Annotated in this window: 50 protein-coding genes (1 of these 50 running past the window's edge); 30 read left to right on the forward strand and 20 right to left on the reverse strand. The window is 57.7% G+C overall.

The window, feature by feature from the left end:
• Positions 1-204 precede the first annotated feature (204 nt).
• From M0412_RS22650 to M0412_RS22660, 3 genes are read left to right on the forward strand one after another with little or no spacing between them, the layout of a single operon-like run.
• A complete protein-coding gene (locus M0412_RS22650; protein ID WP_371338334.1) occupies positions 205-2,412 on the forward strand; it encodes a TrlF family AAA-like ATPase in 2,208 nt (735 codons plus the stop codon).
• Between the two features lie 21 nt (positions 2,413-2,433).
• Positions 2,434-3,165, forward strand: a complete 732-nt coding sequence (locus tag M0412_RS22655; RefSeq protein WP_269702964.1) for a hypothetical protein — start codon at positions 2,434-2,436, stop codon at positions 3,163-3,165.
• The gene (locus tag M0412_RS22660) at positions 3,162-3,596 is read left to right on the forward strand and encodes a hypothetical protein (RefSeq protein ID WP_269702962.1); all 435 of its coding nucleotides are present in this window, start codon (positions 3,162-3,164) and stop codon (positions 3,594-3,596) included. Before M0412_RS22655 ends, M0412_RS22660 begins: the two co-directional genes overlap by 4 nt.
• 130 nt (positions 3,597-3,726) lie before the next feature.
• Here the strand turns inward: M0412_RS22660 and M0412_RS22665 are convergent, their stop codons facing one another.
• Positions 3,727-4,473, reverse strand: coding sequence for a BPL-N domain-containing protein (locus M0412_RS22665; RefSeq protein ID WP_269702960.1), 747 nt, complete (start codon positions 4,471-4,473; stop codon positions 3,727-3,729).
• 106 nt (positions 4,474-4,579) lie between these two features.
• Positions 4,580-6,019 carry a hypothetical protein gene (locus tag M0412_RS22670; protein ID WP_371338335.1) on the reverse strand — a complete coding sequence of 480 codons (1,440 nt, stop codon included), beginning with the start codon at positions 6,017-6,019 and terminating at the stop codon, positions 4,580-4,582.
• Between the two features lie 338 nt (positions 6,020-6,357).
• Here M0412_RS22670 and M0412_RS22675 point away from each other — a divergent pair, with 338 nt between their 5' ends.
• From M0412_RS22675 to M0412_RS22685, 3 genes are read left to right on the forward strand one after another with little or no spacing between them, the layout of a single operon-like run.
• Complete coding sequence (locus M0412_RS22675; protein ID WP_269702956.1) at positions 6,358-6,813, forward strand: PepSY domain-containing protein; 456 nt, start codon at positions 6,358-6,360, stop codon at positions 6,811-6,813.
• Positions 6,814-6,816: 3 nt separating this feature from the next.
• On the forward strand, positions 6,817-7,482 hold the full coding sequence (locus M0412_RS22680; RefSeq protein WP_142843027.1) for a response regulator transcription factor: 666 nt from the start codon (positions 6,817-6,819) through the stop codon (positions 7,480-7,482).
• Positions 7,479-8,834 (forward strand): HAMP domain-containing sensor histidine kinase, encoded by a 1,356-nt coding sequence (locus M0412_RS22685; protein WP_269702954.1) that lies wholly within the window; start codon positions 7,479-7,481, stop codon positions 8,832-8,834. Before M0412_RS22680 ends, M0412_RS22685 begins: the two co-directional genes overlap by 4 nt.
• Before the next feature lie 291 nt (positions 8,835-9,125).
• Here M0412_RS22685 and M0412_RS22690 read toward each other — a convergent pair whose 3' ends face one another.
• On the reverse strand, positions 9,126-9,899 hold the full coding sequence (locus M0412_RS22690) for a type 1 glutamine amidotransferase domain-containing protein (RefSeq protein WP_142843029.1): 774 nt from the start codon (positions 9,897-9,899) through the stop codon (positions 9,126-9,128).
• Between the two features lie 155 nt (positions 9,900-10,054).
• Between M0412_RS22690 and M0412_RS22695 the strand changes: the two genes are divergently transcribed.
• Positions 10,055-10,972 carry a LysR family transcriptional regulator gene (locus tag M0412_RS22695; RefSeq protein ID WP_142843030.1) on the forward strand — a complete coding sequence of 306 codons (918 nt, stop codon included), beginning with the start codon at positions 10,055-10,057 and terminating at the stop codon, positions 10,970-10,972.
• 259 nt (positions 10,973-11,231) lie between these two features.
• On the opposite strand, the gene M0412_RS22700 is transcribed toward M0412_RS22695, so the two are convergent.
• Genes M0412_RS22700 through M0412_RS22735 form a run of 8 tightly spaced genes read right to left on the reverse strand, consistent with a single transcriptional unit; the run spans position 11,232 to position 20,288 of the window.
• A complete protein-coding gene (locus M0412_RS22700) occupies positions 11,232-12,131 on the reverse strand; it encodes a ribokinase (RefSeq protein WP_269702952.1) in 900 nt (299 codons plus the stop codon).
• A 12-nt stretch (positions 12,132-12,143) separates the two neighbouring features.
• A complete protein-coding gene (locus M0412_RS22705; protein WP_269702950.1) occupies positions 12,144-13,949 on the reverse strand; it encodes an ABC transporter ATP-binding protein in 1,806 nt (601 codons plus the stop codon).
• A 4-nt stretch (positions 13,950-13,953) separates the two neighbouring features.
• A complete protein-coding gene (locus M0412_RS22710; RefSeq protein ID WP_269702948.1) occupies positions 13,954-14,892 on the reverse strand; it encodes an ABC transporter permease in 939 nt (312 codons plus the stop codon).
• Positions 14,892-15,866: an ABC transporter permease gene (locus M0412_RS22715; protein WP_142843036.1), complete on the reverse strand. Its 975-nt coding sequence runs from the start codon at positions 15,864-15,866 to the stop codon at positions 14,892-14,894. The genes M0412_RS22710 and M0412_RS22715 overlap by 1 nt, the downstream gene beginning before the upstream one ends.
• A complete protein-coding gene (locus tag M0412_RS22720) occupies positions 15,863-16,843 on the reverse strand; it encodes a nucleoside hydrolase (RefSeq protein ID WP_269702947.1) in 981 nt (326 codons plus the stop codon). Before M0412_RS22720 ends, M0412_RS22715 begins: the two co-directional genes overlap by 4 nt.
• Positions 16,840-17,799 carry a nucleoside hydrolase gene (locus tag M0412_RS22725; RefSeq protein WP_269702945.1) on the reverse strand — a complete coding sequence of 320 codons (960 nt, stop codon included), beginning with the start codon at positions 17,797-17,799 and terminating at the stop codon, positions 16,840-16,842. The genes M0412_RS22720 and M0412_RS22725 overlap by 4 nt, the downstream gene beginning before the upstream one ends.
• A 33-nt stretch (positions 17,800-17,832) precedes the next feature.
• The gene (locus tag M0412_RS22730; RefSeq protein WP_269702943.1) at positions 17,833-18,714 is read right to left on the reverse strand and encodes a dihydrodipicolinate synthase family protein; all 882 of its coding nucleotides are present in this window, start codon (positions 18,712-18,714) and stop codon (positions 17,833-17,835) included.
• A 23-nt stretch (positions 18,715-18,737) separates the two neighbouring features.
• The gene (locus M0412_RS22735; RefSeq protein WP_269702941.1) at positions 18,738-20,288 is read right to left on the reverse strand and encodes an ABC transporter substrate-binding protein; all 1,551 of its coding nucleotides are present in this window, start codon (positions 20,286-20,288) and stop codon (positions 18,738-18,740) included.
• A 129-nt stretch (positions 20,289-20,417) separates the two neighbouring features.
• Here M0412_RS22735 and M0412_RS22740 point away from each other — a divergent pair, with 129 nt between their 5' ends.
• The 15 genes from M0412_RS22740 to M0412_RS22810 all read left to right on the forward strand — a co-directional run bounded on the left by M0412_RS22740 (position 20,418) and on the right by M0412_RS22810 (position 38,143).
• A complete protein-coding gene (locus tag M0412_RS22740; RefSeq protein WP_371338337.1) occupies positions 20,418-21,320 on the forward strand; it encodes a LysR family transcriptional regulator in 903 nt (300 codons plus the stop codon).
• Positions 21,321-21,590: 270 nt separating this feature from the next.
• Positions 21,591-21,773, forward strand: a complete 183-nt coding sequence (locus M0412_RS22745) for a hypothetical protein (RefSeq protein ID WP_269702937.1) — start codon at positions 21,591-21,593, stop codon at positions 21,771-21,773.
• 345 nt (positions 21,774-22,118) lie between these two features.
• Positions 22,119-23,147 (forward strand): ketopantoate reductase family protein, encoded by a 1,029-nt coding sequence (locus M0412_RS22750; protein ID WP_269702935.1) that lies wholly within the window; start codon positions 22,119-22,121, stop codon positions 23,145-23,147.
• Between the two features lie 49 nt (positions 23,148-23,196).
• Entirely contained in the window at positions 23,197-23,769 is a 573-nt protein-coding gene (locus tag M0412_RS22755) for a TetR/AcrR family transcriptional regulator (protein WP_269702933.1), read from the forward strand.
• Between the two features lie 12 nt (positions 23,770-23,781).
• The gene (locus M0412_RS22760) at positions 23,782-24,384 is read left to right on the forward strand and encodes a 2-hydroxychromene-2-carboxylate isomerase (RefSeq protein ID WP_269702931.1); all 603 of its coding nucleotides are present in this window, start codon (positions 23,782-23,784) and stop codon (positions 24,382-24,384) included.
• Positions 24,385-24,494: 110 nt separating this feature from the next.
• Positions 24,495-25,871, forward strand: coding sequence for an FAD-binding oxidoreductase (locus M0412_RS22765; protein WP_269702929.1), 1,377 nt, complete (start codon positions 24,495-24,497; stop codon positions 25,869-25,871).
• A gap of 38 nt (positions 25,872-25,909) precedes the next feature.
• Positions 25,910-28,315: a molybdopterin-dependent oxidoreductase gene (locus M0412_RS22770; protein ID WP_269702927.1), complete on the forward strand. Its 2,406-nt coding sequence runs from the start codon at positions 25,910-25,912 to the stop codon at positions 28,313-28,315.
• A gap of 337 nt (positions 28,316-28,652) precedes the next feature.
• Positions 28,653-30,308, forward strand: coding sequence for an ABC transporter substrate-binding protein (locus M0412_RS22775; RefSeq protein ID WP_269702925.1), 1,656 nt, complete (start codon positions 28,653-28,655; stop codon positions 30,306-30,308).
• Positions 30,309-30,346: 38 nt separating this feature from the next.
• Complete coding sequence (locus M0412_RS22780) at positions 30,347-31,357, forward strand: ABC transporter permease (protein ID WP_142843054.1); 1,011 nt, start codon at positions 30,347-30,349, stop codon at positions 31,355-31,357.
• Entirely contained in the window at positions 31,354-32,199 is an 846-nt protein-coding gene (locus M0412_RS22785) for an ABC transporter permease (protein ID WP_142843056.1), read from the forward strand. Before M0412_RS22780 ends, M0412_RS22785 begins: the two co-directional genes overlap by 4 nt.
• A complete protein-coding gene (locus M0412_RS22790) occupies positions 32,178-33,896 on the forward strand; it encodes an ABC transporter ATP-binding protein (protein ID WP_269702922.1) in 1,719 nt (572 codons plus the stop codon). The genes M0412_RS22785 and M0412_RS22790 overlap by 22 nt, the downstream gene beginning before the upstream one ends.
• The gene (locus M0412_RS22795; protein ID WP_269702920.1) at positions 33,893-35,020 is read left to right on the forward strand and encodes an LLM class flavin-dependent oxidoreductase; all 1,128 of its coding nucleotides are present in this window, start codon (positions 33,893-33,895) and stop codon (positions 35,018-35,020) included. Before M0412_RS22790 ends, M0412_RS22795 begins: the two co-directional genes overlap by 4 nt.
• Before the next feature lie 114 nt (positions 35,021-35,134).
• Positions 35,135-36,238 (forward strand): LLM class flavin-dependent oxidoreductase, encoded by a 1,104-nt coding sequence (locus M0412_RS22800; RefSeq protein WP_269702918.1) that lies wholly within the window; start codon positions 35,135-35,137, stop codon positions 36,236-36,238.
• A 113-nt stretch (positions 36,239-36,351) separates the two neighbouring features.
• Positions 36,352-37,533 carry an acyl-CoA dehydrogenase family protein gene (locus M0412_RS22805; protein ID WP_269702916.1) on the forward strand — a complete coding sequence of 394 codons (1,182 nt, stop codon included), beginning with the start codon at positions 36,352-36,354 and terminating at the stop codon, positions 37,531-37,533.
• Positions 37,534-37,582: 49 nt separating this feature from the next.
• Entirely contained in the window at positions 37,583-38,143 is a 561-nt protein-coding gene (locus tag M0412_RS22810; RefSeq protein ID WP_269702914.1) for an NAD(P)H-dependent oxidoreductase, read from the forward strand.
• A gap of 460 nt (positions 38,144-38,603) precedes the next feature.
• On the opposite strand, the gene M0412_RS22815 is transcribed toward M0412_RS22810, so the two are convergent.
• The 4 genes from M0412_RS22815 to M0412_RS22830 form a co-directional block, all read right to left on the reverse strand.
• Entirely contained in the window at positions 38,604-39,566 is a 963-nt protein-coding gene (locus M0412_RS22815; protein WP_269702913.1) for a hypothetical protein, read from the reverse strand.
• A gap of 81 nt (positions 39,567-39,647) precedes the next feature.
• Positions 39,648-41,333 carry an iron ABC transporter permease gene (locus M0412_RS22820; RefSeq protein ID WP_269702911.1) on the reverse strand — a complete coding sequence of 562 codons (1,686 nt, stop codon included), beginning with the start codon at positions 41,331-41,333 and terminating at the stop codon, positions 39,648-39,650.
• On the reverse strand, positions 41,330-42,427 hold the full coding sequence (locus M0412_RS22825; protein ID WP_269702909.1) for an ABC transporter ATP-binding protein: 1,098 nt from the start codon (positions 42,425-42,427) through the stop codon (positions 41,330-41,332). Before M0412_RS22825 ends, M0412_RS22820 begins: the two co-directional genes overlap by 4 nt.
• Positions 42,428-42,528: 101 nt before the next feature.
• The gene (locus M0412_RS22830) at positions 42,529-43,521 is read right to left on the reverse strand and encodes an ABC transporter substrate-binding protein (protein ID WP_142843072.1); all 993 of its coding nucleotides are present in this window, start codon (positions 43,519-43,521) and stop codon (positions 42,529-42,531) included.
• A gap of 291 nt (positions 43,522-43,812) precedes the next feature.
• Here M0412_RS22830 and M0412_RS22835 point away from each other — a divergent pair, with 291 nt between their 5' ends.
• On the forward strand, positions 43,813-44,946 hold the full coding sequence (locus M0412_RS22835) for an ROK family transcriptional regulator (RefSeq protein ID WP_142843074.1): 1,134 nt from the start codon (positions 43,813-43,815) through the stop codon (positions 44,944-44,946).
• Positions 44,947-45,354: 408 nt separating this feature from the next.
• Here M0412_RS22835 and M0412_RS22840 read toward each other — a convergent pair whose 3' ends face one another.
• Entirely contained in the window at positions 45,355-46,278 is a 924-nt protein-coding gene (locus M0412_RS22840) for an SRPBCC family protein (RefSeq protein ID WP_269702906.1), read from the reverse strand.
• Positions 46,275-46,616, reverse strand: a complete 342-nt coding sequence (locus M0412_RS22845) for a helix-turn-helix transcriptional regulator (protein ID WP_161991463.1) — start codon at positions 46,614-46,616, stop codon at positions 46,275-46,277. The genes M0412_RS22840 and M0412_RS22845 overlap by 4 nt, the downstream gene beginning before the upstream one ends.
• 286 nt (positions 46,617-46,902) lie before the next feature.
• Between M0412_RS22845 and M0412_RS22850 the strand changes: the two genes are divergently transcribed.
• From M0412_RS22850 to M0412_RS22865, 4 genes are all read left to right on the forward strand, one after another.
• A complete protein-coding gene (locus M0412_RS22850; protein ID WP_046800490.1) occupies positions 46,903-47,121 on the forward strand; it encodes a hypothetical protein in 219 nt (72 codons plus the stop codon).
• Positions 47,122-47,167: 46 nt separating this feature from the next.
• Complete coding sequence (locus tag M0412_RS22855; protein WP_269702981.1) at positions 47,168-47,572, forward strand: hypothetical protein; 405 nt, start codon at positions 47,168-47,170, stop codon at positions 47,570-47,572.
• Positions 47,573-47,894: 322 nt separating this feature from the next.
• Positions 47,895-48,788, forward strand: a complete 894-nt coding sequence (locus M0412_RS22860; protein WP_269702903.1) for a DMT family transporter — start codon at positions 47,895-47,897, stop codon at positions 48,786-48,788.
• A 153-nt stretch (positions 48,789-48,941) separates the two neighbouring features.
• Positions 48,942-50,951: a hypothetical protein gene (locus tag M0412_RS22865; protein WP_269702901.1), complete on the forward strand. Its 2,010-nt coding sequence runs from the start codon at positions 48,942-48,944 to the stop codon at positions 50,949-50,951.
• A gap of 337 nt (positions 50,952-51,288) precedes the next feature.
• Here M0412_RS22865 and M0412_RS22870 read toward each other — a convergent pair whose 3' ends face one another.
• The 3 genes from M0412_RS22870 to M0412_RS22880 form a co-directional block, all read right to left on the reverse strand.
• Complete coding sequence (locus M0412_RS22870) at positions 51,289-52,350, reverse strand: ABC transporter ATP-binding protein (protein ID WP_046800484.1); 1,062 nt, start codon at positions 52,348-52,350, stop codon at positions 51,289-51,291.
• The gene (locus tag M0412_RS22875) at positions 52,343-54,094 is read right to left on the reverse strand and encodes an iron ABC transporter permease (RefSeq protein ID WP_225341525.1); all 1,752 of its coding nucleotides are present in this window, start codon (positions 54,092-54,094) and stop codon (positions 52,343-52,345) included. Before M0412_RS22875 ends, M0412_RS22870 begins: the two co-directional genes overlap by 8 nt.
• 150 nt (positions 54,095-54,244) lie before the next feature.
• A complete protein-coding gene (locus M0412_RS22880) occupies positions 54,245-55,309 on the reverse strand; it encodes an ABC transporter substrate-binding protein (protein WP_142843085.1) in 1,065 nt (354 codons plus the stop codon).
• A 309-nt stretch (positions 55,310-55,618) separates the two neighbouring features.
• Here M0412_RS22880 and M0412_RS22885 point away from each other — a divergent pair, with 309 nt between their 5' ends.
• Complete coding sequence (locus M0412_RS22885; RefSeq protein WP_080843196.1) at positions 55,619-56,293, forward strand: response regulator transcription factor; 675 nt, start codon at positions 55,619-55,621, stop codon at positions 56,291-56,293.
• Entirely contained in the window at positions 56,280-57,671 is a 1,392-nt protein-coding gene (locus M0412_RS22890; protein WP_269702894.1) for a sensor histidine kinase, read from the forward strand. Before M0412_RS22885 ends, M0412_RS22890 begins: the two co-directional genes overlap by 14 nt.
• A protein-coding gene (locus M0412_RS22895) for an ABC transporter substrate-binding protein (RefSeq protein WP_269702892.1) crosses the window boundary here: on the forward strand, positions 57,668-57,671 show its start. The gene runs 1,097 nt beyond the window's last position; 4 of the gene's 1,101 nt are visible here — the first part of the coding sequence; the start codon lies at positions 57,668-57,670; the stop codon falls past the right edge of the window. Before M0412_RS22890 ends, M0412_RS22895 begins: the two co-directional genes overlap by 4 nt.

A 57,671-nucleotide genomic window follows, 5' to 3' on the forward strand; every position in this document is an offset into this window, starting at 1 on the left:
GCGCCGCCGACGTTCCGGCCCGGAGAGAACTTCCATCTTAAAATTGCTGCTAGTCATATTACCAACATTACTCCTACACACTTAGCTAAGTGGGGGAGCATGTCCGGGCCTTTCGGGGGCTAATTCATTGGTATCTTAGCGCACGTCGATATTGAATCGGGCTATGAAATCGAGGTGCCCGGTGCCTCACCCCATAAATTCGACGTGATTGCCCACAAAGCACTGCTCGGAATCGAGCTAAAGCATGCTGGATCAGCTATATCCTATGCGGCAGGCGATCCCAATATGGACCGAATGCAAATGGGGAAAAATCGAATAGAGAAACTGAAGCTAGGGTCCCGACAATATCTGGCTAGAGTTCTTAATTCAGATGCTCATTCCCTAGGGAATCTTGGGCGCAATGCAGAGCTGCAAAAAAGAGTTACCCGTTACAAAATGGACAGTCTCTCGTTTGGGGCTCTACGGCTCGCTCTCGAAGACGCTGATGCTCGAGTCCGGATAGAGGATTTGATACCCAGCTCCGTACCGCACGTTATAGGCGTGTCCCTCGATGGTGGTTTTCTTACAAACCAGTCTATCCAATTTAGCCAAAACCTTAATTGTATTATTGGGGGCCGTGGCACCGGTAAATCAACCACCTTTGAAGCCGTTCGCTGTTTGGTGGGAGTAGACGCCGATTGCAAGGTTCTCGATTCTGAAGTTTGGCCAGATATATTGCATCTTTTCTGGCGCGATAAGGCAGGCGTTCTACATCGCTTACAGCGCCATAAAGAAGGTGAGATGATCAACTTGGACGGCGACGATCGACCCGTTACCTTTGAAATTGATTGTTTTGGTCAAGGCGATGCGGCGAAGATTAGCATCCAAGCCCAAACCAATCCACTTGCGCTTCTGAACTACCTTGACCGTTTTATCAATATTCGCGCGGCAATCGATTCCGAAAGCGAAGTTAGGGACAAATTACTTGAGCTGCAATCTAAGATCGAAGAGGCTGAGCAAAAAGTAGAACTCATACCCCAGCATGAACGGCTCTTGGCAACGACTAGGCAGCAGTTGGAAGCCTTAAAGAAGCCAGAAGTGACCGAACTAATCACTTTACAGCGCAAACTAGCGACCGAACGCGCGGTGCAATCCGACATCGCCGAAGTCATCAGTGAAGCTAAGCAGCAAATAGCGGCAGGCAGCTTCACTGACTTTGCCGGCCGCATACGAGAGGTTTCTACAGTGGACACTCTCACTGTAGGGCGAGAAGAGTTCCAGGCGATCCTCACAGCTGCCTCCAGTTATGAAACCAACGTCGGCGCAGCGGAAATACAAATTCGTTCAAGTGTCGATGCGCTGGAAGGTGTGGTTAAAACTCAAATTCTTACTTGGAAAACCAAAGAGACTGCAGCCCAAACACGTATTGATGAAAAGCGCCGCGAACTAGAGGCTTTGAACATTGCTTTTGATATGTCCTATATCAGTAAGCTCGCCAATGATGAGGCATCTCATGAGCAATCGATCAAAAATCTGAAAACTTGGAAACCGCACCTTGATGAACTGAAAAAACAGCGGGTGCAAACTTTGCGAGAGAGATGGGGTCTTAGGGAGAGGGTTGCTACACTTCGAGATGCATTCGGTCGTAAAGCGAGTGAAATTCTGAGTGAATCTTTGTCCGATCTTTTTGTAAGCCTGAAATACAAGCGAAATGCCTACTCCCCAGAGGCTGAGGACATCATCATTAATGCCATGGGGTGGAGAACCAACCAACAAGTAAGAGCTAACTATCTGGTTGCTGAGTTGACGATCCCGAAACTCCTAGATTCGCTTGGAAAGAAGGATTTTTCGGCTATAACGGGTATTAAGACGCCTGAAGGAGTTTCAATCTTCAAACAGGATGAAGCTCGGTCGATACTAGAAACCTTAGCTGAAAAAACGACACGGCAAGCGCTCGAGCGAGTCGCATTGCACGACCTTCCGAAACTACAGGTCACTCGCCACAATCCTGCCGCTACCGGTACACGTCATGTAACCCGCGACTTCTCCAAACTATCGCTAGGGCAGCAGCAATCAGTTCTGCTGGCATTGATGTTGTCATCCGACAGTGATCGGCCGCTAATTATCGACCAGCCAGAAGACAATTTAGATGGAGAATTCATTTACGCTACCCTTGTACCGGTGCTCAGAAGAGCAAAAGAACGGCGACAAATCATCATCGTGACCCATAATCCAAATGTCGCAGTCCTTGGCGATGCCGAGCAGATCGTTGTACTGAAGGCACTAAATGATCGCGGAACCATAACGTCACGGGGTTCAATTGATCATGCAGAGACCCGTGATGCAGCATGTGCAATCTTAGAAGGAGCAAAAGAAGCCTTCATCCGCCGCAGCAGTATGTACGGTCTGGGTTCATACAGCCTTCCAAACTGAGGCGGGACAAGAGGTAAAAAGATGCCGACAGATGCTAATTTCTTCACAACCCCGACTGGAATCGCAGTCATTTCAGCGGGTGCCTCGTTTATCGCGGGCCTTCTAGGTGCGGGAATTTCTGCTTGGACGACACGACGTCTTCATGTGTCGCAGCTTGCCGCTGACCAAAGCCTAGCCGAACAAAGATTCGCATTTGATATCTCGCTTGCAGAAAGGAAATTCTTGTTGGATGCCCGGAACGCTGATCGTAAACGCAAACAAGACTTGGCAGAAACTGTGTTGACGGGCTTCTACCAAACCGAGGCGATCATGCGATCAGTACGTTCACCGATGAGTTATCTCTATGAAGCTGATAGCCGTCCAAAAGTGACAGCCGAAACAGAATCGACAGCAAAGCTGCGTGATACATACTACGTTATTCTAGCTCGTTACGACAAAAATCGAAAGGAAATAGGAAACCTACTTGCGCTCCGCTATCGCATGACTGCCTGGTTTGGCGCAAATGCCGACGTTCCATTCCAAAGGCTGCAAGAAGCTATAAATCAGGTCATCACAGCTGCACAGATGCTCGTGCGGTGGTCGGCCGACGCAGACAGTTTCCGCGCCAATAACTTAGAGTTATGGCAAAAAATGGAGGCAGACATATGGTGGGGAGCAGAAGATCCCGACCGAGTGGGCGTGCTGATTACGGGAGCTGTCGCCGCAATGGAAGCAATCTGCCGTCCAATTCTCGAGGAGATCGTTGCTGCATGAAGCAAATCGATCATCGACTGAGCGAAATATTTCTAATCAGGCGAACAAACACGAACGGGGATCAGGAATTGAAAGTCATCACAGGAACCGGATTTGCCGCTGCCGCACTTCTTTTTTCAGGCTCTGTAGCCTTTGCCGCGCCGACATACCTCAGCTGCGAATTTGCGGGTTCGAAGGGAACCCCTCAGGTGTTCAATTTCGCTCTCGACGAAGCCGCCGGGACATTTGGAGTTTATGTCCCGGCTTCCGGAAGTCAGAGAATGGAGAAAGGCACCTTCGCCGGCGGGAAAGCGAGCCTGAATGAAGGCTCGGTGGCATGGGAGATCGATATCGCCAAGGGTTCGGTCATTCGTGATAAGCGCATGGTTGGCGAGAAGGACAGCGGGACCTGCAAGACGATCTCGCACGCGCAGAGCGGCTTTGACGAGTAATTGCTGATCCGGACAAGAGGCCGGTATCAAGCGTTTACAGGGCGCTGAGAGCCTGGCGTGCCATCAGGCCGACATCACCCGGCAGATCGCCATCCTGCCTCGCAGGGTATCCTCTACGATACGGCCCACATCATTTGTGAAGCTCGCCCATAACGGAGCGGAGCAAGCTTTGATCCGGCATTTTGCTGATTGGTATGCCTGCTTCACGAAACCACGATGTATCCGCCTCCGGATGAGGCCCCGTCAGCACGACGACACCTTTGCCGAAACGGTAACGAGCAGCGGCAATATCGCCATTCTGATACGTAGCAATCTTCTTGAACCCGCTGCGGTCTTTCGGCTCAGGCATATACGGCCCGTCCTGAAAGAAGACTGTTTGTTTTCTACCGCTCCACCTTGTCGACACCGCCGTGCTTATGATCGAATTTACCGGAAAGCCGGGCCGCCCGACCTCGGATTCCAGCTCGTCATCGATCAATCCTATGCCCGAACCGCTTGCGAGATAGGCTCCCATGCACGAGCCGAAAAAGCCGCCTCCTGCCTTAACAAACCTGCGGATGGCCTCAACCCGTTGATCACCAAGGCTTTCAAATGCGGCTGGAATATCCTGTCCCCCGCCCGGCTGGACGTAGATGTCATATTTTGAAAGCGTCTCGTCGCGAATATCGATCTTCTCCTTCGCACCGACGTAATCGACACGATACTCAGGTCCGAGCGCCATAATCGATTGACGCATCGTTTCAGAGCAATCCTCGCAACTGGCGGGCCCGCGGTAAACCGCAACCCGAACGATGCCTTCCTTTGCGTTTGAAGAAGAAACCACCCCGGTGGTGGCAGTGATAACGGTGAGTGCCGCGGTCATGGTTTTGATGATCATGTCTTATCTCGCTTATCTGGCGCGGGTTGGCCGAGGGAAGAGGCACAGCTGGCAGGAACTGGAACACAGCTTATGAGGCGCGCAACGCGCCGAGGCTCAGCGTGGATCATGGTCTGGTATTCACCATGGGGTCCTCATCCAGGCTTTGATCGTCCGGCGCAGGAGCAACGCTTGACCCGCCCGAATCCTCATTGGGCGGCCATGTATCAGATGTTGAATGATCGGGCGGCGTCCAGCCCTCACGATCCTCCCGCTTGTCCTCATGGTCTGGCGAAGTGCCGTCTGTGGCAGGATCGAAAGCGCCCCTCTCCGCAGCATCAGGTTGTTGTTCCGGCGGAGACGGAACCACAGGCGGCGGGTTGTCCTGATCGCCAGGAGTAGCGGGATCCTGATCCTTCAGGCGGCTGTCGATCGGGACTTCAGGGCCTTGATCGGGAGCCTCTGCCGACGGAGGAACAGCGTTGTTTCTGAACTCATCAACCGGCGGAGCAGCCAGGGTCTGGTCTGTGGAAACGTCTTCCACGCTGAAGTTCACATCCTGTGGAACTGGCGCGACGGCGACATCCGACAAATCTTCCTCGGGCATCGTCTGGTAGATATTCGTCGTCTCGTTCGTGACGTTGTATATCGTTTCATAGGTGACGTTCTGGAAGATTTCGGGGCGGCTTTCGGTCATGATCGGAGCAGAAATGATCACGGGTTCGCTGTAATAGCTGTCAGCAACGCCTTGGTAATACCCGTCGTAATATCCGTCCCAGTAACTGTCGATTGACCGGTCGCTTTCAAAATCGACGATCCTTACATAATAGCCTGGATAATATTCCCTCGTGGTGAGTGAGAGAGCTGCGAAGGAGCCGGACAGGACCGTCAGTGTGAACGAAAGGCGCTGGTAGTCGTATCCACTTGCAGGCGCGCGCTGCGCTATCACAATTTCACGCCGCATCCTGATAACCTCAGTGCGAAGAGCTGCGTTGTCGGCGACCTCGTCCTCCAACTGCTGCATTCTATACGACAAGTCGGCAACTTTTCGTTTGAGCGCTTTCACATCCGATGCATTTGCATTTGCCGCAAATCCCTTATGTTTTGCGAGGACGAAACGGCTTGAATATTCCGCCCAGGCCGCATTGAAGCGCTGGAGAGCTCTCGTCGCCCCGTCGCATTTGGCTGATGACAGGGAGTAACGCGTCTGCAGATTACCGACCGCATGGGACAGCGCCTTGGTGGCCCGCGAAATGCGGGCGGGTTCACGCGATGCAATTGCCGCTTCAAGGCCCTGCACAGACCGCGTCGCCTCCGTGAGGGCAGCGAGCGCAGCCACGCCACTGCGACGCCGTTTCTCGCCCTTCGCTTCGCTGAACGAAAAAGCGATTTCCCCCAGAGAGGCGCGCATGTCTCCAAGAAGGGCCGGCGCGTTCATCCGGACGGGTGAGCCGGCAACCGCTCGCACTGACGAGAGCGAAACGACGGCGGTTGCCAAGACAGCCTGCTGGACCAGGGGACTAACCGTAAGCGCCGCGAAAACCGGGAGGAGCGACACGAGTTTCATTTTGTTTTCAGGCATTTTCAAATCTCTCGTACCTATTGTATGTCATCGCAGGAGCGCGCAATCCGTATATGTCCGGTCACGGCACCTTAAGGGTCCGTCCACGGACCATCCGGGCGGATTTCGTGTGGCCAGGATCGTGAGCGCAATCATCCAGAAGATGGCAACAAACACGGCGGCTGGAAGTAGGCGCAAGAACATCGGTGAACCTCACTGAACCTGACGAGCCAAAAACGCGTCAGGCAGTGATATATTCGACTGGACCTGACAGCCCCTTGAAGCCGTTGTCAGCGAATTGTCATCTTCAATCGTCTAAAGGTGCTGCGACCAAGGAGGTCCATGTGAAACCCACCAAGCCAAAGCGATGCGTCCGATACTCCGTCGTGCTGGCGTTGATGCTCTCCACCGTGGTCCACGCGCGCGCCTATGCTGAAGATGACACGGGCGCAGGCGCTGAAAGCGAGACCTCCTCCGAGACCGAAAGCGACGATGGCGTGGCCGAGGGCGTCTATAATGGCAGCGACGCTGCCAGCTCGATGCGCGGCTTTTCCAACGAGATCGAAGATTACGAACAGCAGGATCAAGGGGGCCCAAATGGTCTTCAGGGGCAAAATATCCTTTCGCTCGACAGCATTGCGGCAAAAACCCAGGCGCTCACGGACGGCCGCATTCTGGACGCTGAGCTCAAGCCGCGCCGCAACGGCCTCAGATACGAACTCAAAGTCCTGGAAAATGACGACCGGTTGCGACGATACTCCTTCGACGCGCATAACGGCCGTCTCATCGGAGTGAAGTGAACCATGCGCGTTCTCATCGCCGAAGATGATAAACGGATCGCTCAGTCTCTCTCGATTGCGCTTGCGGCTGCCGGTTTCGTGACAGAGATCTCGCTTGATGGCGAGGACGCCTGGTTTCGAGGCGAAACCGAGGCATTTGATGCCGTCATCTTAGATCTCGGCCTTCCAGGCCTCGACGGACTGACCATTCTCAAGCGATGGCGCCGCGACGGCAGGGCTGCGCCGGTTCTCATCCTGACAGCCCGCGGAGACTGGAGCGAACGGGTCGAAGGTATCGAATCCGGTGCAGATGATTATGTCGTGAAGCCTTTCAGGATGGAGGAAGTCGTCGCGCGTATCCGGGCGCTGGTGAGGCGCGCAGCCGGCTTTTCCTCGCCGAACATCACGATAGGCCGCTACACGCTGGACACGCGGCTGAAACAGGTCTCGATCGGAGGATTGCCCGTCGCACTCTCTCCCCAGGAATACCGCCTGTTAGCCTTCATGGCGCACAGGCCGGGGAAGGTCGTTTCCCAGCTGGAAATCACGGAACATCTCTATGCACAGGATGACGACCGCCTGTCCAACGCCGTCGAGGTGCTGGTCGGGCGGCTTCGCCGCCGACTGGGCGCCGATATCATCATTACACGCAGAGGGTTGGGATATCTCCTGGGCGGCGATGCCGCATGAAATCACGATCGCTGAAATCCCGCATGATCGTGGCCGGCGCGGTGTGGATTTTTTTCGCGCTCATACTTGCCGGTTCTGCAATATCCTATCTGTTCATTGAAAATGTCGAAAAGGGAGTTCGGTCCGATCTCAGCGCGACACTCTCGCGGCTCGTTGCCATCATCGACCTTGATGCGCGGCAAGATCGGCCCCGTCTGACACGACAGCTGCCCGACCCGAGATATGAAACCCCGTTTAGCGGCGTTTACTGGCAGATCACCGACATAGACAATCAAAAGGCGCTGCGCTCGCGCTCCCTGTGGGATAAAAATCTCGAGACGGAGGTGAGCACCGATGGCGAGCATTTCGCCAGTATTGACGGCCCGGCGGGCCAATCCCTGCTGGCACTGTCGTTGACGACGCGCTTCAAGGCGAGGGACATTGAACGTCACTATCAGATCGTCGTCGCACTGGACCGTTCCATCCTCGACGAAACCATTCACAAATTTGCATGGGAAATGACCGCGGCGCTCGCCGTACTCGGTGCGTCGCTCGTCCTTGCCGCCCTGTTGCAGGTTCATTTCGGCCTCCTGCCGTTCCGGCAGTTAAAGAGTGAAGTCGAGATCATTCGCAAGGGCGCCGCGACCTCGCTGGAGAGCGAATATCCGACAGAGGTGTATCCGCTTGTTGCCGAAGTGAACGAACTGTTGAAACTGCAGGAAACATCGATCGAATTTGCAAGGGCGCGCGCTTCCGATCTTGCGCACGGATTGAAGACGCCCCTCTCCGTCCTAGTGACGGTTGCCGAGGACCTCAGACGCCGTGGCGAAACGTCCGCCGCGTCTGTCCTGTTCGATCTGTCCGAGGAAATGAACAGTCGGGTGGACTATCAGCTCAAATTGTCGAAACTCCGACAGAGAGCGCGGCTGCACACATTGCGGGCTCCACTTGGATCGATCGTCAGCCGGGCCGTCGCCGTTCTCAAGAAAACCAAAGAAGGCGAGCAACTGAACTGGCAGATCGACATGACGCAGAACATCGACGTCGATATCGATGAAAACGATCTCGTCGAACTGGTCGGCGTCGTTTTGGAAAACGCAGCAAAGTGGGCCACCTCGACGGTACGGGTGTCAGCATCAAGGCGGAAGGACGTCGCAGAGCTGCGCATCTTTGATGACGGGCCGGGTATCGGCCAGTCCGACCTCAAGCTCATTGGGAAACGCGGCCAACGCTTCGATGAAAGCGTTGGCGGGTCTGGACTTGGCTTGGCGATTGCAACGGAAATTCTCGCGATAAACCACGGTTCGATCCTCTTCGAAGGCGATCAGGGCGTGGGAACCCTTGTCATCGTGAGGCTTCCGCTTGCCGTCTGATCTCGACAAACCTGCAACGACTTGATGTTCACCTGAAGGGATATTCAGCGACAAGGGAGCACTAAAATTACCGACCAGCTGACCTAGTGCCATTCAGGAGTTTATCGAGTTCAGCAGCGCGGGATCTGGATAGCCGAACTTCTTCAGCAAACAGCGGCCAGCGGTCTACGGCCGCTCGAACCTGTTCGACAACTTCCCGGCCATCCGGATCTGAAATCGAGGCCCCCCTGGAGACTGCCGAAAGGTGAGGCACGTCCTCAGGGCGTCGGACGTGACATCATGATCGTTTGTTTACTGCGTCTTTGTTTCGAGGGCCTTCACAATGGCCTCACCGAATGCCTTGGCCGAGGCTGGGTTCTGACCTGTGATGAGACGGCCGTCGACAACAACCTTGTTCTCGAAAATCGGTGCCTCTTCAAATATCGCACCAGCGTTCTTCAGCGCGCCCTCGAGCTCGAAAGGAACGATCTTGTCATAGTGGCGGGAGGCTTCTTCTTCTGCAGTGAAGCTCGTGAGTTGGCGTCCCCTGATAAGGCTTTCGCCGTTGCTCAGCTTCACATTCAAAAGGCCTGCCGGACCGTGGCAAACGGCACTGACGATGCCGTTGCCCTCGTAAATCTTGCGAATGATATCCTGAAGATCGGTATCATTGACGAAATCCCACATTGGTCCATGTCCGCCGACAAGTTGGACAGCCGCATATTGTGAGGCGTCGACCTCTGAAAGTTTGATCGAATTTGCGATCTTGTTGCGATGATCCGGATTGGTCCAGAATGCGAGTGTCGCAGGATCCTTTAGATCGAACCCGTCAAAAGGCGACAATCCGCCCTTCGGACTTGCAATGTCGAAATCGATACCGGCTTCATCGAACACTTCTACGGGGTGCGTAAGCTCGGGAAACCAATATCCGCCGACGAGTTCGGGGGTTTTCTTGTCCAGGCTGGACACGACGATCAGGATTTTTTTCTTTGCGGTTTCAGCAGTCTGCGCGAACGAGCTGGCGGGCAGCGCGACAAGGGTGGCAATGGCGACGCAGATGCCTGCGACGTGGTTAAAGAGCGACATATCCATTCCTCAAATTGTTGACACGCTCTCCATATGTCCAGCTTCGATTAAAAACATAAGTGCCACACTTCTATATGGATTGTTTAGAAAACCTTCGTTATCTGTCTGGAGCCTTATAGGGTTGCCTTCGACAATGGTCCGAATGGAAAGATCAAATGACGCGTCACGATGCATTCGACGGACTGTCGGAATTCCTGGCAATCGCCAGGCATAAAAGCATCCGCAAGGCAGCATTGGAGCTTGGCGTGACGCCAGGCGCGATCAGCCAGGCGTTGCAGCGGCTGGAACGAAGACTATCGACACCCTTGTTTCATCGTACGACCAGAAAAATGTCGCTGACAGAAGCAGGCGAAGGGCTTCTGGGGAAGATAGGCCCGGCGGCTCATCTGATCGAGGCAAGCTTTGAGGAGACGCTCCAGTCCTCAAGCGAGCCGTCCGGCACGTTGCGGCTTATCGTGGAGAGGCTTGCTATTCCGCATGTTTTGGATCCTGTCATGCCCATTTTCAGACGGTCTTGGCCGCTGGTGAATGTGGACGTGACGGTCAGCAATCAGCATCACGATTTTGTTGCCCAGGGTTATGACGCTGGCATCCTGCTCGGATCCTATATCGCCCAGGAAATGATCGCTATCAGGCTTTCACCACCGTTCAGTTGGGCCGTTTTCGGTTCTCCAGAGTATTTCAAAGCGCATGGGAAACCGAAAACACCTGGGGAGCTTACACAGCACCGATGCATTCGATTTCGACGCCCGGAAAAAGGAGACATCTACCGGTGGGAGTTTCTCGATCAGGGTCAGACCGTCCGATTGGAACCGAGTGGACCGATCACAGTGAACGATGGGGAACTTATGCGGCAATTCGCTTGCCAGGGTCTGGGCCTCATCTATTCGTCGACGTTCCACACATCCAGCGAACTCGCCCAGGGTCTGCTCGAACCCGCTTTGCTCGATTACTCTCCCGGTGGCGATGGCCTCTTTCTCTACTTCACCAAGGCCGCCCAAAGCCAGCCCAAGTTACGGGCCTTCATCGACACCTGCTCGAAGCTGCGCAAGCAGTCCAAGTCAGTGGCGTGATGTATATTCAATTCCGACCATAGATGCCTCCGGCCTGCCGCGCACTGTCAGACTTGGAAACAACATCAAGCCTCTCATTAAATCAGGTCTGCCTGCAGCAGCCTCAAGAATGTCCGGGGACGCCGGCACCTCACAAGACGTATAACGCGTCATGATGCGCAACGTTGACGACGTCTCCGATGACCGTGAACCCCTTTCGTGAATAGATTAATAAAATCGAAAAGACCGATCCGAACCAGTTTGGAAAAAACTGGCAACGTCATGCAACTGAGTTGATTGCACCTATTTCGACGGAATCCGTAGCCCACCGCTCGGGAATACTGCTCTGACTACCTTTTCGTGAGCATGCCAGCGCTGCGGCGATCGATGCCCGCTGCATGGCCGCCTTGAGCGGCAAGCCGCAGTCTAATCCCGAGGCAAGCACCCCGACGAAGCAATCGCCAGCTGCTGTTGTATCCTGTACGTCGATCGACATGGCCGCGATACGAATATACTCGCCAAACGCGCAGGCTTCAGCACCATCACCACCGAGTGTACGCAGAACGCCGGTGGCGAGACGCACAGACAAGGCCGTTGCCGATGCATCGCAACCGAGCCAACCCGCTAAAGCCTCAGCTTCATCTTCATTGACGACAATCAGATCGCACAAGGACAGAACTTCTTCCGACAAAAGAAATGCCGGTGCGAGGTTGAGGATCGAGATGGCCTTTGAGGCATGCGTACGGCGGATGAGTTTTTCCACTTCGGCCACATCGTTTTCCATTTGCATGAGCACGACACCGGCCCGCTGCAACAAATCCTCCTCCACGTAATTCGAAGAAACCGCGAGGTTGGCACCAGCCGCCACCACAATCATATTCCGACCCTTGGCATCGATATGGATCGAGGCATTGCCGGTCGGTTCTCCAAGAGAGGCGACGCGGCTGATATCCGTTGCCGTCTTCAGGTTCTGCAAGCCGATCTCGGCCAGACCATCCTGCCCGACCGCACCCACCATCACCACCTCGGCACCATCTCGGGCCGCTGCAAGCGCCTGATTGGCGCCTTTGCCACCGGCCTCCGTGCGGAAACGTTTGGCAAGCAGCGTCTGGCCCGGCTGCGGCATGTCCTCGACCTCATAAACGAAGTCGACATTGATTGAGCCGAAGGTGATGATCATGACGCGGTTTCCTTAAGCGATCTGAACGAAGTGACCTTCGCCGGCTTCTTCGTAGGTCCGCTTCGGCGGCACATAATCGGCAGCGCGGAACGGGCTCTTGATCTCGTCATTGGAGATACGGCGCGTCTGTCGGCGCGAGGGATCGGCAATCGGGACCGCCGCCATCAGCCGTTTGGTATATTCGTGCTGCGGGTTTTCAAAGACGGCCTGACGCGGGCCAATTTCGACGATCTCTCCGAGATACATCACGGCGACGCGGTGGCTGATGCGCTCGACAACCGCCATGTCGTGGCTGATGAAGAGGTAACCGAGACCGTATTTTTCCTGCAGGTCCAGCATCAGATTGATGACCTGTGCCTTCACCGAGACATCGAGCGCGGACACCGACTCGTCGGCAATCAGGAGCTTCGGCTCCAGCGCGAGGGCGCGGGCGATACAGACGCGTTGACGCTGGCCGCCGGAAAATTCGTGCGGGAAGCGGTCCGCCATCGAAGCGGAAAGGCCGACACGTTCCAGAAGGTCACCGACGCGCTGACGCGCTTGCGAAGCTGGCGCCAGACCATGGGTGACGATCGGCTCGGCAATCGCCTGGCCGACGCGGATGCGTGGATTGAGGCTTTCGAACGGGTCCTGGAAGATCATCTGCGCTTCGCGGCGGATATCGGCGAGATCGCTCTTGCCGGCCGTAAGTACATTCTTGCCGCCGATCTGCACTTCACCGGATACCGCATCGGTAAGCCGAATGATCGAGCGGCCGGTGGTAGATTTACCGCAACCGGATTCGCCGACCAACGACAGGGTTTCCCCCTGACGCAGTTCCAGCGATACGCCTTCGACCGCGTGGATGCGGCCGATGGTTTTGCGCAGGAAGCCCTTCCTGATCGGAAAGCGCGTAATCAGGTTGTCGACCTTGAGGATCGGTGGGTGATTGCGCTTGACCGTATCCTCGGTCGGCTTGACCGGCTGGATTTCCCCGGTTGCCATGTCCACCTGCGGAAACCGCAACGGACGATCCTTGCCGGTCATCGAGCCAAGCTGTGGTACTGCCGACAACAGCGCGCGGGTATAGGGATGTTTGGCGCCGGCAAAGAGATCATGCGTCGTGCCGGTCTCAACCTGTTCGCCACGATACATCACCACCGTACGGTCGGATATTTCCGCAACAACGCCCATGTCATGGGTGATGAAGAGCACGGACATGCCTTCCTCTTCCTGCAGTGTCTTGATGAGTTCGAGGATCTGCGCCTGGATGGTCACATCGAGCGCCGTCGTCGGTTCGTCGGCGATCAGCAGCTTGGGGTCACAGGCAAGTGCAATCGCGATAACGACACGCTGGCGCATGCCGCCCGAAAAATTCATCGGGTATTCGTTAAGGCGCGACTTTGCCGAGGGAATGCGGACCTTTTCCAGAAGCCGCACGGCTTCTGCCTGAGCTTCGGTTTCCGTCATGCCGCGGTGCTGGCGCAGGACCTCGGTGATCTGCGCACCGATCTTCAGCACCGGGTTGAGTGAGGTCATCGGCTCCTGAAAGATCATACCAATGCGATTGCCGCGGATTTTCTGCATGTCTTCAAGCGGGATCGACAGAAGATCCTTGCCCTCGAACTCGATCTTTCCGGTCACGCGCGAATTGCCCGGCGACAGAAGCCGCATGATCGACATCGCCGTGACGCTCTTGCCCGAACCGGATTCACCGACAACGGCAACGGTTTCCTTCGGCGCGATATCGAAGCTGACATCATGCACGACATTGCGCCACTCGCCACCGACGCGGAAGGCCGTGTTGAGATTGGAAATTGAAAGAATTGGATTGGTCATGATCTTAGCCCTCACGACGCGGATTGAGGATGTCGCGCAGGGAATCGCCGATCAGGTTGATCGCGACGATGAGCAACAGAAGGGCGATGCCCGGGAATAGGCTGATCCAGTAGTCACCGGAAAGCAGGTATTCGAAGCCGTTCGAGATCAGCAGACCAAGGGACGGTTCCGTCACCGGCAGGCCGATGCCAAGGAAGGAAAGCGTTGCTTCCAGCATGATGGCATAAGCGACGCGCATGGTGGCGACGACGATCAGCGGCGGCAGGCAGTTCGGCAGGATGTGCCGGAAAAGGATGTTGCGGTCCGGCAGCGCCATCGAGCGGGCGGCATCGACATAAGCGCGTTTGCGCTCGACCAGCGCCGAACCGCGGATCGTGCGGGCATAATAAGCCCATTGCGTCACCACCAGCGCCAGAATGATCTTGTCGACGCCCTGGCCGAGAATGGCGAGGAAAATCAGCGCAATCAGGATTGCGGGGAAGCTCAGCTGGATATCGACGATACGCATCAGCACCGAGTCCAGCCGGCCGCCGACATAAGCGCTGGTGAGGCCGATCGATGCGCCGATGACGAGCGCGATCGCCGCACTGGAGAGGCCGACGAGGATACTGGTGCGCAGGCCATAGAGGATGGCGCTGAACAGGTCGCGGCCCTGCGTGTCGGTGCCGATCAGATAGGGCATGCCCGACATGCTTTCCGAACCCGGTGGCAGGCGACCGTCGAGAATGTCGAGTTGAGCCAGATCATACGGATTTTGCGGCGCGATGACCGGTGCGAAGATGGCAGCCACGATAAAGATCGTCACCAGTATGATGCCGACGAGCGCGAGCTTGTCGTGCAGCAGCGCATGGACGACTTCCCGTGCGGGGGAACGCGAGGTGGATTTCGCGCCGCTGTTTGCGGCGGCATGAACCGAAACGGTCGAGCTGTTGTTGTCGGTCATCACGAATTCCCCTCAAGGCGAACGCGGGGGTCGACGATGGAGTACAGAATGTCGACCAGAAGATTGATGATGCTGAACATCACCACGGTGATCATCAGGTAGGCGAGGATGACGGGACGGTCGAGAACGCCGATAGCGTCGATGATCAGCTTGCCCATGCCTGGCCAGGCAAAGATCGTTTCCGTGACGACTGCGAAAGCGATCAGCGAGCCAAGTTCCAGACCGATGACGGTGATCAACGGGATCAGTGTGTTCTTCAGCACGTGTACGGTGACGATACGGCGTTCGGGCAGACCCTTGGCGCGGGCGAAACGAACGAAATCGAGCTGCATTGTTTCCATCACGCCGGCGCGTGTAAGACGGATGACCAGCGAAATCTTGAACAGCGCCAGATTAAAGGCCGGCAGCAGCAGATGCGCCAAACCATCGAACGTGAACAGGCTGAGCGGCACGCCAAGAACGTTGACAGTCTCACCGCGACCCGATGCCGGCAACCAGCCCAAATAGACGCTGAACAGCATGATCATGACCAGCCCGATCCAGAAGGTCGGCAAACTGAAACCGAGGATCGAAAAGGTCATGATCGACTTGGAAATAAAGCCCTTCGGCTTGAGGCCGGCATAAACGCCGAGCGGAATGCCGACAACAAGCGCCATGAACAGCGCGACGAAGGCAAGTTCCAGCGTTGCCGGCATGCGGTTCAAAATCAGGGTTAGCGCCGGCTGATTGAACACAAAGGAATTGCCGAGATCGCCGGAAAGCGCACGCGTGAGGAACAGCCAGTATTGCTCCCAAACCGACTTGTCGAGGCCGAAGGACTGGATGACCTGCAGGCGTTCCGCCGGTGTCGCGGTCGGGCTCAGCAGAACGTCAACCGGATTGCCGACGAGATAGAGGCCGACAAAGACCAGAACCGACATGACAAAAAGCGTGAGCACGGTTTGTAGCGACCGGCTTAGAAGATATCCGCTCATGAGCTTGAGCCTCCCAGATTTTTTTTAGCGAGCGCTGCACCGCCATGGCGGGCGATGCGCTCGATCAGTAATTCGATGAAACCGGTCTCGTCGACATCGGTAACGACGGTGGTGTTCGCCGCCCGGTCCATCTTCTTGTAGAAATCGGCGTAGGTGTACCCCATCGTGAGACCGGTGACCTCAACGCCGACAAAAGCCTCACGGCTGGTAAACAATTCGGGTCGGATCAGCCACGCGATCGTCGTCGCATCATGGATCGGTCCGCCCGGTCGACCGAAACGTTTGACGTCGCTGCGGTCGAAGGTCGAGAAAAGATTGAAAAGGGCATCGCCCGCTTCGCCGCCGGCACGGAACCGTTCAAAATGTTTGGCGGTAAACAGCGCCTGGAAGGTCATGTCGAGCGGCATCAGCACAATCGGAACGCCGGACTGGAAGACGATTTCGGCGGCGTGCGGATCGGCATAGACGTTGAATTCGGCCCATGGCGTGCGATGGCCAAGTGCGGTGAAAGCTCCCCCCATCGAAACGATCCGGCGGATGCCGCGGGCAACGTCCGGATGCTGGATCAACGCCAGCGCCACATTCGTCATCGGCCCGATAGCGCAGATGGTGACCGGCTCACCTGCCGCTGCCGCCGCCCGCGCCGTGCGGACGATGAAACGCACGGCGTTTTCTTCCGCCGCAACGATATCCCCGGCCTTGACCAGCGTATCGTCGAAAGCGCCGATGCGAGCGTATTTCCCATAGACCTGTTCGCGCACCAGCGGACCGCTGGCACCGGCATAAACCGGCACATCACGCCGTCCGCTCAGGCCAACCAGCTTGCACGCATTGGTGACCGTATCGCGAAGCGGCACATTGCCGGCGACAATGGACAGTCCCAGAACCTCGATTTCCGGCGAGGCAAGCGCCATCAGAATGGCGGCGGCATCGTCCACGCCAGGATCCGCATCTATGATGACCTTGTGAGGTTTCATGCGACGACCTTTTCGGCATAACGCGACAGGCGCTCGAGGAAGAAGGCGATCACGCCTTCCGCATCGACCCTGGTGACGATGTCGGCATTCGGCTCCAAGCCGCTCTTGCCATACCAGTCGGCAATCGTCTGGCCCATGCAGAGTTCGCTTTCATATTCGACGAACACACGTGCTTTCTGGGTTTCAAACAGATGCGGCGCAAGGATATAGGCCATGACCAGCGGATCATGCAGCGGACCGCCACGCGAGCCATAACGGGGTACGTCGTTACGATCCCAGAACGCCATCAGTTCGGCAAGCGTCTGGGAAATGCGACCGCTGACGCGGGAAAACTCAGTGACATGTTCCGGCTTCAGCATGACCTGATGGGTAGCATCGAGTGCCAGCGCGACAATCGGGATGCCGCTGGAAAACACCACATGCACGGCATGCGGATCGGCCAGAACATTATATTCTGAGGTCATCGTGCGGTTGCCGGGTTCGCGATAGGCGCCGCCCATCATCACGATACGTTCGATGCCTCCAGCGATCTGCGGTTTCATACGCAGCGCGACGGCAATATTGGTCATCGGACCCAGGCAGCAGAGCGTGATACGCTCGCCCTGTTCGGCGGCCTTGTCCAGCGCGTCGATCAGGAAATCGACGGCGGAAGTCTCTTCCGCCTTCTTCACCGGTTCCGGCAATACGGTGTTGCCGAGTCCGGTCTTGCCATGAAACTGACCATGGATCGGCTCACGCAGCATCGGCCGGAAGCAGCCGGCATAGACCGGGATGTCGGCACGATTGCCGAGTTCGCAGACCTGCAGCGCATTGCGCACCGTGCGCTCCAGCGGCTGGTTGCCACAGACCGGCGTGATACCCAGAATCTTAAGTTCCGGCGACACGAATGCGGTCAACAGGGCAATCGTGTCATCGATACCCGGATCACAATCGACGATGATCGAAATCGGCTTCATTCTCAATGCCTTCAATGTGTGGGATCAGAAAACTCAGAGCGCGCCGACATCGCGCAGCACACTGGCGATTTCCGCTCGCGCGGCTTCGCCGAGCGGCATTTGCGGATGTATCGGCGCACCGACGGCAAAACCCTGCAGATCGAGCGCCGTCTTGATGCAGGCGGCGATCGAATACTTCGCGAAAATCTCGTTGACCTTCCACATCGGCCGCTGAAGGTCCATCGCACGCGTCCAGTCGCCGGCCTTGGCCACCTCATAAAGCGCAATGCTCTGCTTGGGCACGATGCAGGCCGGACCGGCCATCCAGCCCACACCGCCAATCATCATCACGCAGACCGGGATGTGCGCGGAGGCTGCAAATACTTCCATCCGGCCGCGGGTCCGCTCGATGATGGAGAGCAGGCGCCCCGTATTGGTCGAGGCGTCCTTGATGTAACGGATATTATCGACCCGGCTCAGTCGCTCGATAACCGGCAACGAAAGATCGGAACGCTGGAACTGCGGATTGGTATAGAGCACCACCGGACGGCCCTTGGCCGCCCCGGCGATCGCAGTGAAATAGGCTTCCACACCCTCGTCGCTGACCGGAAAGTACGCTTCGAGGATCGCCAGAATGCCATCCGCACCGGCCGCGACCATATATTCCGTCTGGGCGACGGCGTCGGCAGTAGAAATCGACGCCACGCCGGCGATAACGGGAACCCGGCCGCGATTGGCCGAGATCACGGTATCGACAACGATGCGTCTTTGCTCCTGGGAGAGATAGGCAAATTCACCCGTGCTGCCGAGCGGCGTCAGACCATGCACGCCCGCGTCGACCAGGTGGTCCACCAGATCCGTCAGCACACCTTGCATCACCTCACCACGGCTATCGACCGGGGAAACGAGATAGGGAAATACACCGCTGAAAGACATGGTGGACCGCTCCTTTTCTTCGATCAGTTCGGCTTCACGTAGTAGGGAAGCGTGTAACCGTCGGAACGACCTGCATAGTTGATATCGCTCTTCACCGCCCAGGTGTTGGCGAGATAGAAAACCGGAATGACACCGAGATCCGTCATCGCGATTTCTGTGGCCTTCTTCAGAAGCTCCTCGCGCCTGGCGTCGTCGAGCGTCGAGCGGGCTTCGTTCAGGGCCTTGTCGAATTCCGGGTTGGAATAACGACCGCGATTGCCCTGACCGGCCTTTTCGCCGTAGGTCTCGAGGATCGGTCCAAGAACGCCCGAAGCCTCACCGGTTTCGACGGCGGCACCGCCCATGATGAACGAAAACTCGAGGTTCGAGGCACGGGTAAAATAGACGCTGCCCGGCAGGGTGGCGACTTCGGTCTTCACGCCGACGCGGCTGAAGAACTGGCCGATGGCCTGCGCAACCTTGCTATCGTTCGGATAACGGTCATTCGATGCATGGAAGGTCAACTGGAAACCGTCGGGATAACCGGCCTTCGCCAACAGTTCCTTGGCCTTGGTCGGGTCATAGGCATCGACCTTGATGGCGGGATCATAACCGAAATAACCTTCCGGCACGACCTGGCCGGCCGGCACGCCCTGCCCGTCCATGATGCGGTCGACCAGCGCTTCGCGGTTGATCGACAGGGACAGAGCGCGGCGCACTTCCGGTTTCAGGAGCGGGTTCTTGCCATCCGGACCCTTGGCGAAAGGCGATTCTTCACGGGCTTGGTCCATGTGCAGATACATGATGCGGTTGCCGGCAATATTGACGACTTTCAGCTTGTCGGATGCCTCAAGCCGGCGGGTATCGGCCGTCGGGATGCTTTCGATCATGTCGACATCGCCCGAAAGCATGGCGGCAACGCGCGCGCTCGGGTTCTTGAAGACCCGGAAGGTTACCTTGTCCCAGGCAGCTTTTTCGCCCCAATAGGCATCATTGCGTGCAACAACGACATTGTCGTCCGGCGACCAGGAAACGAATTTAAACGGGCCGGTGCCGACAACACCCTTGCCGGTGTTCATTTCGCCCGTCGTAACCTTTTCCATTTCGGCCGGAAGTATCGCGATACGGCTGAGGTTGTTGAGCAGAAGCGGCGTTGGACCGGCAGTCTTGATACGGACCGTCAGCGGATCGACGGCTTCGACCTCGGTGATAGCCTTCACGTAAGCGGCAAATGAGCTTGGGCTGTTGGTCGAGGCAAGTGGAATGCGCTTGATGCTGGCGACTACGTCTTCAGCGGTGAAATCGCTGCCGTCGTGGAATTTCACGCCTTCGCGCAGCTTGAATTCCCAGGTCTTGTCATCGACGATTTTCCAAGAAACGGCGAGCGCCGGCTGGATCTGCTGCTTGTCGTCCTGATTGACGAGGCCATCGAAAATGTTGCGCGCCATCGCACTGTTCGGGCCGACGACATAAAATTGCGGGTCCATGGACGTCGTTGAGGCAGAAAGACCAACGGTCAGATCCCGCGCCTCGCTCGCGAACGGCATGGCGAAAACAGACGCTGCCAATGCGGCTGCGAAAACAGAAAACTTCATGACGGGGACTCCTCCAGGTTGTCCGGCCCGCGCTCCCTGCGGGCAAAAGAAGAATTAACGTTTTACCTGGCAAAAGAAAAATTGCATTTTGTACTTAAGCCATGCCGCAATGTTATGGAAGGAAACCAGGTGAGACTGAAACCAAGGCAGGTCGAAGCGTTTCGAGCCGTGATGATGACCGGTGGCATTACTGCAGCGGCCGAAGCCCTGAACGTCACCCAGCCGGCCGTTAGTCGTCTTATCCGCGATCTTGAGGATATCGTGCAGATGCGGTTGTTTGAACGGATCGGCGCCAGGCTGGTTCCAACCACCGAAGCCACGCAGTTTTACCGGGAGGTCGAACGACTGTATCTCGGCCTCGACCAGATCGCCCAGGCGGCCGATGACATACGAGCACACAAGAACACCGTCTTGCGGATCGGTAGTGTCACGTCATTGGTAAGGCCTTATCTTCACAAGGCAATTGTCGAGGTGATTGGTGACCGGCTGGACATTCCGCTTGTCATCGACGTCGAAAACAGCCGCCACATCTGGGATATGGTCGATCAGAACCGCTACGATCTCGGTCTGGTTTTCGGTTCTCCCAGAATGGCCGACAAGAATGCCACGCCTCTATACAGTTCCTATGCCGTCGCCGCAATGACGGCAGATCACCGTCTGGCATCCCGCCGGGTCGTCACACCTGGTGACCTTCTCAACGAGCGAGTGCTCATTCCTGGCCGCAATTCTCCACTCAGGCTAGCGCTTGACCGCGCTTTCTCAATCGAAGAGCACCAACCGACAAGCACGATGGAAACGTCAATGCTGAACTGCTGCCACTTTGCATCGGCCGGCATGGGCGTCGGCATCGTGGATCATACCAGTCTGCGCTCTGCCGATGCCGAAGTGGTGGCGATACCATTCGAACCAAAGATCGAAGTGTCCTATTACGCGATACGGCCAACTGGTGCGCAAAGAATTGCTGTCCTTGATGAGTTGATTAAGCGCATACGCCAAATGATGAGAGCCGAGGAAGATCCTAATCACACCTAACATTACGGGCTCTTGCATGGGTTCGGACTATCAACGCCTATTTGCCTTGAAATAAGCAGCCACCTCGCCGCTGTATTGACGAGATTGGAAAGGAAGACTTACCGCAGGGATCGACATCTGATTTGGCTATACCCCCAAATTCCGGCTGCAATCTCTGCGTTCAGGTCTGCCCACCAATGTCTTCGGGGGCGATGCCGGAAGGCTCACCCGTCATCCTGCAGCAGGATTCGTGCCAGACATATTTTATGTGCGAGGGCTATTGCCCGGTCGATGTCCCAGTCATCCATCCTGTTTCATGAAACTTATTCGCAAGCCGCACGGGATGGTCTTGAATCCTATGACGAGGTATTGAAGACGTTTCAGGAAAAACAGGGTCTTCCGCAAAACGGCTGGACGGCACCCATTTCCCAGCGTGTGGAGAACGCCACGGCGCTCAAGGGCCGCGCGGACTGAGCCAGACATTGCGCCGTCTCGGTTTCGGCATCAAATAAACGCCTGCCCCCTGCCGGCATCGAACACAGACGCGTCCCTGGCTCTGCGATAACTGACCACCTGCCAGGGGCAGCGCATTCTCTCCCGAAATCGCCGATTTCGGGAACTGATTTTCTACAAAATTAGTAGATATAGAATGACCGGTCTTCCTTTATACCGCTTGAAGGCCTTACGATCCGTTCCAGACCGCTTCTGAACCGCATCCTCCCGCCGTCCTCAATCGCCACCGCACAGACCGCCGAACCAATCAATAACCGAAATCCTCCGGAAAATCCGGAGCGTAAAAGACAGGACGAGAAACGACAGATGCCACGTTACGTTATCATTGGCGCCGGCGCGGTGGGCGCGAGCCTTGCAGCGCAGTTCGCACTTTCCGGCATTGACTATGCGCTTTTCGGACGGGGTGCCCAGATCAGCCATATCAGGCAGCATGGCCTCACCTTCCAGCGCCCCGCAGAGACGCGGCAGATCGATCTGAATGTCTTCGACCTGACGGATCTTCCGGAATTGACCCCGAACGATATACTTCTGCTCACGGTGAAAGCACAGGATGCCGTAAGCGCGCTCGCCTTCTGGTCCTGGCAAAGCGTCTCGAACACGACGACATCGGCAGCGGCAAACCTGCCTATCGTAACTTTTCAAAATGGACTGGCGACCGAAGCAAATGCACTGAGAACATTTGCCCGGGTCTATGGTGCAAGCATTCTGACACCGGCGCGGTTTACCGAAACCGGCAAGGTGGTGGTGGGCGGCGAGCCGCAATTGGGCATCGTGACAGTCGGTCGCTTTCCGCTTGGACAGGATGACGTGACAGCGCAGGTCACGGCGGACCTGAACAGGGCTGGATATCTTGCCGAGGCAAGTGACGATATCCGCCGCTGGAAAGCAGCAAAGCTCCTTCACAACGTTCGAAATGCACTGGAACTTTTCGAGGGTCCGGGCGATCTGAACGACAGGATCAGCGCGGCTCTGGTGGATGAGGCCCGCCATGTGCTGGAAGCGGCAGGCTACACCTTTGCCTCACCCTCCGAGCGAACCGTCGACATCTCGAACTGGCGGGTTGCGCCCAACAGCGGGATTCATCCGGGCCAGCAATCGACATGGCAGAGTTTCAGGCGCGGCGCCTCGAGCGAAGTGGATTTCCTCAACGGAGAAATCGTTCTGCTGGGCCGGATTCATGGCGTTCCGACGCCTTTTAACGAGGCCGTTCAAACGCTGGCCGGAAAGCTGGCACATCAGGGCGGATTTTCAAAGCCGCTGCCGCTCGATGCGATCACATCTCTCATCGCCGTCCCGGACCCGGCGGCACATACCAGTCCTGCCGTCCCTTCATGACCGGCAATCCGTATCAGTGCGACTTTTGAAACGACAGTGTGAAACGATAATGCGAGAAGCCATATCAGACCATATCCTCACCGCCGCTGGCACGCTCTTCTACCGCGAAGGCATCCGGGCTGTCGGCATAGATCGGATCATCGAAGAGGCGAATGTTGCGAAGGCGACGCTTTATCGGCATTTCCCGTCAAAGGATCATCTCGTTGCGGCCTATCTGCAGGCGCGGCACGAGCGAGTGATATACTCGCTTCAAAAGGTACTGGAGGAGGACATGGCTCCGAAGGAGCAGATCCGGTTGATCTTCGAGCAGCTCCACGAAAAGGCTGATAGCCCGGATTTTCGCGGCTGTGCCTTTGCTCTTGCGGTTGCGGAACATGGCGAGTCCGAGCGTGTCGTGTTTGTAGCGCGTGCCCATAAGGCAAAGGTCAGGGACGTGTTTGGCGCTGTTCTGGCAAGAGCCGGCAGCACGGTGGAAATTGCCGCTGCCCATCTGTCACTTCTCTACGAAGGAGCCTTGGCGACCGTTGCCGTCGGACGCGATCCCACGGCGGTCCTGATTGCGCGAGACTGTGCTCTCTCCGTTTTCGACACCGCCGCCGCCTCCACCAATCAACCCAACTGAAAGCAGCAGATCATGACAAGGACGATCGATTATTTTTTCAGCATCGGCTCTCCCTGGGCCTTCATCGGCCTTCAACCGTTTGCTGCGCTCGCGAAAGAACAGGGCGCCACGATCCGCCCCCATGTCATTCCGCTGATCGAGGAAAACGGCGGCATTTATTCCCGAAACCGGCCCGAGGCCAGACGTGCCTACTGGATCAGGGATTTGAAGCGCTGGGCGGCATTGCGCGGAAAAGTGCTCAATTTTGATAATCGCGCAGCTCTCTCGGATCCAGCACCCGCCGGCCTGATGGTGGCGGCGGCGATCGAGACGGGCGATGACTGGCTGACGCTGGCGGCTGCCCTTCAGGAAGCCTTCTGGGTTCACGGCAAAGACATCGGCCGGGCGGACGTGCGTCAGGCGATTGCGAAAGCCGCAGGCTTTGATAGTGCCGCACTCGATAAGCATGGCCAGAGCGATGCGGTTACAGCATTGCAAAAGGCCAGCTTCGAAGCTGCCAGGGCAGCCGGCGTGTTCGGGGTGCCGACCTATAGCTATCAGGATGAACTCTACTGGGGGCAGGACAGCCTTCCATTCCTCGAGCGTCATCTCCGGGGCGAAAAGCTCGCCGCCTGATATCACCACCGAAGGCGGAGACAGTCTGGCGTTATGCCGGGGCGCGCTTCGCCTTCAATGTTTGCAAGTCTGTCGTGGCATTTTGCTGCCGGGCTCCCATGGAATCTCTTATGCCTGACCTGTCCCCTTCTCTCATCCAATCTCTGGGGGACCTCCTCGGGGAGCGTCTTTCAACGTCCCTGGCACTGCGCGAGCAGCATGGGCGCGGCGAAGCACATCATGCAGCCGTGTTTCCCGACGCGGTCGCTTTCGCTGAAACCACCTCCGAAGTATCCGAGATCGTGCGACTATGTGCGGCGGAAGGGGTGCCCGTCATCGCTTTCGGCGCCGGCACTTCGCTTGAGGGGCATTTGACAGCTGTCAATGGCGGGGTCTCAATCGACCTTTCGCGCATGTCGAAGATCGCCCGTATCAGCGGTGAAGATCTGGATTGCACGGTTGAGGCCGGTGTCACGCGGGAGCAATTGAACACATATCTGCGCGACATGGGATTGTTCTTTCCCATCGATCCCGGCGCAAACGCCTCGATTGGCGGCATGGCCGCAACCCGCGCTTCGGGAACCAATGCCGTCCGCTACGGAACGATGCGGGAAAACGTGCTCGGGCTGACCGTGGTGCTGCCGACCGGTCAGATCATCAAAACCGGCGGCCGCGCCAGAAAATCTTCCGCCGGATATGACCTGACGCGGCTGTTTGTGGGTTCGGAAGGAACGCTGGGGATCATCACCGAAATAACGCTTCGTCTCTACGGAATTCCGGAAACCATCTCGGCGGCGCTCTGCTCTTTCGAGAGCGTCGAACAGGCGGTGGTGGCGGCCATTCAGGTCGTGCAGCTTGGCATCCCGGTCGCCCGCATGGAGCTTATGGACCGTGGCCTGATCAGGGCCGTCAACGCCTATTCCGGGCTGGACCTGAAGATAAAGGATACGCTGGCTTTCGAGTTTCACGGCTCGCCCGCCGGCGTTCAGGAGCAGGTCGACATGGTATCCGCCATCGTAGAGGAACATGGCGGCAAGGATTTCGAGTGGGCCAATGCGCCTGAAGATCGCAACCGTCTCTGGAAAGCGAGGCATAGTGCGTTTTATGCCGTCGTATCGCAGAGGCCAAACGCCAAAGGCTGGTCTTCGGATGTCTGTGTTCCAGTGTCGCAGCTCAGCAATTGCATATTAAAGACCCGCGAACTTCTGAAAGATTGCAGCGTACCGGCGGCTATCCTCGGCCATGTCGGCGACGGCAACTATCATGTCGTCTTCGCGGTTGATCCCGGTAATGCGGAAGAACTCGGCGAAGTGGCGGCGATCAACAAGAAGATGGTGCGATACGCGCTGTCTGTCGGCGGCACCTCGACCGGTGAACATGGTGTCGGCACCGGCAAGATCGCTTATCTGCGCGAGGAACATGGCGACGCGGTCGAGCTGATGGCGCTCATCAAACATGCGGTCGATCCTGCCGGCATCATGAATCCCGGGAAAATCCTGCCGAACTAGAATTGCCACTTTGCAGTTGATGATCGTGAGGCCATGCGATGAATTCCTTCAAGACTCACAGCTCCCACTGGGGCGCATTTTCCGGACGCCTTGCAAATGGGCGACTGGAGATAGAGCCTCACCCGGATGACCCTCACCCATCACCACTGCTGGGCAATCTTCCGGCGGTGGCCTATAGCCCGGCTCGTGTCCGGCGGCCTGCCGTCCGGCGGGGCTGGCTTGAACGCGAGACCGGCCACGCGCAGCGACGCGGCGCTGACGACTACGTCGAGGTCAGCTGGGCCGAAGCGACGAGGCTGGTCGCGGATGAGTTGAAGCGGGTCTATGACCATCATGGCCCGAGCGCGATATTCGGCGGCTCCTATGGCTGGTCGAGTGCTGGCCGGTTTCATCATGCACAGAGCCAGATTCACCGCTTCTTGAATGTTCTTGGCGGATATGTCCGGTCCGTCAACACATATAGTTCCGGCGCGGCCATGGTTATAATCCCCCATGTGCTTGGACCGTATGACAGTTTCGACCGCAAGAGCGTGACCTGGGATGCGATCGAACGCAGCAGTGAGCTGGTGCTCGCATTCGGCGGGATGGCAATCAAGAATGCCGATGTCCACGGCGGAGGGATCAGCACGCACACGGTCCGGCAGAAACTGGCCGGCGCGAGGGCTCGCGGTGCGAGTTTCACATTCATCAGCCCGCTGGCCAACGATTTTCCCAGTGATATGAATGCCGAGTGGCTTCCCATTATTCCCGGTACGGACGTGGCGATGATGCTCGGGCTTGCGCACGTCCTCGTCACCGAAGAGCTGCACGACCGGGCGTTTCTGGATCATTATACGGCTGGATATGACCGGTTCGAGAACTATCTTCTTGGCAGGGAGGACGGCCAGCACAAAAGCCCGGAATGGGCGGCCGCGATCTGCAACATCGACCCGGAGACGATCCGCAAGCTGGCGCGGAAGATGGCGAGTTCGAGAACCCTGATCACGGTCAGCCACTCGCTTCAGCGGGCCGATTATGGCGAACAGCCGGTGTGGATGGGCATTGTCCTTGCCGCCATGCTTGGCCAGATCGGACTGGACGGCGGCGGATTTTCCTACTCCCTCGGCGCGTTGGGCAATATCGGCAAGAACCTGCTCGCCGTTCCCTTGCCAACGCTACAGCAATTCAAGAACCCCGTTCCGGACTATATTCCCTGCGCGCGCATCGCCGATATGCTGCTCAATCCCGGTGCCGAGTTCCATTACAACGGGCACACGCTTCACTATCCCGATATCCGGCTTGTCTATTGGGCGGGCGGCAATCCATTTCACCACCACCAGGATATCAACCGGCTGCGAACCGCTTTCCGCCTTCCTGAAACGATCATCGTCCACGAGTCGGCCTGGACTTCGACCGCCCGGCACGCCGATATCGTGCTACCCGCCACGACCACGCTTGAACGTGACGACATCGGCGCTGCCGATCGCGATCCCCTGATGATCGCCATGAAGCGGCTGATCGCCCCCGTTGGCGAAGCACGCGACGATTATGAGATATTCGCCGGCATTGCGCGGGAACTTGGCAGGTTCGATGCCTTTACCGAAAACCGCAGCAGCGGAGAATGGCTCGCCTTCCTGTACGAGACGACCCGTCAGGCGCTTGCGGCGGGCGGCCACGACGCACCGGACTTTGAGACCTTCTGGAAGCGAGGGGAGCTGCTCCTTCCAGTCAAGCCAGACGACGGTGGCCCGGCGCGCGCTTTCCTTCACGACTCCGGGACGAAGCCGCTGGCGACACCGTCAGGAAAAATCGAAATCTTTTCCGAGACTGTCGAGAGCTTCGGATATGATGACTGCAAAGGTCATCCGCGCTGGTATCCGCCAAGAATGGAGACGCCCGATGATGCCCGCCTCCATCCCCTGCATCTTGTCTGCAATCAGCCGTATCAACGTCTGCACAGCCAGCTGGACTATGGCGATTTCAGCCGTTCGACCAAGATCAGGGATCGGGAACCTGTCCGTATCCATCCGGCCGACGCTTTGACCCGCGGAATAGCTGACGGCGATATCGTCAGGCTTTTTAATGCGCGCGGCAGCTGTCTCGCTGGCGCCGTCATCAGTGAAGACGTCATGCCGGGCGTGATGCAGCTTGCCACCGGCGCATGGTTCGAGCCACAGGATTCTGCGGCGGAGAATGCCATCTGCATCCATGGCAATCCCAATGTCCTGACCCGCGACATCGGCACTTCGAAACTGTCGCAGGGTTCAACCGGCCAGATTGCGAAGGTGGCGATTGAGCTTTTCACCGGCGACTTGCCACCGGTCAGGGTTTTCGAAGCCATGACATTTGCGCCGCGTGACAGAGCGTCTTGGTCGCCAAACCATCATCGACCGCCGGGGCGAGACGGCAATTCAAGTGCGGCTGAAACACCAATCCAAACAGTCGGCAAAATGGCGATAAAATAATTCACTAAATCGATAGAAAAAGAATAACCAGTCTTTCTCCCTCACGCCCGGCTGCTAGGTTATGGGCAAGATAAACACCGCAACGAGGGATCGCGTCATGACTGGAATATGTAGAAGCGGGCGCGCTCCTCAGCCAAGCGAACTCCCACGAGCCGCTCGCTAACCCTCGCGACGCCCAACCCGACTGCCCAATGAATTCAAGCATTCTCCCGCTCGGCTGAAAGGCCGACGCGGCAACGGTTTGACATGCCTGCTGCCAATGACGGCGGCCGCATGTGCGTCCGCAGGAGATGCCGAAATTGCAACGAAAAAACTTTGAATTTTTCAGGATCATATCATGACAAGACGTTCTTTCTCATTCTCCCTGTCGCGTCGCCGGCTGCTTTTCACGGCCTCTCTGGCAGTCTCCGCCTCGCTGTTTTTATCAACAGCGGCACCTCTGAGCGCACTGGCGGCGGATACGCCGCGCGATGGCGGTGACATCACCTTTCTGATCGATTCACTGGGCGACACGTGGATCCCAAACAACAGTGCCATCTCCAGTTTTCAGGGCCACATCTGGGGTCATGTGACGGACAAGCTGCTTTACGTCGATGCGGAAGGCAAGGTCAGCCCATGGATCGCCGAACGCTGGGAGCAGAACGACACCGCAACGGAATTCACCCTTCACCTCAAAAGCGGCGTGACTTTCTCGGATGGCGAACCGCTTGATGCGAAGGCCGTCGTCGCCAATCTCGACATCTGGTATGCCGGCCGCAAGAACGAGGGGATCAACCCGATCGGCCTCTTCCCCAAGACCTACGATCACGCCGAAGCGGTTGATGCCACGACGGTCAAGGTTTTCTTCAAGAAGCCTACACTCGGGTTCATTCCAACGCTTGGCTATCACGGTTCCATCCTGATCTCTCCCAAGAGCATCGCCCAGCCTGCCGGCCAGCAGGCTGACCTCAGCAAGACCGCCGGCAGCGGACCTTACGTGGTGGAGTCCTGGAAAGAGGGCGACCATGTCACCCTCGTCAAGCGCAAGGATTATAATTGGGGGCCAGCCGCCGTCGGCCACACCGGACCCGCCTATCTCGATACCATCACCTACAAACTTGTCTCGGAGCCATCCCTTCGCGTCGCCTCCGTTCAGTCCGGTCAGGCGGATGTCGCCTACAACGCCTCGCCCCAGGAACTGAAATCGCTGAAGGAAGAAGGCTTCACTGTTGCGACCCCGCGTTATCTCGGCTTCGTCAACGGCTGGGCCGTCAACACCAAGCTACAGCCCTATGATGACGTGAAGATTCGCCAGGCGCTCCAGGCCGGCATCAACCGCCAGGAAATTATCGACACCGTCTATACGCAGGACTGGAGGCTAGCGACGTCGTTCATTCAGAGCAACGTCCCGGGTGCCACGGATCACAGCGATCTCCTCGCCTATAACCCGGAAAAGTCAGAGAAGCTTTTGGAGGAAGCCGGATGGATCAAGGGCGCTGACGGTATTCGCGTGAAAGATGGAAAATCGCTGGAGCTGACGATCCATTCCAATCCTTATCTGGCAACCTCGAAATCCGTTGATGAGCTTATTGCCCAGCAGCTTGGCAGGCTCGGATGGAAGGTTAACATCAGGGCTTATGACGTTGTCACCTTTGGCGAGAAGGTCAAATTCGGTGGTGCAGCGGTTCCCACATATGAAGTCACCCGCAGCTTCATCGATGCCGGCACGGTCGCCAGCATCCTGACCAATGCCAATAATGGCGAGAACTGGTTTGCACTGGATGAGCGTGATGCGAAGCTCAATGATCTGCGCGACAAAATCGCTGGCGCGGGTTCCGTCGAGGACAGAAAGCCTCTTCTGGACGACCTGCAGAAATACGTACTGGAACAGGGTTACTTCATCCCACGCACGCAAATCGTCCAGCGCATCTACGTGCAATCGCCGAAGCTGAAGGGCGAAGTCTATAACGGCGTCGCTTACGCCAGCTATTACACAGCGTTCATTGCCGAATGACGCCAGCACCCACCAAGTAACGTCAAGGAGGTGACGGCATGAGCAATGCCTACCTAACCTACGCCGCAAAGCGGCTCGGCCAGGCGATCGTCGTCATCCTCCTGGCCTATGTCTTCACCTTCGTGGTCGTCAGCGTCCTGCCCGGCGACCCGATCACCAGCGTTCTGCGCAACCCGCAGAACGGTTTCACCGAGCAGGAGATCGCCGAAATCATTGCTGCACAGGGGCTGGACAGGCCGATCATCGTGCAGCTCTGGCACTCCCTGTCGGCATTCCTGACGGGCGATCTCGGCATTTCCATGCGCTCCAACCGACCGGTCTCGACACTCATTGCCGAGGTGCTGCCATCCACGCTGGTTTTGGCCTCCGCCGGGCTAACGGTCGCCTTGATCCTCGCCTTTGCCGTTGCCTACGGCACCCAGGTCGTGCCGAAGCGTTACGGCCAAGGACTGCTGCGCGCTTTCCCATCTCTGTTCCTGTCGACACCTAATTTCGTCATCGGCCTGTTTCTGATCCACCTCTTCGGTTTTCAGCTCAGGCTGTTCCGCGTCATCGAACCGGACAGCTTCTGGGCCACGCTGTTTGCGGCGATCACCATCGGCATACCGTTTTCCGCACAGATCGCGGAAGTTCTGATTGCCAATCTCGATCATGAGGCCGAGCAGGATTACGCAGCGGTTGCCCGCAGTCGCGGCATCGGGCCGAGACGGCTTTTCGCAACACATCTCCTCAAGCCCGCCTCCTTGCCCGTCGTGACGGTTATCGCTTTGACCGTTGGCGAACTTCTGGGCAACTCGCTGATCACGGAAACGGTATTCGGCCGGACCGGTATCGGCAGTCTCGTACAGCGTTCCGTCAGCACCCAGGACCTGCCGGTCCTGCAGGCGATCGTCTCGCTGGGAGCCGTGGTGTTTGTCATCGTCAACCTCGTCGCCGATCTTCTCTATCCGCTGCTCGATCCACGGGTGAAAATTATCGTTGGCCGAAAACGCCGCCTGTCGACCATCGACGACACGTCGCTTGGCCTAGAAACGGGGGCCAAACCATGAGCCTTATCTCCAGCCCGGTTTCCGTCAGCAATCCGTTGGAGAGACTGAAAGGTCTCAATATAACTGCGACGGTCGCCCTCTCCCTGCTTGTCATCGCCATCGTCGTCGCCTGGTCGGTTGCACCGCAGCTCTTCACAAGTCTGAGCCCGGTCAACGGTGTCCCGGCCAACAAGCTCCTAGCGCCCAGTGCCGCACATTGGTTCGGCACGGATCATCTGGGGCGCGATCTCTACACGCGCGTCGTTTATGGCACCGCGTCCTCGGTATCGAGCGCGCTCGTCGCCGTCGTCATTGGCGTGTTGGTCGGCGGCGTGATCGGTCTGCTCGCTGGATTTTTCGGCGGATGGGTGGATATCGTCTTTGCGCGTTTTGTCGACGTACTGCTGTCCATCCCGAAGTTCCTGCTCGCGGTCATCATCGTCACGGCAATCGGCTTCGAGACGATCAACGCCGCCATTGCGACAGGCATATCGGCGATCGCCTTCTTCGCCCGCGTGGCGCGTTCGGAGGTCATCAAGACCCGCCAGGCGACCTTCGTGGAGGCATCTTTCCTCGCAGGTGGCTCACGCGGATACATCGTGCTGAGACATGTCCTGCCAAACGCATCTCGCTCGATGCTGCCGCTTGCCGTCCTGCAATTCGGCGAGTCCATTCTTGTCATCGCCAGCCTCGCCTTCCTCGGCTACGGCGATCCGCCCCCCTCCTCCGACTGGGGCCTGCTGATTTCAATCGGCAAGGACTACCTCAAATGGCCCTGGCTCGTTTATGCCCCCGCGTTCGTTACGATCGTGACCGTCCTCTCTGTCAACAGGATCAGCCGATGGCTTCGCAAATCGCACTGAAAACAGCGCCAATCCTTCCCGAGTTCGTGGCGGCGTCTCCACAACACGCGACGCCCCTCATCGCGGTGGAAAATCTTGTCGTTGCCTACCGGAGGCAGGAGGTCGTCCATAATGTCGGCTTCGAAATCGGGCGCGGCGAAAGCCTTGCCCTCATCGGAGAATCCGGTTCTGGAAAATCGACAATCGCGAAGGCTGTGCTGCGGCTTCTTCCCAACGGTGCGAACGCTACGGGTCAGGTCGTTTTCGACAGGCAGAATATTTTGGCATTGCCGGAACGGCGCTTCAGGCCGTATCGCGGCCGCGAAATCGGCTTCGTGCCGCAGGATCCCGGCAACTCCCTCAACCCTGTGAGAACAATCGGCGCGCAAGCACTCGAAGCGGCAGCGCTGACCGAAGAGGTCAATCCGGCGATCCGCAAGGCACTTATCCTCGAAACATTCGCCAAAGTGGGTCTCGACAATCCGCAACGGGTTTACGATTCCTATCCACATCAACTGTCCGGAGGCATGTTGCAGCGCGTGCTGATCGCTCTGGCAATATTGCCGCGTCCTGCCCTGCTGGTGGCGGACGAGCCGACCTCGGCGCTCGACGTCACAATCCAGAAACGCATCCTCGATCTCCTGTCCCGCCTTCGGGATGAGCTGAACATCAGCCTGCTTCTCATTACCCATGATCTCGCGATAGCGGCAGAGCGGGCAGATAAGCTCGTTGTGCTGAAGAACGGCGTCGTGCAGGAGGCAGGCAAAACGTCTGCCGTTTTCTCCTCCCCTTCCTCTTCCTATGCGAAGAAACTCCATGGGGACGTGCCAGCCCTCAACCCTGACCGCTATGCAAAGTTTCGCGATCCGGGGTTCGGTCTCCTGAAGGGTGATAAGTCGCCGAAGATTGCGGTAGAGGGTGTCACCAAACGTTTCACCGTGGATGGCAAAACCCTGACGGCGGTGGACAATATTTCATTTACGGTTCCGGCAGGCACGACCCATGCGCTCGTCGGCGAATCCGGCTCCGGCAAGACGACGACGATCCGCCTGCTGCTGGGGCTCGAAGAGCCGGAAAGCGGCACAATCACGGTTGCCGACGAGACCGTCACGAGCAAAAGCCGGGCTTCGCTCCGTTCTGTCTGGCGGCATCTTCAACTGGTTTACCAGAACCCGTTTACGTCACTCGACCCGACGTGGAAGGTGGGACAGCTTGTGCGTGAACCACTCGATCGGTTCGAGATCGGGACGCCGAAAGAGCGCTCCGAGCGGGTACGGGAAGCTCTCGCGAATGTCGGCTTGAGTGAGCATTTGCTGGAACGCAAACCGTCGGCTCTCTCCGGCGGGCAGCGTCAACGTGTGGCGATCGCCCGCTCGCTGGTCCTCAAACCGGATGTGATTGTGCTGGACGAACCCACATCCGCTCTTGATGTCAGCGTTCAGGCTGACATCGTCGAGGTTCTGCTGTCGCTGCAGGCCAAGCTCGGCCTGACCTATGTCTTCGTTTCGCATGACCTTGCCCTGGTCCGGCAACTTGCGCATAGCGTTTCGGTGATGCAGCGGGGACGCATCGTCGAGCATGGAGCCGTCACCGAGATTTTCGGCAATCCGAGACACGAATATACCGCGTCGCTGCTGAACTCCATCCCGTCGGGCATTGCCGGAACGGTTCGCGTTCCCGCGGTCCGGCACACTCTGCGGAAGGAGCAACTCGCATGAATATTGCAGCACCTTCCCGCGACCTTCCCGCGTTATTTCGACCTAAGCAGCGGCTTGGCTTCAATACGCGGGTGTCGTTCAACGACGATGATGGTCCGGCACAGGGGTTGCGACAGGGCATTGAACTGTTCAGGCAGGCGGAAAAGCTGGGATATCAATCAGGCTGGGCCTATCAGCGTCACTTCGATCATTATCTGTCTTCCCCGTTGCCCTTCTTCGCGGCGGTCGGCCAGCATACGCGACACATCACGCTCGGCTCCGCCGTCATTCCGATGCGTTATCAGGATCCCATCCTTCTGGCCGAGGCGGCAGGAACGACCGACCTCTTGATCGACGGCCGACTTGAACTGGCGATTTCGACCGGGGCCAACGGTGCGTTTGACGCCGTCTTCGGAACAGTCGATGCCGATGCGCGAACGGAGGCAAAACGTCGCCAGTCGCGCTTCCTCGCAGCCATTGCCGGAGATGTATTGCACACTGTTACGGAGCGGGACCAAGGGGCGCCTCTGGGAGCCGAATTGCGGGTTACGCCGCACAGCCCAACCTTGCGGAACCGCATACGACAGGGCTCTGCCAGCATCGATTCCGCCATCCAGGCCGCCGAACTTGGTATCGGCCTGATTTCAGGAACCGTCCTTCACGATCACGCCGAAGGCGAGACATTCGGTCAGTATCAGGCACGGATCATCGACGCCTATCGCACCCATTGGCTTCGCATCTGGAAGACGCCGCCGCCGCCCGTCGCCGTTGCAGCTTCCATTCTGGTCGGGACCACCGCCGAACTGCGTGAGAAATATGCCGCTTACGACCTCGAGCGCCGCACGGTGGGAATTGCCGCGTCACGCCCGAAGGGTGCGTTGGCTCCTGCCGGCCAACCGGTCGGTGCGCAGATTTCTCCCGTTTTTCAAGGTACACCGGACGAGGTTATCGAGAGCATATTGAGCGACCCGGGACTGGCGACCGCAGATGAACTCGTTCTGTTTCTGCCACCCGCTTTCGCATTGCCAGAAAACATACGATTGCTCTCCGATCTTGCAACGACCGTCGCTCCATCTCTGGGATGGACGCCTGCTCCGGATCACGAAATGCCGTCACAGACGACAATCCAAGGTTCCAGGCAGTAAGGATAGTCGGGCAATATTTTCTACATATTCCATAGAAATAGAAAGACCTGTCTTCCTCATATGCCACGCCGGCATTAGCTTTTACCCGATATCCAGAAACACCAAGGAGCTCCCATGGCTGCGGAATTCATCAGCGTCAGCTTTCCCAACGCGTCCAATGATCTGAACCCCATCCCGGATGCTCCGGTCGATCCGCTCTTCCTGGAACGTTATGCGCGTGCACTGGACGACTACGGGTTCAACTACACGCTCATTCCCTACTCCTCGTCCTCGTTCGATCCCTTCACATTGGGCGCGACGGTGCTTGCGCATACGAAGAATATCAAGATCATCGTCGCACTCCGGCCCAACACCGTTTATCCGACGGTTGCGGCCAAATCTCTCGCCACGCTCGACCAGTTGAGCGGTGGCCGCGTCGTCGTCCACTTCATCGCGGGCGGAAGCGACGAGGAGCAGGCGCGCGAGGGAGATTTCCTCAACAAGGAAGAGCGTTACGAGCGGCAGGAAGAATATATCCGCATACTTCGTCTTGCCTGGACGTCAACCGAGCCCTTCGATTTCGACGGCAAATATTACCAGTTCAAGCAGTTTCGCAGCGCCGTACGTCCCACCAACGGCCTGATCCCGATTTCGCTCGGCGGCTCGTCGGATGCCGCCTATCGTATCGGCGGCTCGTTGTGCGACATTTTCGGCCTCTGGGGCGAACCGCTGGCTGAAACCAAGCAGCAGATTGACCGCATCTACGCCGAAGCCGCAAAAGCGGGTCGAACCGATCGCCCGCGTATCTGGGTCACCTTCCGGCCAATCGTGGCTGAAACGGATGAACTGGCCTGGGACAAGGCGCACAGGGTTCTCGACCGTCTGAACGAGAACCGCCAGAAGGGTCTTTCCCGCGCGCCGGTCAACGCAACACCACCCGCTAATATCGGCTCCCAGCGCCTGCTCGATATCGCCAAACGCGGCGATGTCCATGACCGCGCGCTCTGGTATCCGACGGTCACCGCAACCAATGCAAGCGGCGCGACAACCGCTCTGGTCGGATCACCCCGCACAATCGCCGACTCCATTCTCGACTATATTGATCTCGGCGCCGATCTGATTTCGATCCGTGGATACGACAATTATAACGATGCCGTCGACTACGGACGATATATCCTGCCCCTCGTCCGCGAGGGTATTCGCCAACGTGAAGAGGCAAAGAAGAAGGCCGCCGCGTGATGACCGCAGTCCGGCCACGCCGTCGGACCCATCCACCTCTTCTTCCAAGACGGGGATCATCCACGCCCGCAACGGATGATCCCGCCCGCCGACCTTTAGAAAGCCGTTACCGCATGTCCTACGATCCCACCGCACTTGACGCCGCCGTGCGCGCCGTTTCCGAAGCCGCACCGGATGCGGATCAGACCGGTCAATTTCCCTGGACCGGTATTCGTGCCGTTCATCAGGCTGAGCTTCTTGAGAGCACCGTGGCCACGCGTTACGGCGGTTCGGGAGGCAACTTGAACACCGCAGCCCATATTCTGGCGGCGCTTGGACGCGGTGACCCCTCTGTAGCGCTCATCAGCGCGATGACGATCTTCACGCATCTGGGACAGGCGGCAAAAGACCACTGGCCGGACGGTCTCTACAGGGAACTTCTTTCCAGGGCCAAACACCAGCCATTGCTGCTCAACGCCGCGCGTGTGGAACCGGAACTGGGTTCTCCGGCGCGCGGCGGATTGCCGGCCACGCGCGCGCACCGGACGGCGAATGGCTGGTCGATCACGGGCCGCAAGCGCTTCGTGACGGGCGCGCACGGCCTCACGCACTTCCTCGTATGGGCGCACACCGACGAGGCTCAGGCTCGGGTCGGTACGTTCGTCGTTCCAAACGGCCTGCCCGGCATCAAGATCATAGAAAACTGGAAAAGCCTTGGAATGCGGGCGACGGGTTCGCACGACGTCGAATATACCGATGTTGAAATTCCGGCGGAAAATGTGCTGGAGCTTGTTGATCCCTCGGTCGCCCAGCAGGATAATCGCGGCCATGCAGCAATGACCCTTGCGCTGACTGCAATCTATCTGGGCGCGGCTGAGGCCGCTCAGGAAGCGTTCATCCGCTTCGCGCATGAGCGCGTGCCCGCCAATCTGGGCCGTCCGATTGCGCAGACGGAACGTTTCGTCGAGCTCTCGGGTGAGATCGACCTTCTGGTTTCCGGAGCCCGCCAGATCATCTTTGGCGCGCTCGCAAACCATATCGGCGATGCCGAACACCTGATAAGGGCCCGGCTTCTCGCCGGCAGGCAAATCCGCGACGCTGTCCAGCTTGCTGTCCGCGGCATCGGCAATCCCGGCCTCAACGCCGATCTGGGCCTGGAGCGGCATTTCCGGGATATCCAGTCGGTTCTCGTCCATGCCCCCCAGGAGGATACGTCCGTCGCCATTCTCGGACGTACTGCTTTTGAGCGCTGGAAAACGGGCGAGAATGACCGATCAAAACACCCAGCCAGCCTGTCAGTCCTGAAGACAGCTTAAGGCGCAGTAGCGCGATCCACTTCCTCATGATCATCCGAGAGAACGTCCAATGAGCAACAATCTGATCGTCGGTTTCTCCGGCAATACGTCACGCCCATCAAACACGAAGCGTTTTGTTGAAAATGTCAGCGAAGCACTGGCCGGGCAACTGGGCCTGCAGCATCAGGTTTTCGACGTCGAGGATCTGGGGACATCGTTAGGCTCGGCGCGATCCGTAACGGATCTTGATGGGAACGCACAGCGGGTTGTTCAGACGATTATCGAGGCCGAAGCTCTGGTGATCGGCTCACCAACCTACAAGGGAAGTTATACGGGCCTCTTTAAACACGTCATCGATCTTCTCGACCCCGCCGACCTCAGAGGCAAGCCGATCATCCTGACGGCGACCGGCGGCGGAGACCAGCATTCACTTGTGGTGGAGCATCAACTCAGACCGCTATTTGCGTTTTTCGAAGCGTTCGTGACACCGACCGCAATCTACACCTCCGGCCTTGATTTTATAGAAGGTGCGCTTTCACCGACTATAAACGCGCGGGTAAATCAGGCAATCGCAGAAGCTGTCTTGCTCGTGAAAGCACGTTATGAAAGCGTAACAATCGCTGCGGAATAACGGGATCATGTGCAGGGATAAGTATGTAATGGCTCGCTCAAAACGCCCGTTTAATTTTTTATAAGATCGGATCGGTATCGCCAGCGCCGCGTGCTCAGCGAAATGAATGGTGATCAGGTCTATGATATTGGGATCAGTGGATGCACGGTTATACGGGACAATCGAGCGGCTCCTGATGGAGAGCCGATCAAGAATGTTGGGATCCTCATTGAGTTAATGCCAAATTGGGCTGGAGTATGTTGTTGCCGATTGAACATCGATACATTTTCAACTTTGGCTTCAGCTTGGTCTCCGGTCCGAAATGAACCGGGGCACTGGGGAGAACAAACCTTCAGTTTCTTGCTCCTTATAGTAACTGCATGGCCATCTCTTTCAGCAAGCATCTCAGGCTGGCTGACCGCGAATGACGCCGACATCGATACGCGATGTCGGCCGGCTCAAATGCGGTTCGTAAACTGGACTACCCTTGAACCATGTTGAGGCAAATGATGGTCCTGTCATCGCTGAATTCCGCCGTTGTCGAACCTTTGACGGACGGATACTCACGCAGCTTGTGAAAATCCGCCGCTTCGACACGTGCGAATTCCGCTTCCCATGCCGTAACATCCGTCCCCGCCGGCAGGGACAAATAGCCGTCGGAGAATATTTCAACGCTAGAGAGTCCGTCTTTGGCGATGCGGAGGTCAACCGTCCCCTCCTGCATGACGGTTCCGCCATTCACCGAGGCATAACCCAGTACATGCCCATGCCGGTTTGCGAATTGCGGCTGGACACGGATTCCACCCATCAGGAATTCCTCGACCGTTTCAATGTCGTTCTCGAGACCGCTCATGCCCGCTGCGGCAATGACGACATTTTCCGCATCCCGCGCCGTCATGATACCGTTTGCGACAGCCGAACGCAGGCCTGAGAAGATCGTCGCACGCGTGCGCGCCTCGGCCACATCACCATCACCGATGGCGGCGAGAAGCTGTTTGAACACGAATATACGCGCCGAAGTGCTTACCGTATCGATCAGCTTCGTGTGCTGAAACAGACGGGTGCCATTGATCCTCACGCCGGAATCGCCGGCAAGCAGCAGGCGGAAGCTGTCGCCCATATCCGCCACGATCGCCAGGGTGGTCGATGGCGGATGGCCGGCATTGATACGCTGCGCCTCCTTTTTAAGAATATCGCTGATATTCTGAAAAAGCGCGAGCGCGGCGAGCGTTTCCAACCTGCCGTCAAGGCTCATCTCAGCAACGGCATTGGCGGCGGCAAGGGCTGCGATGCGGCCGGAACTAAGCCCGCTGTAACTTGCTCCGGTCGGATCGGTCGCGCCGTCGAAAACGGCCAGAACCCGTCCGGGAATGAGAAGTGCCACATCGTCCCCCGGCTTTGCGGCGTTCTTGTATTTCGATTGCGAAAAGCTCGCGATATTCATCTTTCTGGTGTCCTTGCAGAGGGAGGCTGGCGGCGACACATGGATCGCCGCTGCTGCAGTTTTGAATGATATTTGATGGCTTCAGACGAAAGAGGCTTCCTTGTCCTCCGAAAGCCGGAAGACGACGAAGACGCAAAGTCCGGTGCTGACGAGAAGTAAGGTGGAAAGTGCCGCGGCCGTGCCGAACTCGCCGTCAATCACCTGAATATAGATCAAGACGGGCATCGTGATCGTCCGCGCCGTGTAGAGGATCAGCGTCGAGGACAATTCGTTGATGGCGGTGATGAAGCTCATTAAGGAACCGATGATGAGCCCGGGCAACATCAGCGGCACCGTCACCGATATGAACGTCTTCGCCGGCGAAGCGCCGAGATTGACCGCGGCCTCCTCGATGGACGGCTTGATCTGCCGCAGGATCGAGGTCGTGGAGCGCACGCCGTAAGGCAGGCGGCGGATGAACACCAGCAGGATGATGATGAGTGCCGTGCCGGTAATGTCAAAAGGCGGATAACGGAACGTCGTGACATAGCCAATCGCCATGACGACGCCGGGTATCAGGTAGGGAACCATCAGCAGAAGATCGAGCGAGCCTGATACTGCATTGTCCCGCCTGACCACGATGAAAGAGAGCAGGCCGGAAACGATGGCGATCAACACCACAGCGGCAAGCGCAAAGGTGAAGCTGTTGGCAATCGCCTGCGGTGAATCGCGAAGAATGCGGGCATAGCTGTCCAACCCGAAGCCGCCTGTGAAGACGGGACCGTTTGTTGCGAGGAACGATGTGTAGATGACCGTAAGGGACGGCAGCATGGCGACAAAGATGACCAGATAGCAGAAACCGTGCACGATGAAAGATTTCAGCGGGCGCATGGAGCGCTTCACCGGCCGATTGGTCAATGAGCTGGCATAACGGCGCTTGGCGAGAATGTGCCGCTGCAACAGAAGTGCGGCCATGGAAATGGCGATCATCACCATGGAAATCGTGACTGCCATGGTCGGTGTGCCGGCCATTTCGGAGGTATATTGCGCATAGGCGATGGTCGAGAGCGTCCTGATGCCCTTGCCGAGGATTGCCGGAGTTCCAAAGTCTGCGATGGACAATACGAAGCAGATGATCGCGCCGGTGCTGACTGCCGGAAAGACCAGCGGCAAGGTGATCTTGCGGAACCGTTGGAACGCCGTGCAGCCGAGGTTTTCCGCCGCATCCTCATAGGATTTGTTGATGGTGTTCAGCGCATTTTCCGTCATCAGGAAGATATAGGGAAAGAACTTCAGGCTGAAGACCATGACGATACCCGGTATCCCGTAAATGGTCGGCAGTGAAATGCCGGCGAAAGACAGGAGATTGGTGACCGCACCGTTGGCGCCGAACAGCATGATCCAGGCATAGGCGCCGATGAAGGGCGGCGCGCACAGAACCAGCACAGCAAAGGTGGCAATGAAGGTGCGGCCCTTGATGCGGTATCGCGAGGTGCAGAAGGCAAGCGGAATACCGAGCAGGCAGGCCCCCAACATGCCGAGCACGCCGATGACGAGCGTATTCCACAATGCCACAGTATAAAAACGCCGCGTCAGCACCTGAACATAGTTGCCGAAACCGAAAGCACCCGTCTTGGCATCGAAGAAACTGATGAAGAATACGCTGAAGATCGGCAGGATCAAAAAGATCGCCAGCATGACAACGGCAAATGCCGTCACGCTGGTCCAGAAGCCCGGCAGTCTCAGGCGGAAGCCGCCCGTGGTTACGGTTGCGGTCACATCCGTCATGACAGGCGCTCCCCGGTAACGCCCTCACCAAAGAGCTTGGTATCACCCGCAGACCAGGAGAAAACCGTTTTCTGGCCGGGCTGGAGGGCGATGATATCAGCCGACGGCTTGGTGATAGCCTCGATTTCCTCTCCCGACGACAGCACTGCGGCAACATTCATCTCGCGGCCGGTGAAGCTCACCTGTCTTATGGTGACAGGTAGTTCGATGCGGTCTCCGCCATCGGTTGCCCGCGAGCCAACGGTAATCGCTTCGGGACGGATGGCGGCAACGACCGTTCGTTGCGGCGCAATGGCATCGACCTGTGGCAGCCCCACCCTGTGCCCGGAAATGGATGTCTGGCCACCCGAACGATTCAGCGTCAGGAAGTTGTTTACCCCCACGAAGGAGGCGACAAAACGGTTGGCGGGATTGTTATAAACGTCCCAGGGTGCGGCTGCCTGCTGGATGACGCCACCATACATCACACAGACCAGATCGGACATGGCAAGCGCCTCCTCCTGATCATGGGTCACATAAACCGTGGTAATGTTCATGGCCTGCTGAATTTCGCGCAACTCGCGCCGCAGATCGACGCGCAGTTTGGCATCGAGGTTGGATAGTGGCTCGTCCATCAACAGCACTTTTGGATTGATGACGAGCGCTCGCGCCAGACCGACGCGCTGCTGCTGACCGCCGGATAATTCATGCGGCATGCGCTTGGCGTAGGGAGCGAGCTGCACGATATCGAGAATCTTGCCGACACGTTCACGAATCTCGGCGGAAGACGCCTTGCGCTGCTTCAAACCGAAGGCGATGTTGTCGAAGACGGAAATATGCGGAAAGACCGCATAATCCTGAAAAACCATGCCGACATCGCGCTTATGTGCGGGCACATGCTCGATCGCCTGTCTTTCGATACTGATACTGCCGCTGTCCTGCTGGTGAAACCCGGCAATCGTGCGCAGGAGGGTCGTCTTGCCGCATCCGCTCGGACCGAGAAGCGTAAAGAACGATCCCGAGGGGATGGAGATATTGATGTCGGAAAGGGCAACGACATCCCGGTAGCTCTTTTTTATGCTGGTAATTTCCACGGCGGCCATGTGCTGCTCCATGACAGATCCTGCACGGCCGGTGACCACGCTGGACAAACGAAAAGCGAATTGTGAATGGGATAAAGGGGGACGCCGCTTCTGCGCCGTCCCCGGCAATTATCTTACTGAACGTCGAGCAATGTCTCGTTCCACTTTTCCATCAGGCGCGCGCGATTGTCCGCAGCCCATTTGAAGTCGTATTTCGCGTCTGGAACATCGGAAAGCGGAACGAGTGCCGGATTGGCGGGAACATCGGTTCGAACCGAACGACGACCCGCCTTCACCACGATTTCCTGCGCTTCCCTGGAGACGATGAAATCGATGAAGGCCCTGCCATTGCCGGCATTTGGCGCTCCCTTCACAAGCGCCATGCCGTCAGGCGCGATTGCCGTACCCTCTTTCGGATAAACGATTTCGACCGGCGCGCTGCCAAGCTTGTAGCGCAGCGCGGCATCTTCCAGCGTAATGCCAACGGCCTGTTCGCCATCGTTGACGAAACGCGGCACCGCGCCTGAAGAGGTGGAAAGAACCGAGTTGCCGAGGATGCCGGTATAAATTTCCCAGCCTTTTTCTTCGCTGTCGAAATCCTGCAATACCGTTGCCATCTGAATATAGGCCGATCCGGACTGATCGGCGCGGGCCGACGAAATCAGGCCCTTGTATTCCGGCTTTGCGAGATCGGCCCAGGACGTCGGAACGGGAGCGCCTTTCAGGGCCTCCTTATTGACGATAAAGGCCGTGACGACAGCCGTGAAAGGCACCCAGTTCGCGCTCGGTGAGAAGGCAGGGTTGATCGACGCAGCCTCAACCGGCTTGTATGGTTCGAAAAGTTCGGCGGAGAAATCGATGACCGTCCCATCGACGCTCCAGATCACATCACCCGCCGCCTTGCCGCTCTCCGCCTTGATGCGGTTCATCAGCTCCCCGGACCCGGCTTTGACAAGCTCAACCTTGGTGCCGGTTTTCTTTTCGAACATGGGCAATAACTCGTCCATGAGCTGCTGCGGGGCAGCGGAATAGACCACGACGGTACCTTCGGCATGAGCGAAAGCCGCGCTGGCAAGGAAAGTGGCGCCCGCAAAAAGGCGCGCGAAAATAGTGCATGATTGACGCATGAGGGGTCTCCGTTTTTTTGTTCCCTGACAGTCCGGCCCTGCGACATGATTTCTTTTTGGTTTTGCCTGTCGCCACCCGCTGTCTGTTATTTATTTTCTTTACGTAAATTAATTAGTCAAGCCGAAATTTATTTCGAATATAAAAATAAAATATCCGATTGAAAAAGCACAATTCTTTATGATTTTCATTCACGGGCCTCCGATCTCTACGGCGGATTTTCCGGCAAAGCGCGGTGTACAATCGCGTAATTTTCGCTAATCATCCGGCATGATTTCTCGCGGGAGACTTTTTTGATCGATCTCGGCTACAACGAGCGGCGTCTGCTCGAGATTTTGCGCGGTAAGGGAGGCATGTCGCGTATCGAACTGGCGCGCGAGATGGATGTTTCCGCACCGACCCTTACTCGCCTGACCGCCAATCTTCTGGAATCCGGCCTCATCGTCGAAGCGGAGGAAGCCCGCAATGACGGTAAACGGGGCAAACCCTCCACCGCCATCGAGATCAATCCGAACGGGCTTTTCACGCTGGGGGTCTACTTCAATCCAGACGATCTGCGTGTCTGCGTGGCCGATCTCAACGGCACGATAAGGCAGGAAATCAGGTCGGAACTGGAGGGGCACAGTTTTGAGCATATCATGGAGATGGCCGAGGCGTCCGCCCGGCAAGTGCTTGAAAAAGCGAAGATACGAAAGAAAGATGTGCTGGGCTGCGGCATCAGCTTTCCCGGCCATTTCAGGCGGGATCGCGGCCATGTCTTCCGTATCAAGCAGTTCGAAAGCTGGCGCGACATCGACGTCGACAAGGACTTCCAGCCCTATTTCGACTTCCCGGTCTTTCACGAAAATGACGGCAATACCGTCATTCTTTCCGAGCTCTATTATGGCGCAGGCCGCAATATCCGCAATTTCGCGATGATCTGGCTGACATATGGCATTGGTGGCGCCGTGGTGGTGCAGCGTCATCTCTATCGCGGCACCAATGGCAATGCCGGCGAGTTCGGCGGACTGTTTCCAAAATCCCATCCCCGCCCCTCGGGACAGGACCTGTGCGACACTCTGGCTGCTCAGGGCATCGGCATTCGACGCCTGAAAGACATTGACGAAAGTTATGCCGACCATCCTGCCGTGGCATCCTGGCTGGAACGGGCAACGGATCAGCTTCGCCTTCTTTCATTGACGGTCGCCCGCACGATGGATCCGGCAGCCATTATTTTCGGTGGATCGCTGCCGGACTGGATTCTCGAACATATCGTGCGGCGTATCGGTTCGCTGGACATACTCGGCGAAGATTTTTTCGTCGAGCCGCCGGAAATACGCAAATCAATCATGAGCGACTCGCCTCATCTCGGCGCCGCCAGCATACCGATCTACCGCGCCATCACGCCCAGCTATTATTCCGGGCGGGCGCTGAAAGGCTGGGCATGACACGCCATGGCCACCAGAGCGTTTTCCTCTATTGGTCTGCGTGTTGATGACAGGGGGCGCCGTTACCTGGATATACGCCGCCGGAATTCCTCCGTACCCGCTGATTGTCAGGCACGGCCAGGTTCATATCGACGGGCTGCCCGGCGAGGAAAAGATGGACGATCCCGCCGATTTTCCCGACCGGTGGTCGATGGGAGCATATGATGCATCTCTCCATGCCGGCGAGCGTGAAGATCGACATATACCGCCATGGCGCTCGCGAGCGGATAAGACTGATCACTGAAGCGATCGAGAAGCCGCGTTAGTGCGGTTCGCGACCGCAGGCCGCGATGGAAACGCACGGTGCCACTGGCAGATAGACCGCCGATATCAAGAGGCTTGGCGTATGATGCTGCTGGCCCTGTACATTTACAGCGCCCTGGCGAAGCGTTCCAGTTTGCCCAGCGTTTGCTGACCCAGCTCCACGGCACCGAAACCCTTTGCCTGCTGGAACTCGGCTTCCGTGCTGAACACCATGCCCAGCACAACTTTCGTCGCGCCATCCTCATCTTCGAAGGAGGCCCAGGCATCGGCATGTTTCGGCCCGTTTTCGCCCCATAACAGCGTATAGGCGAGCCTCTCTTCGGGGCGGACCTCGACATAACGATGATGGTTCGGGAAGACTGTGCCGTCAGGGCCGATCATGTCGAATACCCACTCGCCGCCGGTTCGCAGGTCAATTCTCTTCGTGCGGCAGGAAAATCCTTCAGGACCCCACCATTGCGGCAGCGTCTTTTCGTTCATCCAGGCCTTCCAGACGATGTCTCGCGGCACCTTTATCACTCGTTCCAGCACCATGGTTCGACCGGCCACACTGGCCAGATTGTTGAGACCCGCGCTGAAACCCTGTTGATAACCGTCCCGCATATCCTCGGCCAGCGAGGAAAGCTGAACCGTTACGGTCAAGCGGCTACGCTCTTCCACAGCCCGAAAATCGGCAGTGACCAGCGCTGCCGACTGCGTTACGCCGCCAGAGGACACCACCTCGTAATTCACGCTGCGGCGGGCCGGCTGCAACTCCAGCCAGCCGCATTCACAGCGAATATCCGGCTGGCCGGCGACCTTGCAGAGGGAAACTTCGCGACCGCCCACCCTGCTGTCCGCCTCCAGGAACTCAACGGTAACCGCGGGTGTGGGAGAAGCCCACACCGCCCGGGCGGCGGGTGACAGCCAGACCTGCCAGAGCGCTGATGGCGGAACGGCAATTTCCCGTTCGAAGCTCAGCGTCGCAAAACGGTCCTGTGTGAGATGCGGTTCGGCGCGTGCGCCTTCCTGACCCGGCTTCGTCGTCATTTAGAATCCTCCTTCATGGCCTGCATTGCAAATGCCTCCAACCGGTCAAGCCGGCTCTCCCACATCGCCCGCTGCTCATCGAGCCAAGTGCGTACCGGCTCCAGCGCTTCCGGCACGATCGCGCAGGTGCGCACCCGCCCATCCTTGGAGGTGATGATCAGCCCCGCCTCCTCCAGCACGGAAAGATGCCGCATAACCGTGGGCAGACGCAGCCCCGTGGGAGCGGACAGCTCCATGACCGGTGCCGGCCCTCCGCCAAGCCGCGCCAGAATGGCCCGCCGCGTCGGATCGGCCAGAGCCTGGAAGATCAGTGATAACTCGGGATGATGCTTAGTCATATTGCTAACTATCACGCTCCACTGGGACGCCGCAAGGGAAACTTAGTAAATCAACTAAGTTTTCGGTTGTGGAGTGGCGCGAGGAATGAGGCGCCGATGCCTCGTTTCAGCATTTCGTTCAGGCAACCGAGCTTTTAATCTCTCCAGCGCCTGACGATCGGCAGCCGGCAGCAGATGCAACTGTCGAGTCGGAAATTAGCCATCAAAAGTTGCAGAAAAGGATTGACTCTCTTGGCTGTGTGAGTGAGCCTTGCCCGGAAAAAGACGGGGAAAATATCAAATCATCATGTCACCAGAACGCTTTAATCAATGCCTGCGGGTCATCCGCTGGACGCCGATCAATATTGCGTCCGCCCTGCAATGTGAGCTTTCGTGGATCGAGGCACTGGAGGCGGGCAATGAGGAAGTTCCCGCCGGTTTGGCCACGTGGCTTGAAACGCTTGCACAGGCCCATGAGGCTCTCCCGCCTCCATCCACCTACAGAGGAAAACGGTCGGCATTCTGATGCGGCCTATAGCTCTCAATCTTCATCAACAACTGGATTGTTCGAAATGAAATATGTCATAGCAGCTCTTGGCCTGATCAGCTTCTCAAGCCCTGCCTTCGCGGCATCCTGCGAGAAGAACTTCGCTGTCTCCGGCGTGCCGATGGTGACCGCTGTCTCTTACAAATCATGGCAGGAATTGCCGAAGGCAAAAGCGCCCGCCGTGCTTCAAAAGCTCGCTCAGGCTGTGGCAGCGGAAGGTTTTTCCGGCATTCAGGTCAACAAGGCGCTGTCCTCGATTGATGCGCACCAGGAGACCAGCGGCAGCGGTAGAATTCAGACGCTGCGGGTTGTGGCCCGGCAGAAAGGCGCCGGCGTGCGGATCGACGCTGTTTTCAACATTCAGGCAGGACAGATTGCGGACAAGAACGTCATCCGCGAAGGCATTTGCAATATCATCAACGGCGTGTGAAGCGCTGTAGATGAGACTGCCCATTCGACGGAGCGGGCCAGCCGCTTCGTCTGCACCGGCCGTGGCGTGACGGCCGCTTCTGCGGATGGCAACACGAAACAGGCCCAGGCCTCCACCATTCATTCACAGTCTCTATGACGATGGACACCGACATCGGAAATGGCACGCCGCCGGCTGACCCGGCACGGGCGGTGAGCCAGGCGCTGCTCCATGCTGTTTATGACGATGCTTATGGTATGGTGGGCGAACCCGGAATCTGCGATGGGTGCAGGCAGGGATAGTGTCCGTGGCCGCAAGCACGCCATGAAGCGACGGGGAAAAAATGCCGATTTATGAACTGGCTGCCGTGGGCGCCGCAACCTGCTGGGCGATGACCGGACTTCTGGCGGCACGTCCGGCGGGGCATCTGGGAGCGCTCGCCTTCAACAGGACACGGCAGCTTTTTGTCGCTTCCCTGCTGGGGGTCTATGTCCTCGCTTCGGGAACCTGGCGGGAACTGCAGCCCGAGGCGCTGTCGGCGCTTCTGCTATCCGGTTTCATCGGCATCTTCGTTGGCGATACGCTGCTGTTCACCTGTCTCAATCGGGTGGGGCCACGCCGCTCGGGGATCCTGTTTGCCCTCAACGCCCCAATTGCCGCCCTGCTGGGATGGGCGGTGCTTGGCGAGGAGCTTTCCGTAACGACGGTCACCGGCATAGGCCTGACGCTGTGCGGTGTTCTGCTCGCAATTCTCTTCGGCAAGCGCAAGGCGCAGCTGCACGAATGGGAAAGAGTGAAGGGACCACTCTGGCTCGGCGTGCTCCTCGGCCTGCTGGCCGCGCTCAGTCAGGCCGTCGGCTCGCTGATCGCAAGACCCGTCATGGCGAGTGGGATCGATCCGATTACCGCTTCCATGCTGCGCGTCGGGGTCGCGGCACTCTGCCTGACGGCGCTTACCATGCTGCCCATCAAGGCAGTGCGGCCGAACGGCCCGCTGACGATGAACATTTTCCTGCAGACGGCGCTTACCGGCATCATCGCGCTTGCCTTTGGCATGACGCTGCTTCTTTTCGCACTTTCCGGCGGCAAGATCGGCATCGTCTCGACACTGTCTGCAACAACGCCCGTCATCATCCTGCCATTGCTCTGGCTGAGAACACGGGAATTGCCGGCACCCGGCGCATGGGCCGGGGCAGCACTGGTCGTGGCCGGCATGGCGCTGATGTTCTGGAAGTGACCGAAGCCCTCAAAAGCGTCGCAGATGACGCCGCTCGCGCCACGATATACCACTGCAAATAATGTCGAGCTGTTCCGGCGGTACACTTGCGCGGCAACTTTCGCGTGTCTAAAAGACGCGCAAAGTTAATTCGCATTACAGAGGACCAACTTCGTGGAACAGGTAAACACTCCAGTCGGCAAGGGCCGGCGCATGGCTTTATGGGCAGCGGTTGCGGTTATTGCCATCGCGGCTGCAGGTGTCATCGGTGGTAAAGCCTTCTACGAAGCAAAGGTCGACGAGCTGATTGCCCGCAGCGGCGCAACCGCCCGTTCCGTGGACGTCGATTTTCTCGGACAAATCCATATTCGCGAGCTGACCCTGCCGCTTGAAGACGGCAAGAAAATCCAGATCGCAGCTATCGACGGGCGTCCCAAACTTCCTTTCCTGGAAGGCGCGCTCGATATGAATGGCATCGATATTGACGTGCCGACCGGCAATATCTCCATGGCGCATGCCCGTGTCGAGAACGCCGCTTTCAAGAAAGTGGAAACGGTATCTGGCGATGGCAACGCAAACTCCCTGTCCCGGCGCATGGAGCGCTTCGCAGCGACGCGCATTTCCACGCCTGAACTGACATTCACCCAATCTATCGCCGACACAGAGCAGAAGACCGTTTACAACAACGCGGCTCTGCTTGATATCGCCGATGGCCGGGTCGCCCGCTATACGATCGACAATGCCAGCTATGACATCAAGATGGCTCTGCCGGACAGCACTGGCACGATGGAAAAGAAGCACATGGTCGTCTCGACGGGTGCAATAACCGGCCAGGACTTCGACGCCGCCTATCTTGCAAGGCTCTACACGGAAAAAGCCGGGCCCGAAGACAAGGATGCAAAACCTCTTTACGGACCACTCTCCGTCAGCAAGATTTCCTTCTCCGACGGTGACGGTCAGTTCAGCTACGACGAAATACGCAGCGACGGCTTTACCGCTCGCATGCCGGCCGAGCCGCTGCTGGAAACCCTGAAGGCGCTGACGACAACCCAGAATGCCGATGAGCTTTCACCACAGGAGCGCCAGGCATTTTTCGGCAAGGTCGTGTCCATTCTGGACATGATGGGCAAGAGCAACATGCAGCTGCTGGGCTTCAAGGTCGACGCGCCTGATCAAAGCGAAGGGGCGGACGGCAAGCGGGTCAAGGCGACCATCGAGCGCATCGACATGCAGATGGACAGCCGCAAGCTCGATTTCGGCCTGAACGGCATGTCGATTGGCGATGGCGACGGCAAGATCGAAGTCGCCGAGGCAAGCCTCAAGGGCTTTGACTGGAGTTCCACAATCGAAGGTCTCTCCCAGATCGTCGGTTTCGATGAAACGAAAATCGAGACATTTCCGTTCAATCGGCTGATACCGGAACTCGGCAAGGTGCGTGTCGGTGGCATCAACGTTGATATCGCCGCACCGGAAAAGACCGATGAAGAGGCCGCAGGCACGCCTGAGCGCATCAAGTTCACGCTCAAGAATTTCGAGATGGGACTGACCAAACCCTTCAATGGCATCCCGACCGACATCGAGATCAGGCAGGAAGACCTCTCCCTGCCCATCCCGGCGGATTCGACGGAGGAAGTTTTTGTTGAAGCGCGCAAACTGGGTCTGGAGTCACTCGCCTTGTCTTACGCCCTCGCCGCTGGCTGGGACGAACCAAACAAAAACCTGCTGATCCGCGAAGTTTCGCTCAGCAGCAAGGATATTGGCAGTGTCAATTTTTCCGGTCTGGTGAGCGGCTTCACGGAAGAGTTTTTCTCCTTCGACCTTGGCCGCGCCCAGGCTGCGCTTTTCGGGCTTGCCGGTCGTGAGGTGAAATTCACGATCAAGGACGAAGGCATGATGGCCAAGGCGATCAAGCTCTATGCCCTGCAGAACGAGATGACCGAGGATCAGGTGCGTGGCACTTTGACATTGGTTGCCAACGTGATGCTGCAGCAGGTGGCCGCCGAACAACCGAAACTCCAGGATGCGGTGAACGCACTCGTCCAGTTCATCAACACGCCGGGAACCTTGACCGTCACGGTCAAATCGACAGGCCCAAATGGCCTTGGCCTTTTTGATCTTGCTGCAGCCTCCGATAATCCGATGCTTCTCCTCGACAAGGTCGATATTCAGGCAACCGCTGAATAAGCCGGCCTATCAGCCGCCAGTTATCTCAAGCTCAGTTACCTGAGCCTGAGATTACCTGAACATACATCCTGCCGCCCCATTTGCGGGGCGGCAGGTTGGAAATTATAATATAATTTTTACAAGCTTATTTAATTAGTTATCTTGAAAATCGAAAGTCAGACATTAACAAAGATCACAATATCCGGGTCGCATCAGCCGCGCGACACAAACCCGGCCGATTGAAAAATCGCATTCCGGTCCATCGCAGCTCCCGTGAAGGACGCAACGATGGACCATAAGCCACTCTTACCGGCCATACTGGTCCGCCACAGAGAGGCCAGACCGGACGGACGGGATATTATCGAGCACCGGCAAAAAGCCAGACGCTTTCACGGGGAATATCCACCCAGACCGGGCCTTCCGGCAGTGCCTTCGCGCCAAAAGCCTTGGCGGCGAAGTCGCCGGCCTTCAGGCGGTATTCCCAGCGGTCGCCGAGGTAAAGGCAGGCATCCAGATGCATTTCCCTGCGGTTCTGGCCGGGATTGTCATGCACGGCGATCTGCTCGACGCGGATGACCGCCTTGTCCTCTTTTTCTTCGTTCCTGCCGAAAACAATGCCATCAAGCTGCCAGTTTGGCCCGTGAATGCTGGCATCTTCGCCCAGACCGCGTATCTCGCCGCTGGCGACATTGTTCGCGCCGAGAAAGTCGGCCGCATAAAAGCTCTTCGGCTTGGTGTAAATGTCCTGCGGTGTACCTTCCTGAACGATGGCGCCGTTGCGCAAGAGCAGGATATTGTCGGATGCGGCGAGCGCTTCCGACTGATCGTGGGTGACGAGAACACCGCATATTTCCAGATCGAGGATGAGCTTGCGGATCCAGTAACGCGCCTCTTCCCGCAGCTTCGCGTCAAGGTTGGAAAGCGGCTCATCCATCAACAGGACACGCGGCTCATAGACCAGCGCGCGGCAGATTGCGACGCGTTGTTGCTGGCCGCCCGAAAGCTGATCGGGATAACGCTCGGCAAGATGGCCGAGACCGATCTTTTCCAGCGTCGCCTGAACACGTTTGCCGGCATCCACCCGGTTCACGCCACGCAGCTTCAGGCCATAGGCGACATTTTCCATCACGGTGCGATGCGGCCACAGCGCATAGGACTGAAAGACAAGGCCGATATTGCGGTTTTCCGGTGCAACCGTCAGGCCCTTGCTGCCATCGAGCATCGGTTTTCCACCGATGCTGATGAGGCCCTGTTCGGGCTGCTCCAGCCCGGCAATGCAGCGCAGCAGGGTTGTTTTGCCGCTACCCGACGCGCCGAGCAGGGAAACGATCGAGCCGCGTTCGGCGGTGAAGGATGCGCCCTGAAGAATATGCAGGCCGCCGAGATATTTGTGAACGTCGCGAACAGTAAGTTCAGTCATGGATTTTTGCTCCCAGACGAAGGGCGAGACCGAGGCCTGCGCCGGTAAGAACGATGCTGACGAATGCCAGCGCGGCAATCGTGTCCATTGCGCCGGACTGGATCATGGAAACCATGAGCGAGCCGATGACTTCGGTTCCGGCGCTCATGAGATAGATGCCGGTCGCATAGTCGCGCAGGAAGACAATCATGATCAGCGCCCATGCGCCGACGAGACCGGGGCGCACGATGGGAATGACGACGTCACGCCAGGTCTGGCCGATTGTCGCACCCGTCGTGCGTGCGGCCTCCTCCAGTTCGGGGCTGACCTGAATGAGCGTGCCCTGCAACAGCCGCAGGCCATAGGAAAGGCCAACGATCAGATAAGCGATGAACAGGCTTATCAGCGTCGTGCGCAGCGGCACCAGGAACGGAATGAACAGGAAAAGCCAGAAGAAGGCGAGACCGATGATCAGGCTCGGCATGGAGCGCGGCAGAAGAACCATGTAATCGAGAACGGTGTTGGACACGTCGCGATTGCGGTGCCCGGCAAGACCGACGACCAGATAAAAGGCGACAGCCACGGCACCACCAACGACCGCCAGTATGATGGTGTTGAGAACACCACGATAAAGGCTCGGAACCTCGAAAAGCGCATTGAAATGCTTGGTGGTGAGATGAGCGAAAGGATTGACGCCCTGCCCCCACGCATCGACAAAGGCGCGCAGGATAATTCCGCCGATCGGCAGGATGACCGACAGGAACAGCCAGAAACCGATGATGGAAAGCGCGATGATCTGGCCGGCGCGCCCCAGCCGCATGACGGTGGTGCGCGAACCTTTTCCGCCAAGGGCCGCATAACGGCGGCTGTGGCGCAACAGCCGGCGCTGATACCACACCAGCGGCAGGGTCAGGAGCACGAGCAGGACAACGACGACAGCCATCAGCTGATAGGTGGGAACGCCGAAAAGTGTCGTGAGCTTGTAGATATAGGTGGTGAGGACGTTGATGCCGCTCGGATCGCCAAGCACCAGCGGCACGCCGAACATTTCAAAGCCGATCAACAGGTTAAGCGCGGTGGCGAAGATCAGCGCGGGCAGCACCATGGGCACGGTGACATCCCAGCACACACGCCAGATGGGCGCGCCGGTGATGCGGGCCGCCTCTTCAAGATCGGACGGCAGGTTGCGCATTGCCGCTGACACATAAAGATAGACATGCGGGACATGCGCCAGCCCCGTGACAAGCACGATGCCGCTCAGTGAATAGATGTTCCACGGCACGAAACCGATGATGTCGCGCACGAGGATCGAGACGAAGCCGGACGGCCCGATGGCAACCGTATACCCGAAAGCAAGCACCAGCGCCGAAATGAACATCGGAACCAGCACGATGATTTCCAGCGCCTTGCGGAAATGCACATCGGTACGGGTGAGCAGGAAGGAGAGTGCTGCGCCCAGCGGGACGGCGATCGCCACCATGCCCACGGCCATGATGACCGTGTTCCACAGGGCGTCGTAAAACATCGGGTCGACGAGAATATATTCATATGCGCTCAGGCCGAGGCTGGCGCTCGGGCTGAAGAACGGACCATCGAGAAAGCTCTGGTAGATGATCAGGCAAATGGGCGTCAGGACGCACAGCGTCAGGAAACCGATGACGAGCCGGCGGAAGAGCAGCGCTTCGCCGGGCGGACGCGGCGTCTTCAGTCGCGGCTCGCGGGATAGTTCTCGGGGTGGGTTTTGGGTAATGGTATCCACCGGCATGGGTTGTAACCTCCGGGAAACAGACGTTTGTTGAATGGATTTTTTCATAGGAATGGCACGACCGCGGCCCTGGGCCAGACACCGTTCTGTGCCTTTAAAAAAGCTCGGTATCTGGCCCCGTCCTTGGGGGACTTGCGTGCCCGGGCGCGATCAGCCCTTGAGCGCTGCGCGCCACTCGTTGAGGAACTTCAACCGTTTCATGGGTTCCATGAAACCGAGGAGCGTTTCATCAAGCGCGATCGGCTTCAAATTGCCGCCGACCAGTGCGTTGAGCGTGTCGATATTATAACCTTCGGTGGTGTCCTTGCGCAGAGCCGGCATGCCCTTTGAAGCAAGCGCGTTCTGCCCGTCCTGCGACAGCAGGAAGTCCATGAACAACTTGCCGGCATTGGGGTGCGGCGCGTCCTTCAACAGGCCGGCAACACGCGAGAAGGCAAGCGTGTAATCCTTGCCGAAAGCAACACCAAGGTTCGGCGCGCTCTTTACCCAGTCCAGCGCGTAGGAGCCGATCAGGTTGTAAGCGAGGACATTTTCACCCGAGACCACGGTTTCGCGCATCGAGCCTGTCGAGGAGTAAGATTTGCCCTTCGCCTTGCCGAGCCCCTTGGTCATGTCCCAGAAATTGCTTGTTTTTTCCAGATCGCTGGTCTGAATCAGAAATCCGACGCCGGACTTTTCCGGATCGAAGGTGCCGATACGGCCGTTATATTCACCGCTGGAAATGAATTTGATCAGATCTTCGCGTGTCTGCGGCACCTTGTCTTCCGGCAGCGCGGTCTTGTTGTAGATCATGCCGACAGGCTCAACCGAGGTGGCGTAAACAATGTCCTTGAAGACCGCCCAGCTGGGCAGAGACGGCATTTCAGGCGACTTGTAGGCCTCCAGATAACCGTCGGTCGCAAGCTTCACGCCCTGATCCATCGCCGAAGTCCAGAAGACGTCGCCACCCACCTGCTTGGCGGCGGCCTCCGAAATGATGCGATTATAAACGCCATTGGTGCCGATATCGTTGTAGTCGACGCGGATGCCGGGATATTTCTTCGTGAAGGCATCGAGCGCTGCCTGCGCCTGCGCCTGGTCGGTGGCCGCGTAGATCGTGACCGACCCCTCCTTGCGTGCGGCCTCGACAAGATCGTCACTGGCCGCAAATACCGGCATGGCCAGCAGCAGGGCCGCCGCATTCGCGGTCAGCGCATAAGAGAAAAATTGCTTCATTTCTGGTCCTCCCACAATGATTCAAGAAATCCGGGGGAAGAGAAGCGACCAAGTTACGACAGACTTTACTTGCCGACACACGCCTGAATATCTCGATTATTTTAAGCAAAACAATAGTAATTCCACTTCTTACGAAGTAGATCAAGCCGCCAATAAAATCGATATCCTCCCACGGATATAGTGAAAATCATCCGTTAAACCGAATAGATCGCCACGCTACATAAATTTATCCATGATATCTGTCAGCAACCTGTCACGTTCAAATATGTTTTTGTTGTCATGTTCGATTTTTCATGCAATTCATGGCCCATGCGCATCCTCTTGGTCGAAGACACACGGGATGTCGGGGAGGCAATCAATCAACGGCTGGAGCGGGTGGGACACTCGGTTGATTGGGAGGCAGACGGACTTGTCGCGGCTGAAATTCTCGACTTCACCGATTACGATCTGATCATTCTTGACGTCATGCTGCCCGGGCTTGACGGGTTCGAGATATTGCGCCGTGTGCGGGCCGCCAAAAAAACGGTTCCAGTGCTGGTACTGACGGCCCGCTCGGAAATCGAGGATCGCGTCAGCGCGCTTGATCTTGGCGCGGACGATTATCTGGTCAAACCGTTCGATTTTCGTGAGCTGGATGCGCGTGTGCGCGTGCTGTTGCGGCGCAACCGCGGCGAAACCACCAATATCATCACCTGCGGCAATCTGCAGCTCGATCAGCAGAGCCGCAATGTCCGGATCGGCAAACGGGAAGTGCAGCTGAAGCGGCGCGAAATTGCCATTCTCGAGGTTTTTGCCACCCGTCCCGGCCGTCTGTTCAGCAAGGACGAGTTGATGGATGCGCTGTTCGGCTTTGACGAGGGCGTCAACCACAATGCGGTCGAACTTTATGTCAGCCGGATACGCAAGAAGATCGAGGGTTCAGGCGTATCGATCATTACCCAGCGCGGCATGGGTTATCAGCTGGTGATCGATGACAACCCGTGAACCATCGCTGTTTTCACGCCTCGTCATTCGTGTGGGCATGGTTCTGCTCATAGTGGCGAGTATCCTTATTTCCGCCGCCGGTTATTATGCCCAGACGGCCGCCAACAAGACCTATGACCAGCTTCTGCGCGGTGCCGCCATGCAGATTGCCGACGGCATTACCCAGAATGACGGCAAGCTGATCGTCAATCTGCCGCTCTCGGCTTTCGAACTGCTTGGCTTTGCGGAAAGGGACCGCATCTTCTATCGCATCGTCGGACCGGATGGCGCGATCGTCAGCGGTTATCCCGACCTCAATGCCGATTATGATTATGTCGCTGCCCGTTACGATCCGCAGCTCGAAACGGAACAATATCGCGGCGTGGAAGTGCGGGTCATCACCGTTTCGCGCGCGCTGGCCGATCAGGCGCAGGGCGGATGGATCTACGTCATCCTGGCGCAGACCACCGAGGCGCGCCGGGCGCTGGCCGCTGAGATAACCCAGGGCGCCATATTGATTGTCGGCATCATGATCCTGCTTGGACTTGGCGGCACCTTTCTCGCCGTGCGTTATGCGCTGAAGCCCGTCACCCGGCTGGCGCTTGCCCTGCGGCAGCGCAACCCCGAAGACCTGACGACCATGGAAATGCCCGCACCGCAGGAGCTGCAGCCGTTTCTGGGCGCCATCAACCACTTCATGAGGCGACTGGACGAACGTGTCGTGCGGTTGCAGCAGTTCATCGCCGATGCCGCACACCAGATACGCACGCCGCTGACCGGGCTTTCCGCCCAGGTGGACATGCTTGATGAAGCGAGCATGATCCCGGAAAATCGCGAGCGCACCCAGCGCATCAAGATACGCACGGGCGAGCTGGCGCAGCTGACCAACCAGTTGCTCAGCCACGCCATGGTCATCCATCGCTCCGGCACCATCCAGCTCGAAAACATCAATCTGGTTGCGGTGGCGCGCACGGCCTTCCACCATGCCGTTCCGCTGACCGTCGATCCCGACATGGTGATTTCGTTCGAGGCCGACGAAGCGTTGATGCCGGTCAAAGGCGACCCGGTCAGCCTGCGAGAAGCAATCGCCAACATCATCAGCAATGCGCTGCGCCATGGCGCGGTGTCGCGCCTCGATGTCCGGGTGATGCAGCATGACGAGCGGATCTGCGTCGAGGTGGAAGATGACGGACCGGGTATTCCGCCGGAAAAATGGGATCAGATGTCACGCCGCTTCAACGCCACGTCTCCCAATGTCGGCACCGCCTCGGGGCTCGGGTTTGCCATAGCAGCGGAAGTCGCGGTCGCGCATGGCGGCCTGATCCGCTTTCGCGAAAAGGGCGACACGGGTTTCACCGTCATCCTTGACTTGCCCTGCGCCGGGGAGGACAGCGCGTGA

The sequence above is a fragment of the Agrobacterium sp. O3.4 genome (genome assembly GCF_041414895.1).
GTDB classification, from domain to species: domain Bacteria; phylum Pseudomonadota; class Alphaproteobacteria; order Rhizobiales; family Rhizobiaceae; genus Agrobacterium; species Agrobacterium cucumeris.

Coding starts and splice junctions, on each gene's coding strand:
- M0412_RS22655 (WP_269702964.1), top strand. CDS start 2,434: ATGCCGACAGATGCTAATTTCTTCACAACCCCGACTGGAATCGCAGTC.
- M0412_RS22660 (WP_269702962.1), top strand. CDS start 3,162: ATGAAGCAAATCGATCATCGACTGAGCGAAATATTTCTAATCAGGCGA.
- M0412_RS22665 (WP_269702960.1), bottom strand. CDS start 4,473: ATGATCATCAAAACCATGACCGCGGCACTCACCGTTATCACTGCCACC.
- M0412_RS22670 (WP_371338335.1), bottom strand. CDS start 6,019: ATGAAACTCGTGTCGCTCCTCCCGGTTTTCGCGGCGCTTACGGTTAGT.
- M0412_RS22680 (WP_142843027.1), top strand. CDS start 6,817: ATGCGCGTTCTCATCGCCGAAGATGATAAACGGATCGCTCAGTCTCTC.
- M0412_RS22685 (WP_269702954.1), top strand. CDS start 7,479: ATGAAATCACGATCGCTGAAATCCCGCATGATCGTGGCCGGCGCGGTG.
- M0412_RS22690 (WP_142843029.1), bottom strand. CDS start 9,899: ATGTCGCTCTTTAACCACGTCGCAGGCATCTGCGTCGCCATTGCCACC.
- M0412_RS22695 (WP_142843030.1), top strand. CDS start 10,055: ATGACGCGTCACGATGCATTCGACGGACTGTCGGAATTCCTGGCAATC.
- M0412_RS22700 (WP_269702952.1), bottom strand. CDS start 12,131: ATGATCATCACCTTCGGCTCAATCAATGTCGACTTCGTTTATGAGGTC.
- M0412_RS22705 (WP_269702950.1), bottom strand. CDS start 13,949: ATGACCAATCCAATTCTTTCAATTTCCAATCTCAACACGGCCTTCCGC.
- M0412_RS22710 (WP_269702948.1), bottom strand. CDS start 14,892: ATGACCGACAACAACAGCTCGACCGTTTCGGTTCATGCCGCCGCAAAC.
- M0412_RS22715 (WP_142843036.1), bottom strand. CDS start 15,866: ATGAGCGGATATCTTCTAAGCCGGTCGCTACAAACCGTGCTCACGCTT.
- M0412_RS22720 (WP_269702947.1), bottom strand. CDS start 16,843: ATGAAACCTCACAAGGTCATCATAGATGCGGATCCTGGCGTGGACGAT.
- M0412_RS22725 (WP_269702945.1), bottom strand. CDS start 17,799: ATGAAGCCGATTTCGATCATCGTCGATTGTGATCCGGGTATCGATGAC.
- M0412_RS22730 (WP_269702943.1), bottom strand. CDS start 18,714: ATGTCTTTCAGCGGTGTATTTCCCTATCTCGTTTCCCCGGTCGATAGC.
- M0412_RS22735 (WP_269702941.1), bottom strand. CDS start 20,288: ATGAAGTTTTCTGTTTTCGCAGCCGCATTGGCAGCGTCTGTTTTCGCC.
- M0412_RS22745 (WP_269702937.1), top strand. CDS start 21,591: ATGTCCCAGTCATCCATCCTGTTTCATGAAACTTATTCGCAAGCCGCA.
- M0412_RS22750 (WP_269702935.1), top strand. CDS start 22,119: ATGCCACGTTACGTTATCATTGGCGCCGGCGCGGTGGGCGCGAGCCTT.
- M0412_RS22755 (WP_269702933.1), top strand. CDS start 23,197: ATGCGAGAAGCCATATCAGACCATATCCTCACCGCCGCTGGCACGCTC.
- M0412_RS22760 (WP_269702931.1), top strand. CDS start 23,782: ATGACAAGGACGATCGATTATTTTTTCAGCATCGGCTCTCCCTGGGCC.
- M0412_RS22765 (WP_269702929.1), top strand. CDS start 24,495: ATGCCTGACCTGTCCCCTTCTCTCATCCAATCTCTGGGGGACCTCCTC.
- M0412_RS22770 (WP_269702927.1), top strand. CDS start 25,910: ATGAATTCCTTCAAGACTCACAGCTCCCACTGGGGCGCATTTTCCGGA.
- M0412_RS22775 (WP_269702925.1), top strand. CDS start 28,653: ATGACAAGACGTTCTTTCTCATTCTCCCTGTCGCGTCGCCGGCTGCTT.
- M0412_RS22780 (WP_142843054.1), top strand. CDS start 30,347: ATGAGCAATGCCTACCTAACCTACGCCGCAAAGCGGCTCGGCCAGGCG.
- M0412_RS22785 (WP_142843056.1), top strand. CDS start 31,354: ATGAGCCTTATCTCCAGCCCGGTTTCCGTCAGCAATCCGTTGGAGAGA.
- M0412_RS22790 (WP_269702922.1), top strand. CDS start 32,178: ATGGCTTCGCAAATCGCACTGAAAACAGCGCCAATCCTTCCCGAGTTC.
- M0412_RS22795 (WP_269702920.1), top strand. CDS start 33,893: ATGAATATTGCAGCACCTTCCCGCGACCTTCCCGCGTTATTTCGACCT.
- M0412_RS22800 (WP_269702918.1), top strand. CDS start 35,135: ATGGCTGCGGAATTCATCAGCGTCAGCTTTCCCAACGCGTCCAATGAT.
- M0412_RS22805 (WP_269702916.1), top strand. CDS start 36,352: ATGTCCTACGATCCCACCGCACTTGACGCCGCCGTGCGCGCCGTTTCC.
- M0412_RS22810 (WP_269702914.1), top strand. CDS start 37,583: ATGAGCAACAATCTGATCGTCGGTTTCTCCGGCAATACGTCACGCCCA.
- M0412_RS22815 (WP_269702913.1), bottom strand. CDS start 39,566: ATGAATATCGCGAGCTTTTCGCAATCGAAATACAAGAACGCCGCAAAG.
- M0412_RS22820 (WP_269702911.1), bottom strand. CDS start 41,333: ATGACGGATGTGACCGCAACCGTAACCACGGGCGGCTTCCGCCTGAGA.
- M0412_RS22825 (WP_269702909.1), bottom strand. CDS start 42,427: ATGGAGCAGCACATGGCCGCCGTGGAAATTACCAGCATAAAAAAGAGC.
- M0412_RS22830 (WP_142843072.1), bottom strand. CDS start 43,521: ATGCGTCAATCATGCACTATTTTCGCGCGCCTTTTTGCGGGCGCCACT.
- M0412_RS22840 (WP_269702906.1), bottom strand. CDS start 46,278: ATGACGACGAAGCCGGGTCAGGAAGGCGCACGCGCCGAACCGCATCTC.
- M0412_RS22845 (WP_161991463.1), bottom strand. CDS start 46,616: ATGACTAAGCATCATCCCGAGTTATCACTGATCTTCCAGGCTCTGGCC.
- M0412_RS22850 (WP_046800490.1), top strand. CDS start 46,903: ATGTCACCAGAACGCTTTAATCAATGCCTGCGGGTCATCCGCTGGACG.
- M0412_RS22855 (WP_269702981.1), top strand. CDS start 47,168: ATGAAATATGTCATAGCAGCTCTTGGCCTGATCAGCTTCTCAAGCCCT.
- M0412_RS22860 (WP_269702903.1), top strand. CDS start 47,895: ATGCCGATTTATGAACTGGCTGCCGTGGGCGCCGCAACCTGCTGGGCG.
- M0412_RS22870 (WP_046800484.1), bottom strand. CDS start 52,350: ATGACTGAACTTACTGTTCGCGACGTTCACAAATATCTCGGCGGCCTG.
- M0412_RS22875 (WP_225341525.1), bottom strand. CDS start 54,094: ATGCCGGTGGATACCATTACCCAAAACCCACCCCGAGAACTATCCCGC.
- M0412_RS22880 (WP_142843085.1), bottom strand. CDS start 55,309: ATGAAGCAATTTTTCTCTTATGCGCTGACCGCGAATGCGGCGGCCCTG.
- M0412_RS22885 (WP_080843196.1), top strand. CDS start 55,619: ATGCGCATCCTCTTGGTCGAAGACACACGGGATGTCGGGGAGGCAATC.
- M0412_RS22890 (WP_269702894.1), top strand. CDS start 56,280: ATGACAACCCGTGAACCATCGCTGTTTTCACGCCTCGTCATTCGTGTG.